Origin of the sequence: Streptomyces sp. NPDC001796 (assembly GCF_042892355.1) — a bacterium.
GTDB lineage: Bacteria > Actinomycetota > Actinomycetes > Streptomycetales > Streptomycetaceae > Streptomyces.
The window spans coordinates 56824-102368 of sequence record NZ_JBIAUC010000026.1 but is presented as its reverse complement, the minus strand read 5'-3'; the positions used below and the strand labels follow the sequence as shown (position 1 = coordinate 102368).

Genomic DNA, 45545 nt, shown 5'->3' with positions numbered 1-45545 from the left:
GTCCTGGACGACTCCCTGCGCGAGAAGATCCACGACGCGATCCGCACCGGCGCCTCACCCCGCCACGTCCCCGACGAGATCCTCGCCGTGCCGGCCATCCCGCACACGAAGACCGGCAAGAAGCTCGAGGTCCCGGTCAAGCGCCTCCTCCAGGGCGCCCCCGCCGACCAGGTCCTCAACCCCTCCGCGGTCGACAACCCCGACCTGATCGCCTACTTCGCCGGCCTGGGCGCCGAACGCCGCCGGGCCCGCCGCCCGCACACCCCCGAAGGCGCCTCGTGAACCTCTCCGCCTCGCTGACCTGTCTCATCGCGTTGATCTTCGCCCTGCTGGGCGCGGCCAAGATTCTGGCCCTGGGTCCGATGCCCGAGCTGGCCGCCCACGCCGGCTTCACCACTGCGGCCTACCGGGTCATCGGCGGGCTGGAGCTGGCGGGCGCCATCGGCGTGGCCCTCGGCCCGGTCGTACCGCTGTGCGGCGGCCTGGCCGGTATCGGGCTGCTGATGCTGCTCGCCGGTGCCGTGACCACGCACGTACGCAAGGGCGACGGGCTGACCAAACTCCTCCCCGCGGTGACATGCTCTGCTTTGGTCGCCTGGTATCTCGTACTCCTCGCCGGCCTCTGACCCGTTCCGGGGGACTGTCGGCCTCCACTCGTCCTGTTAGCGAGCCCACGGCGGGGCTGGCAGACTGAACCTGTGGTTCCGCTGATGGTCGCGGCGGATCAGATCGCGTCCTCATCGCTTACCGGCGCCAGTGTGGTATCAGTCTGCGCACTGCTCTTCACCGTCGCGTCGTTCTGGTGGCTCAACGCCCGACAGGGACGTCTGCAGGCGTGGGAACCTCATTCCTTCGCGGCGATCGTCCACGGTTCCACGGCACGCCTAAGACTGCCGCTCGTCCTGCACAACACCGGTCCCAAACCGATCGTCGTGCAGGACCTCATCCTGACCTTCCCTCATGAGCCCGCCTCTCATCTGCCGCTCCTGTGGGTGTCCTCCACGTCCCGGCTCCAACCGGGGCCGGACGAGGAGACGAAGCTGCCCGCCGGATTCGTCGTGCCCGGCAGAGAAGCGCAACAACTCTTCCTCGAGTTCGAGGCACCGTTTTCCGGATTCCTCCCGGAGGCCCGTGACTACAAGGCCCAGCTCCAGGTTCGGGTCGGCCACCGCAAGGGTTGGCGCCCCCTGCTGACGTTCAGCTTGAGGGCCGCCAACATCATCGATCCAGATCGCTACACCGTCTACAACAACGCACCGGTCGAGCTGACGAAGGAAGATCAGAGGAGAGCGGACGCCGCGCTTCTCGAGCTGCTGGAAGAGCACGGGAACGGCTCCCCTCCGGGCGGCAGGAGACAGGGAGAGCCTCCGAATGACGAAGGTGACGCCGACACGAGCCGCTGACATCGCCGTCCGCCCTCTGACGTGAGCAGCGGTGGCACCGGCCCCGCCGGGCCACCACAGCCACCGCACCGATCACTCGCGCCAGTCGACGCAACCGGCCGCCGCGAGGTCCAGCACAATGTCCGTGATCATGTCCGTCTGGCCGCCGACCATCCTGCGCCGGCCGGCTTCGATAAGGATCGCTCGGGTGTCCAGGCCGTGACGGCGCGCCGCGGCAACGGCGTGCCGGAGGAAACCGGAGTACACGCCCGGCAGGGCAGACGGTCCCGTTCCTGGACCAGTACTGGCCCGACGCCAGGGTCCAGCAGGACCATCTGACCGGGGTCCAGGACCTGTTCTCCGGCAGCTCCACCCCCGGGAAGGTCCTCGCCAAGATGGACCAGGACTACGCCCATGGCTCCAACTGGTGCCTGGACGCCTCCAGGTCAGCCCTCCCCCGGCGCCCCGAGTCCGGTCAGGGCGCCGACCGGGTCCGGGTCGGGGGTGCCCCGGGGCCACCAGTCGTCGCGGCCCGGTTCCGACTCGTACGCGTACCACAGGCCGTCCTGGCCGAGACGGAGCTGGACATGGCCGTCGGGGTGGGTGAGGCGGTTGCGCCACGGGCGGAAGGCGGGCAGGTCCGCGGCCAGGAGAAGGGGGCGGGCGCGGTCGAAGCGGCCGGCCGGCGGGTCCCAGGGCTCCTCCAGTACGGCGAGGGCTTCCCTCCCGCCCTGCCGCCAGGCGGCGACCGCCCGCGCCAGGTCGGCCGGTGTCCGCTCGGTGGCGGCGGCCAGCGACGCGTACAGCGCCCGGCTTCCGGCGGTGAGGCCCGAGCCGGGGCGGGCGGCGGCGAGCCGTACCGCGTCCTGCCACAGCGTCAGTTCTCCCACCGGGTCCTGCCCGGTGGCCAGCAGGGCGTGCGCGCGGGCGGCGGCGTCCGTGGCGAGCTGGTCCAGCGCGAACGAGTCGGGGCCGCCGGGGGCGTCCGGGTAGACCGGTGGCTGCTCGGGGTGGGCGGGCGGGGGCAGGGGTGCCGGCAGCGGCGGCCGGGTGCGGCGAGCCAGGGCGTCCCGGGCGCGTATGCCTGGGGTGGGGGCGGGCCTGCGGTCCCGGTCGGCACGGGCCGCGCGGGCCGCGTTGCGCCGTGACAGGGCGTCGAGCAGGTCGCGCTCGCCACGGCCGCGCAGCAGGAGCAGGACGAAGGGGTCGCGGTCGAGCAGGTGGGCGGTCTGGTAACAGACGGCGGCCGCGTGCTTGCACGGGTGGCCGAAGTCGGGGCAGCTGCAGTGGGGTTCGAGGTCGCCGGCGCCGGGGAGCAGGCGGACCCCGCACTCGGCGAGGGACTGCGGCATCTGCTTGTCCAGCAGCGCGGCGATGTGCGCGGGCCGGTCCGCGGCGGCGTCCAGGAAGAGATCCCACTCCTCGTCGGAGAACGTCCTGAGCCGCACCTGCACGCGGTACGGCCGGGGCCGGCTGCCTTGCACGTACGCCAGCACGAGTCCCGGGGTGACGGTGATGGCGTCCACGTTTCCCCGCCCCGCATACGCCCTCCCCCGCGCCAGCCGCGCCGCGTCGAGGGCTCCTTCCTCCAGCGCGGACACCCAGGCGTTGCCCCACCACGTCTCGGCGAACCGGTCGCGGTCACGTACCGGACGGGCGGGCAGCGCCGCGAAGGTACGCCGCAGCTCGCCGTCACGGCCGGGGGCGGCCATGGACCGTGGGTAGCGGGGCGTTGCCGGGGGCGCGTCGGACGGCGTGCCGCGGGGCCCCGCGGACGGTTCGGGTGTGCCCTGCCGCGGCCGGGTGGACGGGCTCGCTGTCTCGTACGGGGAGGGCGGCGAGGGTGTGCCGCGCCGCTCGCCGGGCTCGCGCGCGGCGGACGCGCTCCCGCTCCGCGGTGCCGCTGACGCCGGCAGTTCGAAGGCCCCGGCGAGGAGCGCCCGTACGTCCCGGGCCTGGCGGCCGCCCGCCGGAGGACGAGTGCTGCGGCGGCCCCGAGCGCCCGTCGGCCTCGGTGCGGCGACAGCTCCCCGGAGGGCGGGGGTCTCCTCGGTGCCGGACGGCTCGGCGGCGCCCTCCTGGGAGCGGGCCGGCCCCGGGCTGCCGGACCGGCGCCGTACCTCGGCCGCCGTGGTGGCGCGGCTCTCCGTGCGTTCCCGTTCCGCTTGCTTCCGTGCCGTCCGCAACGCCTCGCGTGCGATGTCGCCGGGCCGCGTGGCGGGCGCGGTCCTTCGCGCGGCGGCCGGGGGTGCTGTGGCCGGTGGCGCGGTGGCCTCCGGCGATTCCGCCGGTTCCCCCTCCTTCGGCCACTCCTCCGGCTCGTCCGCCCGCCGGGTGCTCCGGCGCTCCGCGTTCGCCCGCCGCAGCGCCGCGCGCGCCGCATCGCCCGGCCGGGGGGTCGTCGGCTTCGCCTCCGACTCGGGGAGGGCGACATCCGCTCCCCCGGCAGGAGGCTGGGCCTCGGCGCGAGGCTCGGCCGCGGCAGAAGGCTCCGCACCGACGGGAGGCTCGGCCCCTGCGGGAGGTTCCACGCCTTCCGCCTCGCCGTGGATCCGCTCGCGCTGCTGTGCCGCGCGCAGCGCACGGCGGGCCGCGTCGGCGGGGCGCGTCGCGTGGTCGTCCCTCGGTTCCCCGCCCACCCGAGGGCGTTCCTGCCCCGCCCCGTTCATGCCGTCCTCCTCAGCGACACCAGGTCCGCCAGCTCGCGGTCCGTCAGTTCCGTGAGGGCCGACTCGCCCGAGCCCAGGACGGCGTCCGCCAGCGCGCGCTTGGCCTCGAGCATCTCCGCGATGCGGTCCTCCACCGTGCCCTCCGTGATCAGACGGTGGACCTGGACCGGCTGGGTCTGACCGATGCGGTAGGCGCGGTCCGTGGCCTGTTCCTCGACCGCCGGGTTCCACCAGCGGTCGAAGTGGACGACATGGCCCGCGCGGGTGAGGTTCAGGCCGGTGCCCGCCGCCTTGAGGGAGAGCACCAGGACCGGGGTCGCGCCGCTCTGGAAGCGGTCCACCATCCGCTCCCGGTCGGGCACCGGCGTGCCTCCGTGGAGCAGGTCGACGGGCACCGCGCGGGAGGCCAGGTGCGTGGTGATCAGGCGGGCCATGCCCACGTACTGCGTGAAGACCAGCGCCGAGCCGTCCTCGGACAGCAGGGTGTCCACCAGCTCGTCCAGCAGGGCGAGTTTGCCGGACCGCGCGGTGAGACCTCCGGTGGTCCTGGCGCCCTCCTTCAGATAGAGGGCCGGGTGGTCGCAGATCTGTTTGAGGGCGCTGAGGAGCTTGAGGACCAGGCCCCGCCGTGCGATGCCCTCGGCGGTCTCGATCGCCAGCATCGACTCCCGTACGACCGCCTCATAGAGCGCGGCCTGCTCGCGGGTGAGCGGGACGGGGTGGTCCGTCTCGGTCTTCGGCGGGAGCTCGGGCACGATGCCGGGGTCGGACTTCTTGCGCCGCAGCAGGAAGGGGCGGACCAGGCGGGCCAGCCGCTCCACCGCCTGGGGGTCCTCACCGGTCTCCACCGCCCGCGCGTGCCGGGCGCGGAAGGACTTCAGGGGGCCGAGCAGCCCGGGGGTCGTCCAGTCCAGCAGGGCCCACAGTTCGGAGAGGTTGTTCTCCACCGGTGTGCCGGTGAGCGCGACGCGGGCCGGGGACGGGATGGTGCGCAGTGCCTTGGCGGTCGCGGAGTAGGGGTTCTTGACGTGCTGTGCCTCGTCGGCGACGACCAGGCCCCAGGTCTGTTCGGCCAGCCGGGGTGCCGCCGTGCGCATCGTGCCGTAGGTGGTCAGGACGAATCCGCCGTCCACGTCGTCCAAGGTGCGCTCCGGGCCGTGGAAGCGGCGGACCGGGACTCCGGGCGCGAACCTGGTGATCTCCCGCTGCCAGTTGCCGAGCAGGGACGCGGGGCAGACCACCAGCGTGGGCTCGCGGCGCGCCCGGCGCAGATGCAGGGCGATGACGGTGACCGTCTTGCCGAGCCCCATGTCGTCGGCGAGGCAGCCGCCGAGGCCGAGGGAGGTCATGAGGTCCAGCCAGGCCAGGCCGCGCAGCTGGTAGTCCCGCAGCCGGGCGGCGAGGCCCGGGGGCGGATCCACCGGGCCGATGCCGGCCGTCAGCCGGTCCCGCAGGTCGGCCAGCGCACCGACCGGCACCGCTTCCACCGTCTCGCCGTCGACGTCCGCGGTCCCGGTGAGGGCGACGGCGAGCGCGTCCACCGGATCGAGCAGGCCCAACTCCCGCTTGCGGGCCTTGCGGACGAGCGCCGGGTCGACCAGCACCCACCGGTCGCGCAGCCGGACGACCGGGCGGTGGGCCTCCGCGAGGGCGTCCATCTCGGCCTCGCTGAGCGGATCGCCGCCGAGCGCCAACTGCCAGCGGAACCTCAGCAGTTCCTCGCTGTCCATGAAGCCCGTGCCGTCGGTCGCCGAGCCGGGCGCCGGCCGTACGACCGCCGTCGCGGTCAGGTCGTGTGCCAGGTCCCGGGGCCAGTGGACAGCGACGCCGGCCGCGCCGAGACGGGTGGCGGCGATGCCCAGCAGGTCGCTCAACTCGTCCTCGGACAGCGCCAGGACGCTGGGCACCTCCTGTTCGGCGAGCCGTTCCAGCGGGGGCCAGACCCGGGCCGCGCGGCGGACCGCGAGGGCCGCGTCCACGCGTGCGCGGGGGCCGAAGGCCGCGTCCGCCTCACCGGCCCACAGCGCGGCGGCGTCCACGACCAGCGTCGGGTCGGCGAGGCTGTGCACCTGCACGACCGCCGCACCGGCGCGGCCCGCTCCCTCGCCGCCGTCGAACAGGTCGTACGCCGACAGGTCCAGGCGCAGCGAGATCCGCACGCCGGCGTCCATGCCCGCGGCGACCTCGGCGGCCCACTCGTGCGCCTCGGGGAGCCGCTGCGGCTCCTCGGCCGCGAACGGCCTGCCCGCCGTGTGGGCGGCGGCCGGGGTGCGCGGCAGGGTGTCCGCGACCGCGTCCAGGAAGGACCTGACCAGGGCCTCGGGCTCGGGCAGCAGCAGGGGGCCCTTGCCGGGGAGCGGTACGGCATGGCCTTCGTACGGCAGGGCGGCGGCGATGGCCCTGAGGTGGGTGATGTCGTCCGGCTCCAGGGGTCCCGCCCGCCACGCGTCGTATCCGTCCGCGGTGAGCCCGGGCAGCAGCCGGCCGCGCGCGACGAGCCGCAGGGCGTGCAGGGCGGCCGCGCCCCAGCAGGCGGTCGCGGGATGGGCGGCGGGGGCGCGGCGGGCTCGCGCGAGCAACGGCAGGGCCTCGGTGAGGGGCAGGGTCACGGCGGGCACGGTGCTTCTGCGCGCTCCGGATCCGTGCGGCCGGACGACCGTCAGGTCCTCGGTGCCGTCCGACGGCAGCGGGCCGCCGTCCGGGTCCCAGAAGGCCACCCGGCTCCGGCGGGGCAGCGGCGCGGGCAGGAAGACCGCGGCCAGGCTCTCCCATGCGGGCGCCCGTCCGGGCGCGGCCGCCTCGGCCACCTGCTCCGCCATACGTCCGGTCACCTCCCGCCGCTCGTTCGTGTCAGTCGTCTCCGACTCTACGGGCGGGGTCTGACAATCGGCTCCGGCCGCCGGCCGGGCCCTGCCGGGGCGGGCCCGTCGGGGACCATCGGTCCTGGTTCACCGGCCGGGCGATCATCCGTCAGGGGATCACCCGTCAGGGGATGGTCCGCGACACCACGTACACCGTCGGGTGCTGCGGCAGGGACGTGTTCACGACGACGTCCAATGTGGGGGCCGGGTTCTTCTGCGCATGGGTCAGGCCGTGCCAGGGGCCCTGCCCGTTGAAGGACCAGTTGACGACGTGCTGGTCGCGCGTGCTGATGGCGATGTCGTTCGCCTTCAGCGAGGACCGGGTGGCCTTGAGGGTCGACAGGAACCGGTTCAGTCCGTCGTCGCTGGTGGTGAACTGCACGTACAGCCGGCTGGTCTTCCAGTTGTTCGTCTCGTACGACGCGATCTTCGTCGCGTCCGGCGGGATCCACACCTGGTACAGGTGGCGCTGCAGCCACGAGGGACGGCCGGGGACGAGGCCGGTAGCCGCGTACTTCGCCTCCTTGTCCTTGCCGCTGTTGCGGGACTGGTTGGCGGAGATGATCAGGTACCCGGCGGGCACGCCGATGAGCAGCACGATGATCAGGAGGGTCAGCGCCCGGCGGCGGATCGTGCGCCGACGGTCCTCCGGCGGGCGCGGCGGCTCACCCGGGCGTGACGACTGGCGCGGCAGTGAGGCGGCGGCCGTCACAGCAGTCCCTTGGTGGTGCGGCGTGACTCCGCGTACCGCTCGTAGCGCTCGTACCGCTCCACCCGGCGCCGGTTGGCGCGCCGGAAGCGGCGGGCCACCAGCCGGGCGAGGTCGGCGGCGCCGACCATGCCGGCCTCGGGGCCGAGCTGGGCGCGGGCGATACGCGCCTCGGGGCGGTAGCCGCGGCCGGTGAGGTGGCGCTTGAAGGCGTCCCGGGCCGGGCCGATCAGCAGGTCGTCGGCCGCGCTGACGCCGCCGCCGATCACGAAGCAGGACGGGTCCAGGGCGGCCGCCAGGTTCGCGATGCCGACGCCGAGCCACTGGCCGATGTCCTGGAGCAGCTCGACGCACATGGCGTCGCCCTCACGCGCCAGCTCGGTGATCATCGGGCCGGTGATGTCGGAGATGTTGCCCTTGACGTGCTCGATGATCCCGTACGCCACCGGGGAGTCGGCGGCGGCCAGCTCCCTGGCCTCGCGGACCAGGGCGTTGCCGGAGCTGTACTGCTCCCAGCAGCCGCGGTTGCCGCACGGGCAGCGGTGACCGCCGGGCACGACCTGCATATGGCCGAACTCGCCCGCGACCCCGTACTTGCCGCGCTTGACCTGGCCGTCCTCCAGGATGGCGCCGCCGATGCCGGTGCCGAGAGTGATCATGACGAGGTGGTCCTCGCCGCGGCCGGCGCCGAAGCGCCACTCGGCCCAGGCGGCGGCGTTGGCGTCGTTGTCGACCAGGACCGGAACGGCGAGCCGCTCGGCGAGACGGTCGCGCAGGGGCTCGTTTCGCCAGGACAGGTGCGGGGCGAACAGCACTCGGTTGCGGTCCGCGTCCACCCAGCCGGCCGCGCCGATGCCGACGGCGTGCACGTCGTGCCGGTCGGAGAGGTCCAGGACGAGCTCGACGATGGTGTCCTCGACGACCTTGGGGCTCTTGGACTTGTCGGGCGTCTCGGTGCGGAGCTTCTCCAGGATGTTGCCGTCGGCGTCGACGACGCCGGCCATCACCTTCGTGCCGCCGATGTCGATGCCGACCGTGGGGACGCGCGGCGCCGACAGGTGGGAACGGCGCTCGCGCGTGCCGACGGTCCGCAGGACGGTGGCCCGGGCGGAGCCGCGGTGGGTGAAGTCGCGGTAGGTGCTCACCGGCCCGATTCTGCCGCACGCGCGCGTCGGCCCGCACTGTGGGCTCCTTCGCCGCACTGGGCTCTTGGACCGAGCCCTGCGGGGGCGCCCGCTACGGGGCGCGTTCCAGCTCGTGGCGCAGATCGTCCAGCTCCTCACCGCCCGCCATCTGGCGTGTCAGCTCCTCCAGGGTGATCTCCTCACGGACGTGATGGGCGATCATCGTGCCGCGCTTGAGGAGGACGAACCGGTCGCCCACCAGGTACGCGTGGTGGGGGTTGTGGGTGATGAAAACAACACCCAGGCCCGCGTCTCGTGCGGCAGCCACGTATTTGAGGACCACACCTGACTGTTTGACGCCGAGTGCCGCCGTCGGCTCGTCCAGGACCAGGACCTTCGCGCCGAAGTACACCGCGCGGGCGATCGCCACGCACTGGCGTTCGCCGCCCGAGAGGGTCCCGATGGGCTGGTCGACGTCGCGCAGGTCGATCCCCATGCGCAGCAGTTCCTCGCGTGTCGTGCGGCGCATGAAGTCGACGTCCAGGCGCTTGAAGGGTCCCCTGCCCCTGCGGGGCTCGGAGCCGAGGAAGAAGTTCCGCCACACCGGCATCAGTCCCACGACGGCCAGGTCCTGGTGGACCGTGGCGATACCGCGGTCGAGGGCCTCGCGCGGGGAGGACAGGCGGGTCTCCTCGCCGTCGATGCGCAGCAGGCCGTCGTCGTGCCGGTGCAGCCCCGCGATGATCTTGATCAGGGTGGACTTGCCCGCGCCGTTGTCTCCGAGGACGCAGGTGATCTCGCCCTGGTGGACCTCGAGACCGACGCCTTCGAGGGCGCGGACGTTGCCGTAGTGCTTGCCGACGCCGGACAGCTCCACGAGTGCCGTGCGCGCCTGGGTCCGCGTCACTTGGTGGCCTCCGCACGCTTGCGGACCCAGGCGTTGAGCAGGGTCGCGAGGAGCAGCATCGCTCCGAGGAAGAACTTGAACCAGTCGGGGTTCCACTCGGCGAAGACAATGCCCTTGCTGGTCATGCCGAAGATGAACGCGCCGACCGCCGAACCGGCCGCGGACCCGTGGCCGCCGGTGATCAGGCAGCCGCCGATGACGGCGGCGATGATGTAGATCAGCTCGTTGCCGACGCCCTCCCCGGACTGCACGACGTCGTACGAGAACAGCAGGTGCTGCCCGGAGATCCAGGCGCCGAGCGCCACGCCCATGTACAGGCCGGTCTTGGTCCTGGCGACCGGGACGCCGACCGCGCGGGCCGCTTCCTTGTTGCCTCCGACCGCGAAGACCCAGTTGCCGGCGCGGGTGCGCAGCAGGATCCAGGAGGCGAGGGCGACCAGGGCGAGCCACCACAGGATGGTGATCTTGAAGCCGACGCCGCCGAGGGTGAGCGTGGCGGCGAACACGGCCCGCGCCGAGCTGAAGCCGTCCATGTCGGAGATCGACTTGGTGGAGACCGTGCCGCTGATCAGCTTGGTGAAGCCGAGGTTCATGCCGGTGAGCATCAGGAACGTACCGAGCGTGACGATGAAGCTCGGCAGCCTCGTACGGCTGAGCATGATGCCGTTGAAGGCGCCGACCGCCAGGGTGACCAGCAGCGACACCCCGACGCCGACCCAGACGTTCGCGGTCATCTGGTAGCTGAACATCGACGAGACGAGCGCGGAGAACGTCACCAGGACGCCCGCGGACAGGTCGAACTCGCCGCCGATCATGAGCAGCGCGACCGGGACGGCCATGATGCCGATCGTGGAGGCCGCGTACAGGACCGTGCTGAGGCTGGAGGCGCGCAGGAAGCTGTCGGCGGCGATCGAGAAGAAGAGGAAGACGGCGAGTGCGCCGACCACCGAGCCCAGCTCGGGCCGGCCGAGGAGCCTCTTCAGCGGTGAGGTCTTCAGGAGCCGTTCGTCGCGGGGCCGGCCGGGGCGCGGTTCCGCGTCGCGTTCCGGCGCGGAGGCCGGTGCGGAGGCGGTCATCGGGTCCCCCGCTTCGTGTACCGCTCGAGGGCGGCGGCCTGGTCCCGGGTGACGATCTGCGGTCCGGTCAGGACCGGCTTGCCGCCGCCGAGGACGTTCGCGTTGTACTTGTGGAGCCAGAGCTGGTCGACCGCCTCGTAGCCCTGGAGGTAGGGCTGCTGGTCGACGGCGAAGCCGAGGGTTCCGTCCTTCAGTTCTCCGGCCACCTTGGCGTTGAGGTCGAAGGTGTCGATCTCCGCCCGGCTGCCGGCGTCGGCCTTGGCCTTCACCGCGGTGTCGGCGTAGGGGGCGCCGAGGGTGACGACGGCGTCGACGGACGGGTCCGCCTGGAGCCGGGCGCCGACGGCGGACTGCACGTCGGGCATGTCGGTGCCGTTGACGTAGAGGTTCTCGACCGTGCCGTGGAAGGTCTTCCTGACGCCCGCGCAGCGCTGTTCGTGGCCGACGTTGCCCTGCTCGTGCAGCACACACAGGACCTTCTTCCTGCCGCGCCTGTCGAGCTCGTCGCCGACGGCCTCGCCCGCGACGGTCTCGTCCTGGCCGATGTGGGCGAGCGCGCCGAAGGCCTCGGACTGAGCGGACCCGGAGTTCACGGTGACCACCGGGATGCCGGCCTTCTCCGCCCGGGCGACGGCGGCCTTCAGCGCGTCGGGCTTGGCCAGCGTGACGATGATGCCGTCCACCTTCTGGTCGACGGCCGCGTCCACGAGCTGCGCCTGTTGCTGCGCCTCGGCGCTGTGCGAGTACAGGAAGTGGATGTTGTCCTTGACGGCGGCCTGCTTGGCGCCGCTCTGCACGATGTCCCAGAAGGTGTCGCCATCACCCGAGTGAGTGATCATCGCGAAGGTCCAGCGGGGAGTGTCCACCGCTGCCCTGCCCTGGACCGCGGCCTCGCGGGCGTCCTCGGCGCGCTTGCCGCCGTGGCTGCTGCACCCCGCTAGCGAGAGGCCGAGCGCTCCTGCGAGCGCGATGGTTGCCCAGGTTCTGGTCCGTGCCACGTGGCCGTGCCCTTCTTGCAAGATTCCTGCAGTTGCTTGGAATGACCAAGTATCGCCGACCGCTGATCGACGCCGCAGGTCAGGGCCTGGTAGGGGTGGGGACAAGGCCCGGGAGAAGGGTGGAGCACGGATATGGGGCGGGCACACGCGCGGGGGTGGGGCACCGCGTGCCCCGGCGGTTCAGGAGCGTACGAGCAGCTGGAATTCGAACGAGTAGCGCGAGGCGCGGTAGGTGTGGGTGCCGAACTCCACGGCGCGACCAGTGTCGTCGAACGTGGTGCGCTGCATGGTGAGCAGCGGGGCGCCCTCGGGCTCGCCGAGTCGTTCGCCCTCGAGGCGGCCTGCTGCGCGGGCCCCGATGGACTGCCGGGCGCTGTGCAGGGTGATGCCGGCGGCGCGCATCAGCCGGTAGAGGCCGGTGGCCTCCAGCTGGTCGCTGTCGAGGTCGAGCAGGCCGGTCGGCAGGTAGTTGCACAGATACGCCATCGGCTCGCCGTGCGCGAGGCGCAGCCGTTCGACCTGGCGCACCTCCATGCCCTCGGGGACGCCGAGCGCGGCGGCGACCTCGGCGGAGGCGGGCGCGAAGGTGTTGACGAGGACCCGGGTCGCGGGGCGCTGCCCGGCCGCCTCCAGGTCGTCGTAGAGGCTGCTCAGCTCCAGGCCGCGCTTGACCTGGCTGTGCACGACCTGGGTGCCGACGCCGCGGCGGCGCACTAGCAGGCCCTTGTCGACCAGGGACTGGATGGCCTGCCGGACGGTGGGCCGGGACAGGCCGAGCCGCCCGGCCAGTTCGATCTCGTTCCCCAGCAGGCTGCCCGGCGTCAGCTCGCCGTGCTCGATCGCAGCCTCCAGCTGCTGGGCCAGCTGGAAGTAGAGCGGCACCGGACTGCTCCGGTCGACGCTGAGCTGGAGCGGGACGGTGGGGTCCACATCTGGTTTCGGCACGGGGCGAGCGTAGCTCCGGCGCTTGTTGACGGGAAGTTGTGTAGTCCGGTTGTCCGGACAAAGCATTGACATAGTGGGGGGTACGCCCCCACTTTGGTCCCATGCGCATCGGACTGATCGGAGCGGGGCGTATAGGGACATATCACGCGGCTTCCCTCAGTCGTCACCATGAGGTGGGCTCGCTCATCATCACGGACGTCGACACCGCACGGGCCCGTCAGCTCGCGGACCGGCTGGGCGCGACGGCGGCGCCCGGCGTGGACGAGATCTTCACCTGGGGGGTGGACGCGGTGGTCATCACCGCGGCGACCGCGGCGCACGCCGAACTGATCGGCCGGGCGGCGCGCTCCGGGCTCCCCGTGTTCTGCGAGAAGCCGATCGCGGTGGACCTGCCGGGCACGCTGGCCGCGCTCGCCGAGGTCGACGCCGCCGGGACGGTGCTGCAGATGGGTTTCCAGCGGCGGTTCGACGCGGGCTACGCGGCGGCGCGGGAGGCCGTGAGCTCGGGCCGGCTCGGGCGGCTGCACACGGTCCGCGCGCTGACGGCCGACCAGGCGCCGCCGCCGGCCGCGTATCTGCCGGTCTCCGGCGGCATCTTCCGGGACTGCCTCATCCACGACTTCGACATCCTGCGCTGGGTGACCGGCCGGGAGGTGGCCGAGGTGTACGCGACCGGGTCCGACGCGGGCGGGGCGATGTACCGGGAGGCGAACGACGTCGACACGGCGGCGGTCGTGCTCACACTGCAGGACGGCATACTCGCCACGGCCACGGCGACACGTACGAACGGTGCCGGCTACGACGTGCGCATGGAGCTGGCGGGCGAGCTGGACACGATCGCCGTGGGGCTGGACGACCGTACGCCGATCGCGTCCACGGAGCTCGCCGGTCCGCCGGCCGCGGACAAGCCGTGGACGGGGTTCCTGGAGCGGTTCGCGTCCGCGTACGAGGCCGAGGTCGCGGCGTTCGTCGAGGTGGTGCGCGGCGAGCGCGCCAACCCCTGCGACGGCGGAGAGGCACTGCAGGCCCTGCGCGTCGCGGAGGCGTGCGCGCTGTCCCGCAGGGAGCGCCGACCGGTGCGTCTCGGGGAGATCCCGGGTGGCCGGGACTGACCGACGGCCGGGTCGGGTCCCGTCCGCGTGCGGTGGCGCGCCGGGTGCCGGGCCTGGCGCCGGCGGCGTGCGCCTTCGGCTGACGGCTGACGACTGACGGCTGCGGCTGACGACGGGCGACGGGCGACGGGCGAGGGCCGGTCGCCGACCGCGACGCGCGCACCGTGTCGACCGCAGGTCGGGTGCCAGGGCCCGCTCCCGGCCCCTCTGCCCTGTACTGATCCCCATCGGGCATCACAGCCGACCGAACAGGTCTTGGACGCCTGCCTCGGGTCCGGCGCACGCTGAACGCGACGCACTGGACCGGACGAAAGGCAACGCGATCGCGATGAAGGTTTTCCTCACCGGTGGTTCCGGTTATCTGGGCAAGGCGACGATCACCGCGCTGATCCGGCAGGGACACGCCGTCGAGGCACTGGCCCGCAGCGAACGCTCCGCGGAGGCGGTCCGCGCACTGGGCGCCGTCCCGGTGATCGGCGGGCTGGACGACCTCTACGTGCTCAACGCCGCCGCGGCTCGGGCACAGGCCGTCGTCCACCTGGCCCAGGCGGACAGCGGCGAGGCCGATCTGGCCGCCGCCGACGCCATGCAGGACGGCATCGGTACGGGGACGTACGTGCACACGGGTGGCACCTGGGTCTACGGCGACACCCACGGGGTGGCAGACGAAACCGCTCCCTGGAACCCGCCCGCCCTGGTCGCCTGGCGGCGACCCGTCGAGGAGGCCGTCCTCCAGCGGGCGGCGCGCGGCGGACGGCCCGTGGTCGTCCGGCCCGGGCTGCTCTACGGCGGAGAGAACCGGCTGATCGACATGTTCTTCACCGCGCCCGGCAAGCAGGCGGGCGCCATTCCCTACATCGGCGACGGCACCAACCACTGGGCGCTGATCCACGTCGACGACATCGCGGAGCTCTACGTCGCCGCCCTGAAGGCGAAGGCCGGTTCCGTCTACGTCGGCGTGGGCGGAGTGAATCCCACGGCCAAGGATGTGGCGCTGGCCATCAGCCGGTCGGCCGGAATCGACGGGAAGACGGAGTCGATCTCCCTGGCGCAGGCGCGGAAGCAGATGGGCCCCATCGCGGACGCCTTCGCCCTCGACCAGCAGCTGACCCCGTCCCGCGCTCGCACGGAGCTGGGGTGGACGCCCCACCACACCGACCCGCTGGCGGTCCTCGCCCGCGGCTGACATCCCGCGGTCGATGCTCGGCGCCGGATGGGCATGCACCCTCTCTCGGCGGCGCGGCCGGCACGGTCGGAGGTAGATTCATCTGAAACGGACACGGGCGGTGCGGAGCGGTGGACGTCGACCTGCGGAAGCTCAGGTACTTCGTGGCGGTGGCCGAGGAACTCCACTTCGGCCGCGCCGCCGAACGCCTGCACATCGCCCAGCCGGTTCTGTCCCGGCAGATCCGCGCCCTCGAGGAGGAGCTGCGCGCTGAGCTGTTCGTCCGTGACCGCCGCGGCACGATGCTCACCCCGGCGGGCGAGCAGTTGCGGGAGGAGGTACCTCCGCTCCTCGCCGCGTCCGAGGCACTGATCCGGCGGGTCACCTCCGCGGCCAGGGGCACGCCCACCTTCACGATCGGCTTCATGCCCGGCATCACTGTGACGTCCGCGGTGCGCGCCCTGACCTCGCGCCGCCCGGGGCTCAACGTGCGGCTGCTGCGCACGAGCTGGGTCGACCAGGTGGAGGTGCTGCACGACGGCCGGGCGGACGTGAGCATCGTCCGGCTGCCGATCGACCGACAAGGTCTCCAGGTGGTGCCGTTGTTCCAGGAGCCCCGGGTCGTCGTCCTGCCTCTGGACCACCCCCTGGCCGGCAAGCAGTCGGTGGCCATCGCGGACCTGGCCGCCGATCACCTGCTGCAGGACCCGGACGCGGTGCCGGAGTGGCGCGACGTCGCCCTCGAGATGCGCGAGCGGGACCGGCCCGCAGTGCCCGAGATCCATCAGGTCGAGGAGAAGCTGGAGCTCGTGGCCTCCGGAGCCGGAGTCTGTGTGATCCCGCTGTCCACGGCCGGCTTTTACACGCGCCCGGACGTCGTTCCCGTACCGGTCGAGGACATCGGCCCCAATCACGTGTGCCTGGCGTGGATGGCCACCCGGCGTTCCCCGCTCATCCGCGAGTTCGCCGAGGCGGCTTCGGACATCGCGCCTCCCCGGTCCGACGCGATGCCGCGGTGACCGGGACGCGGTCACGCCGTCACCCGGCGATCTCCTCCCGGAGCCTGCACGCCGGGCACCGTGCGCCCTGGGGCCCCGCTTGCCCCTGCGGCCCCTTGTCCCTTCGGCCCCGCTTGTCCCTGCGGACGTCTTCTGGTCGAGCTCCCCGGAGAGCCGGGGCCCGGCTGAGTGCGGACCGGACCCCGGCTCCTGGTGACCGCTCGGTCAGCAGCCGAAGTCGATCAGGTCGAACGTCGCGTAGTGGTCCGAGGTGTAGTAGTCCTCCTGGTACTCCTCGCCCGTGACGATGCGGCGGGCGCCACGCGTGGAGGAGCCGGGGGTGATGACGGTGTACTCGTGGTAGTAGCCGTAGGACTGGCCGGGGAGTACGCCTTCGCGGTTGGAGAAGACGGTGCCGTCCTGCGAGTACGGGAAGGGGCCGCCCTGGTCGATCAGGTCGAGGGTGTCGTGGGCCTGGGACGGCAGGTCGCTGTAGCAGATGCTGCCGACCGAGGTGGCGGCGGCGTCCGCCGTGGTGGCGGAGACGGTGCCGCCCATGAGGAGGGCGGACAGGAGCGCGGCTGCGGCGCCGATGCGGGTGGCGCGTGTGGGGGTTCTCATGGCGGCATGATGACGCGCGTAGATAGTGGCATGTCAATGACAATCAACGAGATTTCCACGTCAAGTGCCATCTGTTTTCGGCGAGTTAACCTGCCGCCCGCCGTCCGGGCCGACCCGCCGCCCCGGACTCCCGGGGCGGCGGGCGGTTGCGGACCCGACGGTCGGCCGCCCGCCGGAAGGTCGGTTGCCGGGCTCACCCCGCGTGGGTCGAGAACAGTCCGCCGGTCGGCCCCTGCTTGTCGCCTCCCTGCGCCTTCTTCAGGGCGTTGGCGAGGCTCTCGATGGTCAGGGACTGCAGGATGACGCGGCCGTTGCCCTCCAGGGTCGCCAGGGACAGGCCCTCGCCACCGAAGACCATGTTCATGATCCCCTGGCGGTTGAGGCCGCCAACGCGCTGGACGCCGTACTGGATGCCCTCCTCGAAGGCGACGACGCACCCGGTGTCGACCTCGATGCGGCCGCCGAAGTCGGTGGGGTTGAGGTCGATGAAGTTGCCCGCGCCCGCGATGATCACGGTGCCGTGCCCGGTGAACTTCTCCAGGACGAAGCCCTCGCCGCCGCTCATGCCGGTGCGGCCGCCGGCGAAGGCGATGCCGAAGTCGACGGTCGACTCGGCGGCCACGAAGGCGTCCTTCTCCGCGAACCACGCGCGCGAGCCGTCCAGTTCGAGCGCCCGCATCTCGCCGGGCAGCACGCCCGCGAAGCCGACGGTGCCCTCGCCGCCCTGCGCGGTGAAGTACTGGAACGCCAGCGACTCGCCCGCGAGCGCGCGCTGGCCGACCTGCATGGCGGTGCCCATGGCCTGGCGCAGGAGGCCGCCCATGCCGCCGCCGGCTCCGCCCTGGGGCCGGTCGCCGCCGTTCGACGGGCCGGACAGGCGGGTCTCCATGGTGACGTTCGTGGTCTTGAAGAGGAACTTGCCCGCCTCGCAGTACACGGTCTGGCCCGGGTGCAGGTTGACGACCGCCATCTGCATGGCGTTGCCGACGATTTCTTGCTGAAGAGTCACGCGAGGAGAACGCGACGGGCGGGGCGAAGAGTTCCGGCCGCTCGAGGACGTTCCCGTTCGCCGCCGGCCTGCCGACGCTCCGGCCGGGGTCGTACAGGTGCACGCGGCGTGAGGCGCGGGCGCGCACCGGTGCCGTCCGCCCGGCTGCGTCCCGGGCGCCGTGACAGCCCCAGCCGTGGCCGGTGCCCCACGCGCGCGTGGCGTGTGTCAGCCGCCCAGCTCCTGGTGGCGCGCCGCCAGCCGGTTCGCCCCGTCCTGTGTCAGGGAGCCGTGCAGGCGCAGGCGGGCGATGCCGCCGTCCGGGTGGATGTCCACGCGCGCGTGGGTGCCGATCGCCGGGGCCGGGAGGGCGAAGCGGTGGTTGGTGTCCGGCTGGAGGCGGGTGCGTGGGAGGATCTCGCGCCACTCGCCGTCCTCACCGTCCTTGACCGAGACCGACGCCCAGCCCGCCGCGTTGCCCTTCAGGTAGGCAGTGTCGATCTCGATCGCCCGGATCTGCGCCTGCGCCGCCAGCCGGTAGCGGATCCAGTCGTGACCCCGGTCGCGACGGCGCCGCGTCTCCCAGCCGTCGTCCATCTTGCGGGAGCGGCCCGGCCGGATGGTGTTGGTGGCGGGTGAGTAGAAGAGGTCGGAGGCGTCCTCCACCTGCCCCCCGTTCTCCAGGGCCACCACGTCGAAGGTGCCGAGCACCTCCAGCCACGCCGGGTCCGGCACCACCTCGCCGTGCACGCGCAGGCGTGCGATGCCCCCGTCGGGGTGCTGGTTGAGCCTGAGGTGGGTGAAGCGCTGCTCCACGTCCACCACGAAGCCGTTGGCCGCGTGACCGCCCACGGGGGTGCGTGGCACCAGCGTCGTCCACTTCACGTCGTCCCCGAGCAGTTCCTCCGGCGACGGGGAGCCGGCGACCGACGTGCCCTCGACGGACACCGCCTGCGGGTAGTTGCCCCGGAAGTGGGCCGTGTCGACGACGACGCCCCGTACGACGCCGGGTGCGCCGAGGCGTACCAGCGCCCAGTCGTGGTCGTCCTGTGCGGGCCACGGGTGCCCGGCCGAGGCGCCCCGGCGGCGGCGCGTCTCCCAGCCGTCCATGACCTTGCCCTTGTGCCCGAAGTGCTCGGGGTCGAACTCGGCGCGTCCGGGGACCAGGAGGTTCTCGCGCTCGGCGAAGAACTCGTCGTTGGCGGCGATGACCCCGGCCCCGAGCCGGCGGTCGGCGAGGTCGGCGTACCGGCTGAAGGGGAAGTCGGCGGTGCGGTAGTCCGCGTAGGGGTCCCCGCCCCGGTAGGGGTTCGCGTCGCCCGTGAAACTCGGAATCGCCGTCACGGTGATCAGTTCTTCCTTTCGGGGTCGGCCGCTGCGGGCCGCGGGAGTGGATGCGGGCGGTTCAGTCGGTCCTGCCGAGCAGTCGCCCCTTCGGCCCGGTGAACTCGCCGTTCGCCATGATGCGTTCGCCGCGCAGCCAGGTGGACCTGACGACGCCGTGCAGGGTCCTGCCCGCGTACGCGGTGACCCGGTTGCGGTGCTGGAGGGCCGCCGGGTCCACGGTGAACGTCTCCTCGGGGGCCAGCACGGCGAAGTCCGCGTCGTGGCCCGCCGCGATGGCGCCCTTGCGGCCCTGGAGCCCCACCAGCCGGGCCGTGCGCTCGGACATCCAGCGGACCACGTCCTGCAGGCCGCGCCCCCGCCTGCGCGCCTCGGTCCACACCGCGGCCAGACTCAGTTGCAGGCCCGAGATGCCGCCCCAGGCGGTGGCGAAGTCGTCGGTCTTCAGGTCGGCGGTCGACGGGGAGTGGTCGGTGACGACGCAGTCGATCACGCCGTCCGCCAGCGCCTGCCACAGCAGGTCCTGGTTGGCGGCCTCGCGGATGGGCGGGCAGCACTTGAACTCGCTGGCCCCGTCGGGGACTTCCTCGGCCGTCAGGGTGAGGTAGTGCGGGCAGGTCTCCACCGTGATCCGTACGCCCTCCGCCTTGGCGGCGGCGAGCAGGGGCAGCGCGTCGCTGGAGGAGAGGTGCAGTACGTGCACGCGCGCGTTGAACCGTTTCGCCTGGTCGATGAGGTGCGCGATGGCCGTGTCCTCCGCGTGCCGGGGCCGGGAGGCGAGGAAGTCAGCGTACCGGGGACCGCCCTGCTGCGGGGCGGCGGCGAGGTGGCGCGGGTCCTCCGCGTGCACGATCAGCAGTCCGTCGAAACCGGCGATCTCGGCCAGGGAGCGGGCCAGTTGCTCCTGGTCGAGATGCGGGAACTCGTCCACGCCCGACGGTGACAGGAACGCCTTGAAGCCGAAGACGCCCGCGTCGTGCAGCGGCCTGAGGTCCTTGAGGTTGTCGGGCAGCGCGCCACCCCAGAAGCCGACGTCGATGTGGGCCTTGCCGGCCGCGACCTCCTGCTTGGTGCGGAGGTGGGCGACCGTCGTGGTCGGCGGCACCGAGTTGAGCGGCATGTCGATCAACGTGGTGATGCCGCCGGCCGCCGCCGCGCGGGTGGCGGTCCAGAAGCCCTCCCACTCGGTCCGGCCCGGGTCGTTGACGTGCACGTGTGTGTCGACGAGGCCGGGCAGCAGGACGTCGTCGCCCAGGTCCTCCAGCCGGGCCCCGGCCGGTGCGGCGGCGTCGTACGGCAGGACGGCCGTGATCGTGCCCCCGGCGACCGCGACCGACGCGGCGCGCGTGCCCTCGGGGGTGATCACGCGCGTGGAGCGCAGCACCAGTTCAGCGTCGGACACCCGGGCCCCTCTCTGCCGCCGTCCCGCTTCCGGTCGGCTTCCGGATGACGGGATTTACATCCGCGTAACGGAATTCAACGTTCTGTTGAAGGAGTCTTCCCTCCCGCACCCTCGCCGTCAAGGGCACAATTCCTCCTGACACCCTCGCTGTACCGGCTACGGCGAACCCTGGACGTTTCCGTGTAGCGGAATTAGACTTCCAGATCGCAGAACGCAGCCGAAAGGAACGCGCCGTGCCGCCGTCGACGTCCAGCGCCAGCGACGCCCCCGCCAAGTCCGCCGCGAGCGGTGGTGTCCAGTCCCTCGAGCGCGCCTTCGACCTGCTGGAGCGGATGGCGGACGCGGGCGGCGAGGTCGGGCTGAGCGAGCTGTCCGGCAGCAGCGGCCTGCCGCTGCCCACGATCCACCGCCTGATGCGCACCCTGGTGGCCTGCGGGTACGTGCGCCAGCAGCCCAACCGCCGTTATGCGCTCGGCCCCCGGCTGATCCGGCTCGGCGAGTCGGCGTCCCGGCTGCTGGGCACCTGGGCCCGGCCGCATCTGGCGCGTCTGGTGGAGGAGACCGGCGAGACGGCGAACATGGCGCTGCTCGACGGGGACGAGATCGTGTACGTGGCGCAGGTGCCCTCCAAGCACTCGATGCGGATGTTCACCGAGGTGGGCCGGAGGGTGCTGCCGCACTCCACCGGCGTGGGCAAGGCCCTGCTGGCGAGCACGCCGGACGACGAGGTGCGCGCCCTGCTCGCCCGTACGGGCATGCCGGCCGCGACCGAGAAGACGATCACCACCCCGGACGCGTTCCTGGCCGCGCTGGAGGAGGTGCGCCGACTCGGGTACGCGGTCGACGACAACGAGCAGGAGATAGGGGTCCGCTGCCTCGCGGTGTCGGTGCCCGACTCCCCCACGGCCGCCGCGATCTCCATCTCGGGCCCGGCCGGCCGCGTCACCGAGGCGGCGACGGAACGGATCGTGCCGGTGCTCCAGCAGGTGGCGGCGGAACTGTCCCGGACTCTGGCGGCCTCGGGCGGCCCGGCCGCCTGAGGCGACCTGGCATCACCCACATCTCGGCCGGCCCGTCCCTCAGACACTCCCTCTCCACTAGGCCCTGTCAGGCCCTGTCGCCGAACTCCCGCGTGCCGCGCGGCGGCTCCCCGAACAGTTCGACCGCCTTGCGGACCTCCGTCAAGCCCCTGGTCAGCGCGCTGACCGAGCCGATCGCTCCCGCGATCAGCAGCAGGGAGCGGCGCAGGCGGGGGATCTCGGGAACGCCGCCCGTGGCCATCGCGGCGAGTGCGGCCAGTTCGTCCTCGGCTATCAGCCGGTCGGGAAACTCGGCCGGATGTGCGGCGAGTTCACGGCGCAGTCTCGACACGGCGGTACGCAGTTCCGCCACTCTCGGATCCTCTTCGCTGCCGGTCACTGGCCTCTGTCCCAAGCTCCGCACCACAGCCATCCCCCTCGAAACGCCGTTGTGCTCGTGCGTCCCCCGGTGTCCCGGGCGTGGTCGGGCGCCGGGGACGCGGGCCAGTAAACGCCACCGGGCGCGCCGGACGCCACCGTGCGGACGGAAATTCAGCCCCGGGAAACCGTGCGGTGGGCACCGGGTCAGGTAAGCAGGACGTATGACAGGAAACGAAGGGCGGATCGCCGGGCTGCTACTAGCGGCAGGCGGGGGGCGGCGCCTCGGCGGGCAGCCCAAGGCGCTGCTCGAACACCGCGGGCGCCCGCTGGTGGAGCACGCGGCGGGGGTGCTGCGCGCGGCCGGATGCGGCCGCGTCCACGTGGTGCTGGGAGCGGCGGCCACCGCCGTACGGGAGCGCGCCGATCTCACCGGCTGCGTATCGGTGGACAACCCGGACTGGGAAGAGGGTATGGGCTCCTCGCTGCGGGCCGGGCTCGCATCGCTCGCCGGGACGGGGGCGCGGGCGGCCCTGGTCCTGCTCGTCGACCAGCCCGGCATCGGGCCGGAGGCGGTGGCTCGGGTGCTCCGCGCGTTCCGGGACGAGGAGTCGCTGGCCTCGGCCGCGTACGAGGGGGTACGCGGGCATCCGGTCCTGCTCGGCTCGGCCCATTGGGCCGGTGTCGCCCGGACCGCGGCCGGCGACCGTGGGGCACGCGCCTATCTGAAGACGCACGACGACGCCATGACGCGCGTCGAGTGCGGGGACGTGGCACAGGCGTACGACATCGACACGGCGGCGGACCTGGCCCACCTTGAGTGAGCGGAGTGGCACCGAGCGCCACCTTGCCTCGACGCGGAGAATCTCGACATCAACAAACCATTGAACTTCCACTATGAGGAAACTAGTATCCACTGATCAGAAGCGCTCGACCGCTCCCCAGGCGCCGCCGGCCGCGTACGGGGCCCCTGGCACGCGGTGCCGCGACGCCCTCATGCCAGCTCGCCGAAGGAAGTGACAGCCTCATGTCCGCACCAGCGCCGTCCCCGGCGGTCATCGTCGACGCCGCACCCCTGCCCCGGCAGGAGGAGGTCCTCACCGACGCGGCGCTCGCCTTCGTGGCCGAGCTGCACCGGCGGTTCACGCCGCGCCGCGACGAGTTGCTGGCCCGTCGCGCCGAGCGCCGGGCCGAGATCGCCCGCACCTCCACGCTGGACTTCCTGCCGGAGACCGCAGCGATCCGCGCGGACGACACCTGGAGGGTGGCGCCCGCCCCCGAGGCGCTCGACGACCGCCGGGTCGAGATCACCGGCCCCACCGACCGCAAGATGACCGTCAACGCCCTCAACTCGGGCGCGAGGGTGTGGCTCGCGGACTTCGAGGACGCCTCCGCGCCCACCTGGGAGAACGTGGTCCTCGGCCAGCTCAACCTGATCGACGCCTACACCCGCGAAATCGACTTCACCGACCCGGCGACCGGCAAGTCGTACGCCCTGCGCCCGAACGAGGAGCTGGCGACGGTCGTCATGCGCCCACGCGGCTGGCACCTGAACGAGCGTCACCTCCAGGTCGACGGACAGCCGGTACCGGGCGCCTTCGTCGACTTCGGCCTGTACTTCTTCCACAACGCCCAGCGGCTGCTCGACCTCGGCAAGGGCCCGTACTTCTACCTCCCGAAGACCGAGTCGCACCTGGAGGCCCGCCTCTGGAACGACGTCTTCGTCTTCGCCCAGGACCACGTCGGCATCCCGCAGGGCACCATCCGCGCCACGGTCCTGATCGAGACGATCACGGCGGCGTACGAGATGGAGGAGATCCTCTACGAACTCCGCGACCACGCCTCCGGGTTGAACGCGGGCCGCTGGGACTACCTGTTCTCCATCGTGAAGAACTTCCGTGACGGCGGAGCGAAGTTCGTCCTGCCGGACCGCAACGCGGTCACGATGACGGCCCCGTTCATGCGCGCCTACACCGAACTCCTCGTCCGCACCTGCCACAAGCGCGGCGCGCACGCCATCGGCGGCATGGCCGCGTTCATTCCCTCCCGCAGGGACCCCGAGGTCAACAAGGTCGCCTTCGAGAAGGTCCGCGCCGACAAGGACCGCGAGGCGAACGACGGCTTCGACGGCTCCTGGGTCGCCCACCCCGACCTGGTCCCGATCGCGATGGAGTCCTTCGACAAGGTCCTCGGCGACAAGCCGAACCAGAAGGACCGGCTGCGCGAGGACGTCGACGTCAAGGCGGCCGATCTCATCGCCGTCGACTCCCTCGACGCCAAGCCGACGTACGCGGGCCTGGTCAACGCCGTCCAGGTCGGCATCCGTTACATCGAGGCGTGGCTGCGCGGCCTCGGCGCGGTCGCCATCTTCAACCTGATGGAGGACGCGGCCACCGCGGAGATCTCCCGCTCCCAGATCTGGCAGTGGATCAACGCGGGTGTCGTCCTCGACAACGGCGAGCGGGTCACCGCCGAGCTCGCCCGGGAGGTCGCCGCGGAGGAACTCCGGAACATCGAGGCGGAGCTCGGCGAGGAGGCCTTCACGGCCGGCAAGTGGCAGCAGGCCCACGACCTGCTGCTGAAGGTCGCGCTGGACGAGGACTACGCGGACTTCCTGACGCTTCCGGCCTACGAGCAGCTCGAGGGCTGAGGTCTCACTTCTCCGAGTGGCCCAGGGGCTTTCCCGGGGCCACTCGGTTGCGTACGAGCTGCTTCACGGCCGTCGGCTCCGGGAACCCCTGCTCCCGCCGGTCCCACACCACCTCGTCGTTCACGCGGACGACGAACACACCGCCGGTACCGGGCTTGAGCGACAGCTCGGTCAGCTCCGCCTCGAAGGTGGTCAGCAGTTCCTGCGCCAGCCAGGCCGCCCGGGGCAGCCAGCGGCACCGGGTGCAGTACTCGATCTGGACACGGTGGGTCATTTCAGGTGCACCGACCAATCCTGTTCCGCGGCTGGTTTGCCGTGCAGGTCCGGGACCCGCTTGAGCCAGCCCGGCCGGCCTTGCTGTGTCCGCGCCGCGCGCTGGGCCTCCTCGGCGGCGCGCTGCTCCTGGGTGGGGAAGTCGGTGGGCAGCCATGCCTCGGACGCCTTGACGCGGGCAGTGAGGTAGTCCACGTAGGCGTCACGGACGTCGCCGGGCGTCGCGAAGCCCGGCTCGTCCGCCAGCCAGGCGTCCGGTACCTCCTCGGTGACCTCCCGCAGCAGCTCCTCGGTCACGAGCGGCGCCAGGACGTCCTCCGCGCCCCGCATGTCCGGGCCGAAGTGGCCGAGGGCGTGATGGCGGAAGTCGTAGGCCTTCTCGGGTGCCGAGGCGTCCCAGCGGTGGTGGAAGACGAGAGCGGCACCGTGGTCGATCAGCCACAGCCGCGGGGGCGCGACGCCGAGGGTGGGCCAGACCATGAGGTTGGAGCTGTGCACCGTGCGGTCCACGTTCACGGTCAGCGCGTCGAGCCAGATGATCCTGCCGGCCTCCACCGGGTCGACGGGGAAGACCTGGGCGACCTCGGGCGTGAAGTCCCGGGCGCCCGGCAGGTAGTCCATGCCGAGGTTGAGGCCGGGGCTGGCGTTCAGCAGGTCGCGCACCTCCTGGTGCGGCTCGTGCGCGCCGATCGCGGGGTCGAAGTGGGCGAGGACCAGCTCGGGGACGCGCAGCCCGAGCCGGCGCGCCAGCTCCCCCACGATGACCTCGGCCACCAGGGCCTTCGTGCCCTGTGCGGAGCCGGTGAACTTCACGACGTACGTCCCCAGGTCGTCGGCCTCGACGACTCCGGGGACGGAGCCGCCGGAGTGCAGGGGCTCGATGTAGCAGGTAGCGGCGACCTCTCTCAGCATTTTCGAAGGCTCCACCGCTGATTATCTTTGCATTTCACGGCCACCTCCAAGGCGCTGTAATCCGAGGAAACGTCCACGATCAGCCCTGGGGAGAATCTGGGGAGTGTCGGCTGGCATGCTCGTCTCCCTGTCTCCCCAGCAGTGCATCGATGGCGGTCCGACCCTTGCTTCCGGCCTCCGGCATGAAGTGAGCATAGTAACCGAGCGTGACAGCTGGGGTGGAATGCCCGAGCCATCGCGCCAGCGTCACCACGGACTCCCCCGCCTCCACCATGATCGAGGCGTAGGTGTGCCGCAGCACGTGGAAGCCGTCCTTCGGCGCTGCCTCCCACTGCCACTTCTTCGCCCCCTTGCAGTGTGGCGGAATGATGCCAGCCTTGGCCGGCGCCGGTTTCCAGGTGTAGGTGTTCCACGTGTTCACCGCTATGGCATTGCCGAACCGCGTGGTGAGCAGGAGTGGGAACTTCCTCCGCCGCCCGTCCGCCTCCGGCTTCCCCCACGGAAGCACCACCTCCACCGGCGGGAACGCCTCGACATGACGCTTCAGCTCTTCGGCCACCGAGGCGGGCATGTCGACGGTGCGTGTCTTCGCTCCCTTCGGCAGACGCACATAGCCCGCCCGAGGGACAAAAGGTCATACCGGACAGGGAGATCACGTGTCCGCCTGGTAGGAGATCAGATGTCCGCCCGGAGGGAGGTCGGCGTGTCCGTTGACATCACGGACGGTTGGCGGTCGTACTCCGGTTCTCAGGGGCAGTCCTGGCCTTGCTCGACCGTGTCTTGGCGGTCGGCGCCGTCCCTGACAAGGATCGGCAGCAGGGAGGGCCTCGGCGGGGTGGCGCAGGTTCTTGCCCGGATCCACCGTGGGATCACGGTTCGTGACCAAGGTCGCCGATGAACTCTGTCAGCAGGGTGGCGAACTGCTGCGGTGCCTCTTGGTGCGGAGCGTGGCCGACGCCTTGGATCACTTGAACCTCGCCGCGCCACAGCGCAGGAATGTCCAGCTTGCGCAAGTAGTCGAGGCTGACCAGCTGCTCGTCGGCGCCCTGCAAGATCGCCAGCGGCCGGCGGAGTTCTGTGACGATCGTGATCTCGTCCGCGAACCGGGCCGCCGAAGCGCTGGACTGCAGCCCTGCGCGTGCCGCGCCGTCGGTGGCCAGGATGTCGGACACGAACTCGCCGGTGTCGAGCGGCGAGCCAGGCGCGATGAAGCTCTCAGCGGCCAGCATGGCTTCGGATTCGCTGACGTGCGCGGCGAAGAGGGCGCCTATCGCCGGGTTCGGCAGAAATGCCTCCGCCATCTGCGCAGGTGACGCGACCGGCGGCGCGCCGAAGACGACGAAGCCGCGTGCGTCCGACAGCATGGGCGCGGCCTCCATCGCGATCTGCCCGCCCATGCTCCAGCCGACGACGACCGCGTCGGGGACACCGAGCTCCTGCGCGAAGGCGGTGAGCACGGCCGCGTATCCCGGCAGCGAGTAGTCGGCATCGTCCCTGGCCGGCGCGGACTGCCCGTGACCGGGCAGATCCAGCGCAAGGCAGCGAAACCGCCGGCCGAAATCACCGTCCATCACCGGAAGCCAGGTCCTGGCGGATGACGAGTTGCCGTGAACGAAGATGACTGTGTGACTGTGGTCTTGGCTGCCCTGGTCGGCAGGGCTCTCCAGGTAAGAGATCTGCTGCCCGTCGATCTTCGTGCTCAGCTGTTTCACTCGACACCTCTCGGTTCCGCCAGCCGGTCCCCCCGGCCGCCGCCCAAAGCCTGGCTCGCTGATTCCAACCGAGTTGCCCCTCCCACAGAGCCGCGCTCGGTTCTTTTGCACCATCGGCGCACTGTCAAAGACTGAACGACACGCCTGTGAGCGTCTCCGAAACATCCCAGAGTCGCCGGGCGAGCTCCGTGTCCTGCGCGGTCTCGGACCGGCCGATCAGTTCGGCTCCGCCGCGCATGTGCATCCAGTGTTCCGGTCCGGTGAAGCTGTCGCCAGGGAGGTCGCCGGTGGCGGCGTACAGTACCGGCAAGGCGCCATGTTCCGGGTCCTGCGCGAGCAGGCGGAGCATCAGCCTGGTGACAAACCCGGTCGACCGGTCGTAGATGTTCGTCGCGACGAAGCCTGGGTGCGCCGCGACCGCCAGCACGCTCGACCCGGCGGCCTTCAGCCGACGTTGCAGTTCGGACGAGAACAGCACGTTCGCCAGCTTCGATGTGGCGTAGGCGCGGGACTGTTTGTAAGGGGTGTGCTCCCAATGGAGGTCGTCGAAGTTGATCCGCCCCATTCGCTCCGCTTGTGACGCCAATGACACCACTCGTCCGGTGACGTGGGGCAGGAGCAGGTTCGTCAAGGCGAAGGGACCGAGATGATTGGTACCGAACACCCGCTCGAATCCATCGGCAGTCCTTTCCAGCTCGGGGATTGAGACGCCTGCGTTATTGATCAGTAGATGGATCGGGTCCCGCCAGTCGGCGGCGAAACGGCGTATCGATGCCAGGTCGGCCAGGTCCAGTTGCCGCACCTCTGTGTCACCGGGCGTCGCTTCGGCGGCGCGCCTGCCCTTCGCCGTGTCGCGCACTGCGAACACGACGCGTGCGCCGTACCCGGCGAGCGTCTTGGCGGTGGCGAGACCGATCCCGCTGTTCGCGCCCGTCACGATGACCGTCTTGCCGATCAGGTTGGGGTTCATGACGACGAGACTAGGCACTGTCTAGTAAATAGTCAACGTCTAGTTTCCTGTAGGGTGAAGGGGTGAACCCTAGGCCCTTCCACCACGGGAACCTGCGAGCCGCCCTGCTGGACCAGGCGGAGCGAACCTTGCGTGAGGACGGTATCGACGCGCTGTCGTTGCGCGAGCTGGCACGGCAGGTCGGCGTCAGCCACGGCGCACCCCGGAGCCACTTCATCGACCGGCAGGCACTGCTGGACGCCCTCGCCGAGCGAGGCTTCAACCGCCTCGCCGACGAAATAGGAGCAGCGATCAGTTCCGACGCCGTGGACTACAAGCAACGATTCCGCGCTGCCGCAGCCGCATACGTGCACTTCGCGGTCACCGACACCGCGCTCCTGGACCTCATGTTCACCGCGAAGAACGGCAACGCCCCTGAAGGGCTGCGCGTCGCCTCAGAACGACTTTTCGCGACCTTCCGCAACCTGATCGACCGCAGTATCAAGGCCGGAGAACTCAAACCTCAGGACCCGCACCGACTACAACTGCTCCTCGCCGCCGTCATGCAGGGGATCGCGGTCCTCGTCAGCACCCGCCGAATCTCCACGGAGGACGGTACCTCCCTCATCGACGACGCGATCTCTCTCCTGGTCCGCGAACAGGACGGGTGAAGAGACAACGAGGCTGCGCCGCCCGTGGTCGAGAGCTTCCACTTGCTGAGGACCGAAGAGGGCGGCCCCGCCCCGCACGGCGAAGCCGCGGGGTCCACTCCCGTCCGACAGACCGGCCGGGCAAGCCACGACCTGAGCCGCGAGATCCACGGCGGGCTCCAGGTCGTGAAGAACTGGAACTCGGCGAACACTGTCCTGCACTACGGCAAGGACGGCACGCTGACCGGCCCGGACAAGGAGCACGCCGAGCCCTTGATGCTCGCCCTGCACCTGCTCCGGTCCAGCCTCGTTCACATCGACACCCTGCTGCTGCAGCAGGTCCTCGCCGAACCGGAGTGGGCCAAAAAAGCTGTCCGATGAGGACCGGCGTGGGCTGACCGCGTTGTTCTGGTCCAACATCAATCCGTACGGCACCTTCCGGCTCGACATGGACAAGCGCCTCGAACTCCCCATGCCCGCCACGGTTCCCGGCCCACGGCGGGCAGCCGATGACGTTGCCCGCCGGCACCGGTAGGTCACCCAAAGCGACCCCGGTCCGGACCGGACTGAGCGACGATGATGCGATGACGATCAGGCGTGTGGTGGCGGGACGGCTGGGCAGCCGGCCCTGATGGCCATCGGCATATATGAGCGCCCAGCGGCGCTCAGCGGCGGGCCAGCGGATTCGGCAGCGGCAGATAGCGCGCGTCCGCGCCGTCCGCGCCCGTCCAGCGCAGCAGGAGGTTGGTCTTGCCGGGCAGGGTGGGCGAGGCGAGCAGGGCGGGGATCTCGGGGACGGGGTGGCGGGACAGCTCGGCGCGGGCGGCGGGCCAGGGGTTCCAGCCGGGGTGGCGTTCGGACAGCAGGGCGGCCACCTCGACGAGGTTGTTGACGACCAGGCAGTACACCAGCCGCTCCCAGCCCTTCTCGCGTGACACGTCCGCCAGGAGCTTCACGCCCTCCGCGTCCCGGAACAGGGCCTGCACGGGAAGTCCCGTGCCGTCCACCGCGACCAGCGTGTTCTGCAGGTGCGCCTCGAGGACGACACCGTGCCGTTCGAACGCCTCGAGGGCCGGGGGCACGACCTGGCGCAGATACGCCGTCCACCAGGCGGCGGGGTCGGTGAGCGCGTCGAGCGGGCTGCCGTCGAACCCCTCGACCAGGGCGGCGGCGAGCAGCGGGGTGGCGCCGGGCAGCAGGTGCGGGCGCAGCCCGTCGCGGACCAGGACCGCCAGTTCCTCGAAGGCGAAGGCGGCCGTGCGCCAGCCCCGGTCGCTCAGCCAGACCGCCGGACCCCGGTGCGCCGCGAACGCGGAGGCCGCCGCCGCGTCGGTGCGGCGCAGCCTGAGCAGGTCGTGGCGCCACAGCCGGCGGATGTCGTTGGTGATCCGCACGTCCAGGCTGAACTTGACGAAGAGGTCGTCCTCGGGGGCGTACACCGTGCGGATGGCGGCCGTGGGCCACACGGGCCGAGCGGTCTCGCCGAGCCGGATCAGGCGCCCGTCCTCGAACGCCTCCGCGATGTCCGGGCGGGCGCCGACCAGGGCGAGCTGCCAGGGATGGGCCGGCAGCAGCCGGTAGCCGCGCGGGGCGGGGCCGAGCGCGTCCAGTGCCGAGGTGTCGCCCTCCTCGACGATCGTGTCCTCACGTACACCCAAAAGGGTGAGCGGGAAGCGGCCGTACGCCTCGGGCGCGTACGGCAGCCAGCTCACGACGGGTCCGCCGCCGCGGGCCTTCGGGGCCGGGTGGTGGGGGTGCCCGGTGATCAGGGACTGTTCGGAGCGCACGTACGGGTCGTCCGGGGCCGTCAGACGGGCGCGTGCGGCCAGGATCGCGGCCACCGCGTCCCGGCTGTCGAGCATCTCGCCGGGCAGTTCCGGGTTGGACAGGCCGGTGGCGCGGCGCAGCTCGTCCGCGGTGAGTTTGACCAGCTCGGCGTGGGTGAGCGGGTGCCAGGAGCCGCCCGTGTACAGCTCGGGGTCGCGGGGGCGGCGTGTGCCGCGCACGCGCAGCAGCCGGCCGCCGGCCCGCAGGCGGTGGACGCCCAGCTCGCCGGCGGGCTCGGCCGCCTCCCTGAGCAGGCAGTTCAGCAGCGGCGCCGCCGCGTGGGCGTCGGCGCGCGCGGGGACGTCGTCCCTGGGGTGCATGGGGTCCACGCGATCCATTCGTTCCGTACGGTGCACTGGCGATCAGTATGTCTGTCGTGGACCCGTGCCACGACGCATCGCCCCGTCCCCGAGGAGCTCCGACCGTGCCCCCTTCCTCTCCCGCCGAGGTTTCCGCCGAGGCCGCGCTCGCCGCCGAGCTGGACGCCGTGCGGCCCGATCTGTCGGCCTCCTACGCGGCGGCGCTCCCCGGCGCCCGGGCCGCCGTCCTCACACGTCTGTGGCGGGCGCTGGCCCATGAGCCGCTGCCGTGGATCGCGCGCCGGGAGCGGTCGGCCGACGGGCTCACCCTTCGCCTGGGCGACGGGCGGCGGCTGCACGGCCCACCCGCGGACCCGTACGCAACTGCCGCGTACGTCACCGAGGTGCTGCTCGACGGGCGGGCCCACGACCACGCGGCGGCGCTGATCACGGCACTCGGTGTGCCGCACGGGGACGCCTTCGCCGCCGAACTCGGCCACAGCACCGCCTCGCTGGCGCTGTCGAGGGCCGGCCAGCCGCGTCAGGCGCCCGTACCGGTGACGAGCTGGGAGTGGGAGCAGCGGGTGGTCGACGGGCACCCCTACCACCCCAACTGCCGTTCGCGCCCCGGCTTCTCGGTGGCCGAGCAGCTGGCGTACGGGCCCGAGCACCGGCCGCTGGTGCGACTGGGGCTCGTCCCCGTGGGCGACGCCCTCGTACGGGGTGAGTGGCCCGCGTGGCTGCGGGACGGCGAGCGGGCGGTGATCCCGGTCCACCCCTGGCAGACGGCGCATGTGCTCGGTGTGGCGGCCGAGGAAGGTCCGGCCGCTCGTCCGCTGATGTCCCTGCGGACCCTCGCGCTGCCCGACGGCGGTCCGCATGTGAAGACCGCGGTCAGCGCGCGGCTGACGTCCTCCGTGCGGGACATCTCGGTCTCCTCGATCGAGACGGCCCTCGCGGTGTCCGGCTTCCTGGAGTCGATGGCCGCGCGCACGGACGGTCTGCTGCACGTCACCCGCACCCTGGGCGCGGCCGGCGCCCACTCCCCCGATCTCGCCGCCGTGCTGCGGGAGCCGCCGGAGGCGTACGCGGACACGGCGGTCGGCGAGCGGGTCGTCCCGGTGGCCGCCCTGCCGCTCACCGGGCTGCCCTCCTCCCCCGCCTGGCTCGCCGGGTTCACACGGCTCGCCCTCACCGTCGGCCTGCGGATGCTCGACCTGGGGGTGGCCCTGGAGGCGCACGGACAGAACCTCCTGGTGGTGCTGTCGCCCACGGGTGAGCCGGTGCGGCTGGTCTACCGGGACCTGGCCGACATCCGGGTGAGCCCGGCCCGGCTGGCCCGGCACGGCGTCAAGGCCCCCGAGGTGGCCGACCGGATCGTCACGGACGACGAGACGACGCTGCGCCGCAAGCTGTTCGGCTCGCTCGTGGCGGGCGCGCTGGCCTCCACGGCGGGTTCGGCGTCCGCGCTGCGGGGGGCGCTGGAGGCCGTCGTACGGGATCTGCCGGACACCCCCGATCTGCCGGACACCCCCGATCTGGCGGTTCTGCGCGAAGAGCCGCTGCCCACCAAGGCCTTGACGCTGATGCGGCTGTCCCCCGAGCGGTCCGGGGATCTGTGGACACGGCTCCCGAACCCGCTGTCCACGCAGTCCGATCCGCTCGGTCCTTGATCGTTTTGAAGCGCGACCCCATTGATCAATAAGATCCGCCGATGATCACAAGACAACGGCTGGCGGCGGGAGTCTGCGCCCTGCTCGCCGCCCTGGCGGCCGGGATCGCGGTTCCGGCCGATGCCGTCGCCGACGAGACGACAGCCCAGGACGCGCCCAAGGTCGATCTCGTCCTCGACGTCAGCGGTTCGATGCGGGCGCGGGACATCGACGGCGGTTCGCGGATGGCCGCGGCGAAGCAGGCCTTCAACGAGGTTCTGGACGCGACGCCGGAGGAGGTGCAGCTCGGCATCCGGACGCTGGGCGCCAACTACCCGGGCAACGACCGCAAGACGGGCTGCAAGGACACCGCGCAGCTCTACCCGGTCGGCCCGCTGAACCGGACCGAGGCCAAGACCGCCGTGGCGACGCTGCAGCCCACCGGCTGGACCCCGATCGGCCCCGCCCTGCTGAAGGCGGCGGACGACCTGGACGGCGGCAACGGCTCCAAGCGCATCGTCCTCATCAGCGACGGCGAGGACACCTGCGCCCCGCTGGACCCGTGCGAGGTGGCCCGGGAGATCGCCGCCAAGGGCATCGGGCTGACCATCGACACCCTGGGGCTCGTGCCGGACGCCAAGCTGAACAAGCAGCTCAGCTGTATCGCGGAGGCGACCGGCGGGACGTACACGTCGGTGCAGCACAAGGAGCAGCTGTCCGACAAGGTGAACCAGCTGGTGGACCGCACGGCGGACCGTACGGTCACCCCGGTCGCCGTGGACGGCACCGACCAGTGTGCGACGGCGCCCTCGCTGAAGTCCGGCCTCTACACCGACCGTGAGGAGTTCGGGCAGCACCGCTTCTACCGTGTGGACGTCAAGCCGGGCCAGGAACTGCGCGCCTCCGTCAGCGTGTCCGACGACCGGCAGGTCGACCCCGACTACGGCGTGACGCTGCGGGCCGTCACGGTGCACGGGCGGGAGATCGTGCGCGGCGAGGCCACCGGCTCGGGCCGCACGGACGCGCTGTCGACGGGTCTGCGTTATCCGAAGGCCGAGAGCGACGACGAGGACGCGCCCGCCGAGACGGTGTGCCTCCAGGTGGCCAACTCCTTCTCCCCGGCGGCCGGTGTGAAGACCACGCCCGGGCTGCCGCTGGAGCTGACGGTCGACGTGGTCGACGGACCCGGCACGGCGAGCGACGTGGCCGCCTTCGGTCTGGGGCGCGGCTGGTGGCTGCTCGGCGCCCTCGTCCTGACCGGCTTCCTGGCGGGTCTGCTGTGGGGCTGGCTGTCGCGCTGGCGGATCGCCGTCTGGAGGACCAACTGATGCGTATCGCACGAGTGCTGACCGTGGCGGCCCTGCTGCTGGGCGCCGCCGCCTCCCCGGCCCTGGCCGACTCCTCGCCCTCGGCGAGCCCGTCCGGCGGCAGCGCCGCGCCCACCTCGGCCGGCACGTCGTTCCGTACGGCCACGGAGATCCAGCAGGGGCAGCAGGCCACGGCGAGCGCCTCCACGGGCGACTACCTGTACTGGCAGTTCCCGGCGGAGGAGCGGCAGCGGCCCACCGTGCGGGCGACCGTCAAGCTGCCGTCTTCGCCGCGGAGTTCGGCGCAGACCTGGCAGCTGGACGTGTACGACGGGCTGCGGCGCCGCCAGGCGTGCCAGTACGGGGCGCAGACCCGGACCGCCGCCCGGGACGCGTCGTCTGTGAGCCTGTCCTGCACGCTGCGCACGGTGCGTGCCTGGGCGGAGCCGTGGGCCAACGACCCGCTGCCGGGCACCTACTACATACGGCTCACCGTCGTGGGGGTCGGCACCGCCGACCTCGGGCAGCCGGCGAACGCCGAGGTCCGGGTGGATTCCAAGGACGTCGGCGGCTCGGCGGCGGTGGACGGTTCGCTGGCGGAGCCGCTGGTGCCGGGGATAGCGACGAGGTCCGAGAAGTCGGACACGGACACGGCCGCACTTTCGAAGCTGAGGCCCGACACCTCCGGCTGGTGGTCCGACCGCTGGGTGTGGACCGGGGTCGGCGGCATCCTCGCAGCGCTCGCCGGCATCGGCGGCTACGCGCTGACCCGCGGCTCGGGCCGCCCGTCCCGAGTCCCGCCGGGCGCCTGAGAACCGGCCCCGTCACCGGCCGCCGTCAAGGCGAAGGCCCGCCGCGCAATCCCTCAGCGCGGCGGGCCCCAGTCCTGTCAGCCCCGCCGCGCCACCGTCAGTCCCCGCGCAGCGCCTTGGCGAGGGTGCCGTCCCCCGACACCTCCGCGCGCCCCTCACCGACCGCCTGGTGGAGCGTCAAGCAGCCCTGGCTCAGGAGGGTGCACGTCTCCGCGTCGAGGACCAGCCGGGCATCGGGCTCCTCCGGGGCGGCCCCTTCGCCGTAGACCGGGCCGTCCTCGGCCCCGAGCCGCAGGTGGAACTCACCCTCCTCCAGCCGGACTTCGATCAGCCCCTCCCCCACGCTCTCGTTCTCCAGCGTGCGCAGCAGCGGCAGCGCGTACCAGTGGGCGCGCACCGCGTCCGTCGGCCGGCGCTCCCCCAGCGCGGGGCCGCCCCAGGTACCCAGCGCCTGGAGCACGGGCAGCAACCCCCGTCCGCGAGGCGTCAGTTCGTACACGTAGGCGGCTCCGGGCGGTGGCAGCCGGCGCCGCGTGGTCAGCCCGTCGCGCTCCATGTCCCTCAGTCGGGAGGCCAGCACGTCCGTGCTCACGCCCGGCAGGTCCGCGTGCAGATCGGTGTAGCGGCGGGGACCGGCGAGCAGCTCGCGGACGATCAGGAGGGTCCAGCGGTCGCCGACGACGTCGAGCGCGCGGGCCGTGGAGCAGTACTGGTCGTAGCTTCGGCGAGGTGACATGCGACGCAGTCTAGACGTGTTGTTGGACTTTCCAAGCTGCCACTTGGTAAAACCAAGCAACACAAGTCACCGGAGGGGAAGCGGCCATGGAGTTCCGGCAGTCGAGCAAGCTCAGCGAGGTCTGTTACGAGATCCGCGGCCCCGTGATCGAGCACGCCAACGCGCTGGAGGAGGCGGGCCACAGCGTCCTGCGGCTGAACACCGGCAACCCCGCGCTGTTCGGTTTCGAGGCGCCGGAGGAGATCCTCCAGGACATGATCCGGATGCTGCCGCAGGCGCACGGCTACACGGACTCGCGCGGCATCCTCTCCGCGCGCCGCGCGGTGGCGCAGCGCTACCAGGAGCGGGGCCTGGAGGTCGGTGTCGACGACGTCTTCCTCGGCAACGGCGTCTCCGAGCTGGTCTCGATGGCCGTACAGGCGCTGGTGGAGGACGGCGACGAAATCCTCATCCCCGCCCCCGACTTCCCGCTCTGGACGGCCGTGACCACGCTGGCGGGCGGCAAGGCGGTCCACTACCTGTGCGACGAGCAGTCCGACTGGTACCCGGACCTGGACGACATGGCGTCGAAGATCACGGACCGCACCAAGGCCGTGGTCATCATCAACCCCAACAACCCGACCGGCGCTGTCTACCCCAAGGAGATCCTGCAGGGCATCCTCGACCTGGCCCGCCGCCACGGCCTGATGGTCTTCGCGGACGAGATCTACGACCAGATCCTCTACGACGACGCGGTCCACCACTCGACCGCCGCGCTCGCCCCCGACCTGGTGGTCCTCACCTTCTGCGGCCTGTCGAAGACGTACCGCGTGGCGGGCTTCCGCTCCGGCTGGCTGGTCGTGACGGGGCCCAAGCAGCACGCGAAGGACTACCTGGAGGGCCTGACGATGCTGGCCTCCATGCGCCTGTGCGCCAACGCGCCCGCCCAGTACGCCATCCAGGCCGCGCTCGGCGGCCGCCAGTCCATCGACGAGCTGACCACCCCGGGCGGCCGCCTGCACGAACAGCGGAACCGCGCCTGGGAGAAGCTCAACGAGATCCCCGGCGTCACGTGCGTGAAGCCCAAGGGCGCGCTGTACGCGTTCCCGCGCCTCGACCCCAAGGTGCACCGGATCCACGACGACGAGAAGTTCGTCCTGGACCTGCTGCTGCGCGAGAAGATCCAGGTGGTCCAGGGCACGGGCTTCAACTGGCCGGCCCCGGACCACTTCCGCATCCTGACCCTGCCGCACGCCGACGTCCTGGACACGGCGATCAGCAGGATCGGACGGTTCCTCAGCGGCTACCGGCAGTAGCGCGACCGGCCGTCCGGGCAGGGGGCTCCGGCTCTCGGGCCGGACGATCGTCAGCCACGGAGGGTGACCTGCCTTGGGCCGTTGAACGGGGCGAGGGAGGTCACCGTCTGCGGCGTCCGCAGCCCGTCCTCCTCCGCGAACAGCGCCCGCACCGCGGTGAAGGACCCGTCCTCGGCCGTCACCCGTGCGGCTCCGTCGTACAGCTCGCGGATGGCGGCCGTCATCCCTGCCGAAATTCCCCGGTGAATGTCCATGGACGGGAACAGCCCACGCCCCGCGTCCAGTTCCTCACCGGACGCGGGGCATCGGTCCCTGTCCCTCGGCGTCTCAGCTGCCTCAGCTGCCCAGGGCCTGACGCAGGGCCGTGGTGGCCTGCGCGACCGCCGACTTGGCGGCCTGCGTGTTCGCGAGGCCGTTGAGCATCACGAAGTCGTGGATCATCCGCGGGTAGTGGGTGGCGGTGACGGGGACGCCGGCGGCGCTGAGCTTGGCGGCGTACTGGCGGCCCTCGTCGGCCAGTACGTCGCTGTCGGTGATGACCAGCGCCTTGGGCAGGCCGCGCAGCTCGGTGGTGGTGGCGCGCAGCGGGGAGGCGGTGGACCGGCTGCGGACCGAGGTGTCCGGTGCGTACTGGTCCCAGAACCACTTCATGCCCGCGGCGGTCAGCCAGCACCCGGTGGCGAAGCGCCGGTAGGACTCGGTGGTGAAGTCGGCGTTGGTGACCGGGTAGAACAGCACCTGCTGGGCCAGCTTGGGACCGCCGCGCTGCTTGGCCATCAGGGTGACGGCGGCGGTCATGTTTCCGCCGACGCTGTCGCCGGCCACGGCTAGCCGGGAGCCGTCGACGTTGATGTCGTTGCCGTGCTGGGCGACCCACTGGGTGGCGGCGTAGGCCTGCTCGTCGGCTACGGAGTACCTGGCCTCCGGTGACCGGGTGTAGTCGACGAAGATCACCGCGGCCTTGGCACCGTTGGCGATCTGCCGTACCAGCCGGTCGTGGGTGGAGAAGTCACCGAGGACCCAGCCACCGCCGTGGAAGTACATGACGGCCGGCAGCCTGCCGGTCATGCCGTGCGGCCGCACGATGTGCAGGGAGACGGAACCGGTGGGGCCGCCGGTGATGGTCCGGGTGGTGATGTCGGCGGGCAGCTTGGACACCGGGTAGGCGGCCTGGAGCTTCAGGAGCGACTGGCGGGCGGCGGTGGGCGTCTGGTTCTGGATCGGCGGGCCGTCCGCCGCGGCCAGCTTGTCGAGAAACGCCTGGGCGCCGGGTTCGAGGGTCACTCGCGGGTCGCCGCAGGGCGCCTTGGGGGTGGCGGCGGCGGCCGGGGCGGCCAGGGCCGGGACGACCGCGAGAGCTGCGGTGGTGAGCAGCGCCGTGAGACCGGACAGGGGCTTCAACGGGGACCGGGAGCGTCGGATGGCGCTCATGGGCGTCCTCCTTCCGAGGGTCACTTCGTCAGCGAGCCTTCCTGCGCTCCTGGCCGTTCGGCCCGCCGGGATGGGCCGATGGTGTGGCGCCGTACGGCCGCCCGGGTGACCGGCGGGCTGGTGCGGTTTGCGGGCCCCGGCCGTTGTCGGGTGAGGGCGGCCGACGCGGTCGGTCGTGCGGGCGCCGCCCGCAGGTGTCACCGTACGAGGGACGGAAAGGGGACGGCGATGGGTGACCTCCTGCTCGTGCGGCACGGCGAGACCGAGTGGTCCCTGTCCGGCCGGCACACCGGGCGGACCGATGTCCCGCTGACCGAGCGCGGCCGGGAGCAGGCGCGCCGACTGGCTCCGCTGATCGCGCGGCATCACGTGGCCGCCGCGTTCGTCAGCCCGATGCGGCGCGCCCGGGAGACGGCACGGCTGGCCGGGATCGGCGGGGCGCGGGTCGACGCGGACCTCTCGGAGTGGGACTACGGCGGGTACGAGGGCGTCACGACCGTCGAGATCCACCGGACGCGGCCGGAGTGGTTCCTGTTCACGGACGGTGTCGCGCCCGGGCCGCCCGAGCATCCCGGGGAGAGCCCGGAGGAGGTCGGGACGCGGGCGGAGCGAGTGCTCGCCAGGATCGACGCGGCGCTCGCGGAGTCGGAGGGCAGTGTGGTCGTCGTCTCGCACGGGCACTTCCTGCGGGTGCTGGCCGCGCGGCGGCTCGGGCTGTCGGCCTCGGCGGGGGCGTTGTTCCAGCTCTCGACGGGGACGGTGAGCCGGCTGAGCACGGAGCACGGCCGTCATGTCGTGGCCGGCTGGAATGTCCGACCCGACGCGTACTGTTCCCATGGGTCCCTCTCGGCGGGGGAGGCGGGGCCGTCCGAGGGGCACTGAGACTCTGAGGGGAGGGGATGTGATCCGACCGCCGACCGCCGCGCAGCGGCGCCTGATCGAGGCCGCCGATCCCGTGACCGGGCGGCTGCGGGGGACGGATGCTCAGCTGGCGGCGCTGGTGAAGCGGGGGCTGGCCTTCCGGCACCCGCGTCCGCCGCACGACCACTTCCTGACCCCGGCGGGGCATCGCATACGGGAGACGCCCGCCGAGGAACCGGCGCCGGGCGCCCCGGCCGTGGCGGACTCGGGCGTGTTCGCGGCGCGGGTCGGCGGCGAGGAGACCGCGGATGCGGGGCCCGCCCGGATGCGCGAGGTGCACAGCGCCTGGCAGGGGCTGCTGGAGCTGCGCCGGATGACCAATCCGGGTGGCGCCACCGACCGCCCGTGCGGCTGGGAGCGGCAGCATCTGGTGCGGGCCGCCGCGCTCGCCCTGGAGGCGGCCGGGCACCGGCCCGCGACCGGCGGCCGGGGCAGCGGCTACCGGGTGCGCGCGACCCCGCAGCCGGAGGCGGTCGCGGTGCACGAGCCGGACCTCGCGGCACTGCGCGCCTGCGCGGCCACGCTGGAGCGGGCGGGCTGGCAGGTGAGCGAGCACACCGAGCCGCGGACGCGGGAACGGTACGTGCTGGCGTCGCCGAGACGCGTGTGACGGACGCCGGACCGCGCCGTCGCCGTAGGACTGCGCGCTGCGGCAGCCGAGACCGATGAGCGCTGTGCGAGTGCTCTCCGGGTGGAAGTCGCCGCGCCTGCGCAGCGGTTCGAGCGAGTGCTTGACGCGCGCGACGGCCGTGAGCCCTTGGCAGCGGCTGCGGCCGTGCACGGCAGGCGTCATGAGTTGTTCCACTCACCGTCCCGCGCCCGGGCGGGAGTTGACGATCGCGCGCCGACCGCTGCCGTACATTCGTACATCTGTATGTCGTCCGATGCCGTCACCTGCGTCGCTGTGGAGGAACACCGTGGCCGAGCACGTCACCGAACCGTTCTCCGTCCGCGTCACCGTCCGGGGCTATGAGACCGACGCCCTGGGGCACCTCAACCAGAGCGTCTACCTGCAGTACGCGGAACACGCCCGGTGGTGCGTGCTCCAGGAGGCCGGGGTGGGCCAGTCCGAGTTGCTGTCCAAGGGGGTCGGTCCCGTCGTCCTGGAGACGACCATCCGCTATCAGCGGGAACTGCGCGCGGGCGAGGAGGTGGACGTGACGTGCGCCTTCGAGTGGGGCGAGGGCAAGACGTTCCGGGTGGTGCAGACGATCCGGAAGGCGGACGGCACGGTCTCCGCCGACATCGCCTCGGTCGGCGGTCTGCTGGACCTCAGGGAGCGCAGGCTGGTGGCCGACCCGCAGAGCTGCTTCCGGGCGCTGGCGGGCAGGCCGGAGTTGTTCGGGCTGTGAGCACCGGGTCCTGGCCGAACAGGGATGCGAGGCGTCCGGCGACCTGGGATGCTGCGGGCCCATGGCCGCACGACGCATCAAGCCCAGTCTCTGCATCTCCGTCGACATCGAGGCGGACGGCCCCATCCCGGGCCCGTACTCGATGCTGAGCCTCGGCGCGGCGGTCGCCGGCGTGCAGGACGCGGACGGGTTCACGGCCTCCGACCCGGAGCGGGACACGTTCTACCGGGAGCTGCGGCCGATCAGTGAGGAGTTCGTGCCCGAGGCGCTGGCGGTGAGCGGCCTCGACCGGGACAGGCTGACGACGGAGGGGGCCGAACCGGCCGTCGCGCTCGCCGAGTTCTGCGACTGGGTGCGACGGGTGAGCGCGGGCGCGCAGCCGGTGATGTGCGGGTATCCGGCGTCGTACGACTGGACGTTCCTGTACTGGTACCTGATCCGCTTCACCGGCGGGAGTCCCTTCGGGCACTCGGGCTGCCTCGACATGAAGACGCTGTACGCGGCGAAGGCCGGGCTGCCGCTGCGGGCGGTGGCGAAGGGCACGATGCCTCGGCACCTGCTGTCGAAGCGCCGCCACACGCACCATGCCCTGGACGACGCCATCGAGCAGGCCGAACTGCTCGCCAACCTCATGAGGTGGCCCGGCCCCGCATAGGCGCCCGACATGCCGTCCCCGGGGCGCGCACGTCCCTGCGCGCCCCGGGGACGGTCGCCGTGGACCCCGTTCGGGTCCGCGGCCACCGGCCGGGAGCCGTCCCTCCCGGCCGGAGTCCTCGACGGCCGGTCAGCCCTGTTCGGCGATCCGCGCCAGGCGCCGGGCCTCGTCCCGCGTGGAGCGGGCGACGGCGTCCTCGTCGACGGTCAGCAGCCTGCCGTCCTCCACGATCTGACGGCCGTTCACGAACGAGGCGGTGACCGGTGCCGCCGCCCCGAAGACCAGCGCCGTCACCGGATCGGCGATCGAGGAGTGGGCGAGCGTGTCCATCCGCCACACCACCAGGTCGGCCAGCTTGCCCGGCTCCAGGGAGCCGATCTCCCGTGCGCGGCCCAGCACCTGGGCGCCGCCGTGGGTGCCGAGGCGCAGCGCCTGGCGGGCGTTCAGGGCGGCTTCCCGGTGGGCGCCCAGGCGGTTGATGAGGAGCGCGTTGCGCAGTTCGGTGTGGAGTTCGCCGGACTCGTTGGAGGCGGTGCCGTCCACACCGAGGCCGACCGGGACACCCGCGGCGAGCATGTCGGGTACGCGGGCGATGCCGGCCGCCAGGCGGGCGTTGGAGGACGGGCAGTGGGCGACCCCCGTCCTCGTACGGGCGAAGGCGGCGATGTCGGAGTCGTTCATGTGGATGCAGTGCGCCATCCACACGTCCTCCCCGAGCCAGCCGGTGGACTCGAAGTAGTCGGTCGGGCCCATGCCGAACAGCTCGTGGCAGAACTTCTCCTCCTCCACCGTCTCCGAGCCGTGGGTGTGCAGCCGTACGCCCTTTCTGCGCGCCAGCTCCGCTCCCTGCCGCAGGAGTTCGGTCGACACCGAGAAGGGGGAGCAGGGGGCCACGGCCACCTGCGTCATGGCGTCGAAGGAGGCGTCGTGGTGCTCGTCGACGGTCGCCTCCGTGGCGGCCAGCGCGCCTTCCAGGGTTTCGACGGCGAAGTCCGGCGGCAGGCCGCCGTCCGACTCGCCCCGGTCCATCGAGCCTCGGGCGAGGGTGAAGCGGACTCCCATCTCGCGGGCCGCGCGGATGATCGCACCGGACAGGTCGCCGGAGCCCCTCGGGAAGACGTAGTGGTGGTCCATGGCGGTGGTGACGCCGCCGCGGGCCATCATCGCGAGCGATCCCTGGGCCGCCGCGTACACCATCGGCTCGTCGATGCGGGCCCACGTCGGGTACAGGGCGACGAGCCAGTCGAACAGGTTGTGGTCGGTGGCCAGGCCCCGGGTGATCCACTGGTAGAAGTGGTGATGGGTGTTGACCAGGCCCGGGGTGACGAGGTGGCCCGTCGCGTCGATGCGGCGCACGACGTTCTCGAGGCCCTCGGGGGCCGCGCCCGGGCCGACCGACTCGATGCGGTTGCCCGCGATGACGACGTGACCGCTCGCGTGCTCGGTGTCGTGCGCGTCGACGGTCGCGAGGGCGCAGTTCTCGATGACGATGCGCTGGGCTGTCATGGTTCGTGGTTCTCGCTTCCGTCACAGGTTGGTGAGGTCCACCGCAATCCGAGCCTCGCACCCGTCCCGCAGGACGGTGGCCTCGATCAGGCCGTAGGGGCGGTCGGCGGCGAAGTACACCTCGTTGTCGTTCTTCAGCCCGAACGGCTCCAGGTCCACCAGGAAGTGGTGCTTGTTGGGGAGCGAGAAGCGGACCTCGTCGATCTCGGCGCGATGCTCGATGATGCGGGCGCCCATCTCGTACAGCGTCTGCTGCAGGGAGAGGGAGTAGGTCTCGGCGAAGGCCTGGAGCAGGTGCTTCTTCGTCTCCTGGTAGGACGTCTCCCAGTCCGGCGTCTCCTGGGCGTCATCCGTCCAGTTGAAGCGCCAGCGGCCGGTGACGGAGGTGGCCAGGATGCGGTCGTGGGCCTCGGGCAGCGTCGTGTACTTGTCCTTGACGTAGCCCCAGAACTCGGAGTCGGTGGAGTTCATCACCGTCAGGTCCTTCAGGCCGGAGACCACCTCCCAGGACGACCCGTCGTAGGTGATCTGCGTCAGGCGGGTCTCCTGGCCTGTGCGGACGAACGAGTGCGCGCCCTTTCCCGAGTGCTCGATCCGGTCCCAGGCGTACTCCTCGATGCGGATGCGGGCCCGGTGGATCGGCTCCTGCGAGGTCACGAAGTGGCGGGCGAGGTGGATGCCGAACTGCTCGGCGGAGTCGACGCCGTGCTCCTTGGCGAACGCGTACACCGTGTTCTTGGTGGTGTCGGTCGGCAGCACGTTGGCGTTGGAGCCCGAGTAGTGGACCTCGTCCATGTCCCCGCTCAGCGACACCGAGACGTTGAGGTCCTTGATGTGGTGGGTGGCGCCGTCCCGCGTGATCCTGACGACACGGTTCTCGGCCTTGCCGTACTGGTTCGGCCCCAGCACGGGGCGGGCCGGGCGGGAATTGACTGCTGCCATGTGTGCTAGCTCCCTCGGTAAACGGAGTAGCCGAACGGGGTGAGCAGCAGCGGTACGTGGTAGTGCTCGCCCGGTGCGACGGCGAACGTGACCGTCACTTCCGGGAAGAACGCTCCTCGCGCACCGCTGTCCCGATTCGCGGGGGCGTCCTGCTGCGCATCGGCTTGCTTCTTGTCGGACCTCTCGAAGTACGCCTCGACCGCGAAGTCGAGCCGTACGTGGGTCGTCCCCTCCGGCAGGGCCGGAAGGTCCTTGCACCGGCCGTCCGCATCGGTCGCGGAGCCGCCGAGCGCCTGCCAGTCCGCGTCACGGCGGGCACGGGCGGCGAGACGGACGGCGACGCCCGTCGCGGGGCGGCCGATGCTGGTGTCCAGGATGTGCGTGGACACGGAGGCGGTGGTGCGGTTGCTCATGTGTTGTCGCCCTCTTCGACGATGCGTGCCAGCCGGATGCGGTTGATCCTGCCCAGCTCGGTGCGGACGATCTCCCGTTCCTGTTCCGGCGCGTTGCCGATCCGCTCCTTGACCGCGTCCCTCATCTGCTCGCCGGTCTTCCCGGTCGCGCAGATGAGGAAGACGTGGCCGAACTTCTCCTGGTACGCCAGGTTCAGCTCGAGCATCTCCGCCTTGAGTTCGTCGGAGGCGCCGGCCATGCCCCGCTGCTCCCGTGCCGAGGCGGGATCACCCGGCTCGGGCCGGCCGATCGGCGGGTGCCCGGCCATGGCCTCCTCGAGATCCGCGGTGGTCAGCTCCGCCATGGCGGCGTCGTTCGCGGCGTAGAGGTCCTCGGCGGTGGCGTAGGGGCGCCCGGCGAGCAGCCGTGCGGCCCAGGCCGTGGACGTGCACACCTCGTGGAGAGCGGCGCGGGCCGCGGGTTCTTCCAGGGCGTTGAAGCGGGCGAGACCTGGCGGCGTGGGAGTGGACGTCACGGGTGCCTCCGTGGCCTTGGTCCTTGAGCGGGCTGCGAACAGCTAACGCCCTTCGCCCACATGCGGTCAACAGTTTGTTGAAAATTCTGGGTGACAAGCCGGGGTGGGCCGCTCACCGGCGCGAGGGCCGAGCCGCTCAGGGCACGGGGGCCCGTCAGGACTCCTTCTCGCGGTTGAGGTAGTTGTAGACGGTGAACCGGCTGACGCCGAGCGCGCCGGCGACGGTCTCCACTCCGTGGCGCACGGAGAAGGCGCCGCGCGCCTCCAGGGTCCGTACGACCTCCTGCTTGGCCTTGCGGTCCAGTTCGGACAGGGGCTTGCCGCGCTTGCGCTCCATGGCGGCCAGGATGTGATCCAGCGAGTCGGCGAGCTGCGGCAGGCGTACGGCGACGGCGTCGGCGCCCTCCCAGACGAGCACCACGTCGTCGGGGCCGGCCTGGTCCGGGGGGAGCATCTCACCCCCCATGGCGTCGACCAGCGGTTTCACGGCCGTGATGAACGGCTCGTCCCCGGTGCCGGTCACTTGTCCTCCCCGACCACGTTGACCTGGAGCGAGATCCTGGTGGCACCGGCCTGGAGGGTCTTGCGCAGCAGCGCGTCGACGGCGGTGAGCACGGCGTCGGCGCGGCCCTCCGCGGTGTTGCCGAACGGACCGACGTCCACGGCGTCCAGATCGGCGGCCCCTATGACATCGCGGGCCACCAGCGCGTGCGCGGGCGCCTCATCGAGGTCGAAGGGCTCGGTCGTGAACTCGATCCTCAAACGCATACTGCCCCCAAACGCCGACTGACCTGCGCCTTCACCAGGACCGCCCGTTGCGGGGGCACGCCCGGCAGCGACTCTAACGGAAGCGGGGCCGCCGTGGACGGCGGTCGCGAAGGGCGGTCAGGACAGGGGCCGTTCCAGGGACTGTTCGGTCCAGATGATCTTGCCGTCGGCGGTGTAGCGGGTTCCCCAGCGCTCGGTCAGCTGCGCGACGAGGAACAGTCCGCGCCCGCCCTCGTCCTCGTTGCGGGCACGCCGCAGCCGGGGCGAGGT

General features: G+C 71.8%; 48 protein-coding genes and 1 pseudogene (1 of these 49 running past the window's edge). 19 read left to right on the top strand and 30 right to left on the bottom strand.

Features of this window, described 5'->3' with window-relative positions; translation table 11 throughout:
• From ACFYZE_RS33205 to ACFYZE_RS33195, 3 genes and pseudogenes are all read left to right on the top strand, one after another.
• Positions 1-282 (top strand): annotated as a pseudogene (locus tag ACFYZE_RS33205) (acetoacetate--CoA ligase); the annotation flags it as partial.
• Entirely contained in the window at positions 279-626 is a 348-nt protein-coding gene (locus ACFYZE_RS33200; protein ID WP_389002452.1) for a DoxX family protein, read from the top strand. The pseudogene ACFYZE_RS33205 and the gene ACFYZE_RS33200, both read left to right, overlap by 4 nt.
• Before the next feature lie 72 nt (positions 627-698).
• Positions 699-1403 carry a hypothetical protein gene (locus ACFYZE_RS33195; protein WP_389002449.1) on the top strand — a complete coding sequence of 235 codons (705 nt, stop codon included), beginning with the start codon at positions 699-701 and terminating at the stop codon, positions 1401-1403.
• 72 nt (positions 1404-1475) lie between these two features.
• On the opposite strand, the gene ACFYZE_RS33190 is transcribed toward ACFYZE_RS33195, so the two are convergent.
• The 9 genes from ACFYZE_RS33190 to ACFYZE_RS33150 all read right to left on the bottom strand — a co-directional run bounded on the left by ACFYZE_RS33190 (position 1476) and on the right by ACFYZE_RS33150 (position 12656).
• Complete coding sequence (locus ACFYZE_RS33190; RefSeq protein WP_389002446.1) at positions 1476-1649, bottom strand: hypothetical protein; 174 nt, start codon at positions 1647-1649, stop codon at positions 1476-1478.
• Between the two features lie 179 nt (positions 1650-1828).
• Positions 1829-4051, bottom strand: a complete 2223-nt coding sequence (locus ACFYZE_RS33185) for an SWIM zinc finger family protein (RefSeq protein ID WP_389002443.1) — start codon at positions 4049-4051, stop codon at positions 1829-1831.
• A complete protein-coding gene (locus tag ACFYZE_RS33180; protein ID WP_389002440.1) occupies positions 4048-6870 on the bottom strand; it encodes a DEAD/DEAH box helicase in 2823 nt (940 codons plus the stop codon). Before ACFYZE_RS33180 ends, ACFYZE_RS33185 begins: the two co-directional genes overlap by 4 nt.
• 166 nt (positions 6871-7036) lie before the next feature.
• Positions 7037-7624 (bottom strand): sugar kinase, encoded by a 588-nt coding sequence (locus tag ACFYZE_RS33175; RefSeq protein WP_389002437.1) that lies wholly within the window; start codon positions 7622-7624, stop codon positions 7037-7039.
• Positions 7621-8766 carry an ROK family glucokinase gene (locus ACFYZE_RS33170; RefSeq protein WP_263232823.1) on the bottom strand — a complete coding sequence of 382 codons (1146 nt, stop codon included), beginning with the start codon at positions 8764-8766 and terminating at the stop codon, positions 7621-7623. The genes ACFYZE_RS33175 and ACFYZE_RS33170 overlap by 4 nt, the downstream gene beginning before the upstream one ends.
• Positions 8767-8857: 91 nt before the next feature.
• Positions 8858-9652: an ATP-binding cassette domain-containing protein gene (locus ACFYZE_RS33165; protein ID WP_389002433.1), complete on the bottom strand. Its 795-nt coding sequence runs from the start codon at positions 9650-9652 to the stop codon at positions 8858-8860.
• Positions 9649-10728: an ABC transporter permease gene (locus ACFYZE_RS33160; RefSeq protein ID WP_389002430.1), complete on the bottom strand. Its 1080-nt coding sequence runs from the start codon at positions 10726-10728 to the stop codon at positions 9649-9651. The genes ACFYZE_RS33165 and ACFYZE_RS33160 overlap by 4 nt, the downstream gene beginning before the upstream one ends.
• On the bottom strand, positions 10725-11726 hold the full coding sequence (locus ACFYZE_RS33155; protein ID WP_389002427.1) for a sugar ABC transporter substrate-binding protein: 1002 nt from the start codon (positions 11724-11726) through the stop codon (positions 10725-10727). The genes ACFYZE_RS33160 and ACFYZE_RS33155 overlap by 4 nt, the downstream gene beginning before the upstream one ends.
• Before the next feature lie 180 nt (positions 11727-11906).
• A complete protein-coding gene (locus ACFYZE_RS33150; protein WP_389002467.1) occupies positions 11907-12656 on the bottom strand; it encodes a GntR family transcriptional regulator in 750 nt (249 codons plus the stop codon).
• 116 nt (positions 12657-12772) lie between these two features.
• Here ACFYZE_RS33150 and ACFYZE_RS33145 point away from each other — a divergent pair, with 116 nt between their 5' ends.
• The 3 genes from ACFYZE_RS33145 (at position 12773) to ACFYZE_RS33135 (ending at position 15967) form a co-directional block, all read left to right on the top strand.
• Positions 12773-13783 (top strand): Gfo/Idh/MocA family oxidoreductase, encoded by a 1011-nt coding sequence (locus ACFYZE_RS33145; RefSeq protein ID WP_389002424.1) that lies wholly within the window; start codon positions 12773-12775, stop codon positions 13781-13783.
• 328 nt (positions 13784-14111) lie between these two features.
• Positions 14112-14969: an NAD-dependent epimerase/dehydratase family protein gene (locus tag ACFYZE_RS33140; RefSeq protein ID WP_389002421.1), complete on the top strand. Its 858-nt coding sequence runs from the start codon at positions 14112-14114 to the stop codon at positions 14967-14969.
• A gap of 110 nt (positions 14970-15079) precedes the next feature.
• Complete coding sequence (locus ACFYZE_RS33135) at positions 15080-15967, top strand: LysR family transcriptional regulator (protein ID WP_389002418.1); 888 nt, start codon at positions 15080-15082, stop codon at positions 15965-15967.
• A 204-nt stretch (positions 15968-16171) separates the two neighbouring features.
• Here ACFYZE_RS33135 and ACFYZE_RS33130 read toward each other — a convergent pair whose 3' ends face one another.
• The 4 genes from ACFYZE_RS33130 to allB form a co-directional block, all read right to left on the bottom strand.
• Positions 16172-16567 carry a ribonuclease domain-containing protein gene (locus ACFYZE_RS33130; RefSeq protein ID WP_263232819.1) on the bottom strand — a complete coding sequence of 132 codons (396 nt, stop codon included), beginning with the start codon at positions 16565-16567 and terminating at the stop codon, positions 16172-16174.
• A gap of 193 nt (positions 16568-16760) precedes the next feature.
• Positions 16761-17576: an AIM24 family protein gene (locus ACFYZE_RS33125; RefSeq protein ID WP_389002414.1), complete on the bottom strand. Its 816-nt coding sequence runs from the start codon at positions 17574-17576 to the stop codon at positions 16761-16763.
• A 207-nt stretch (positions 17577-17783) separates the two neighbouring features.
• The gene (gene alc, locus ACFYZE_RS33120; protein WP_389002411.1) at positions 17784-18899 is read right to left on the bottom strand and encodes an allantoicase; all 1116 of its coding nucleotides are present in this window, start codon (positions 18897-18899) and stop codon (positions 17784-17786) included.
• Between the two features lie 61 nt (positions 18900-18960).
• Positions 18961-20301: an allantoinase AllB gene (gene allB / locus ACFYZE_RS33115; protein WP_389002408.1), complete on the bottom strand. Its 1341-nt coding sequence runs from the start codon at positions 20299-20301 to the stop codon at positions 18961-18963.
• Positions 20302-20534: 233 nt separating this feature from the next.
• Here allB and ACFYZE_RS33110 point away from each other — a divergent pair, with 233 nt between their 5' ends.
• Positions 20535-21341, top strand: coding sequence for an IclR family transcriptional regulator (locus tag ACFYZE_RS33110; protein WP_389002406.1), 807 nt, complete (start codon positions 20535-20537; stop codon positions 21339-21341).
• 67 nt (positions 21342-21408) lie between these two features.
• On the opposite strand, the gene ACFYZE_RS33105 is transcribed toward ACFYZE_RS33110, so the two are convergent.
• The gene (locus tag ACFYZE_RS33105) at positions 21409-21753 is read right to left on the bottom strand and encodes a DUF5955 family protein (RefSeq protein ID WP_389002403.1); all 345 of its coding nucleotides are present in this window, start codon (positions 21751-21753) and stop codon (positions 21409-21411) included.
• Between the two features lie 169 nt (positions 21754-21922).
• Between ACFYZE_RS33105 and ACFYZE_RS33100 the strand changes: the two genes are divergently transcribed.
• Both ACFYZE_RS33100 and aceB read left to right on the top strand, forming a co-directional pair.
• The gene (locus ACFYZE_RS33100; protein WP_389002400.1) at positions 21923-22522 is read left to right on the top strand and encodes an NTP transferase domain-containing protein; all 600 of its coding nucleotides are present in this window, start codon (positions 21923-21925) and stop codon (positions 22520-22522) included.
• Between the two features lie 203 nt (positions 22523-22725).
• On the top strand, positions 22726-24348 hold the full coding sequence (aceB, locus tag ACFYZE_RS33095; RefSeq protein ID WP_389002397.1) for a malate synthase A: 1623 nt from the start codon (positions 22726-22728) through the stop codon (positions 24346-24348).
• A gap of 4 nt (positions 24349-24352) precedes the next feature.
• Here the strand turns inward: aceB and ACFYZE_RS33090 are convergent, their stop codons facing one another.
• The 5 genes from ACFYZE_RS33090 to ACFYZE_RS33070 all read right to left on the bottom strand — a co-directional run bounded on the left by ACFYZE_RS33090 (position 24353) and on the right by ACFYZE_RS33070 (position 28215).
• A complete protein-coding gene (locus ACFYZE_RS33090; RefSeq protein WP_389002394.1) occupies positions 24353-24622 on the bottom strand; it encodes a SelT/SelW/SelH family protein in 270 nt (89 codons plus the stop codon).
• A complete protein-coding gene (locus ACFYZE_RS33085; RefSeq protein WP_389002391.1) occupies positions 24619-25533 on the bottom strand; it encodes a HipA family kinase in 915 nt (304 codons plus the stop codon). The genes ACFYZE_RS33090 and ACFYZE_RS33085 overlap by 4 nt, the downstream gene beginning before the upstream one ends.
• A 79-nt stretch (positions 25534-25612) precedes the next feature.
• On the bottom strand, positions 25613-26143 hold the full coding sequence (locus ACFYZE_RS33080; protein WP_389002388.1) for a tyrosine-type recombinase/integrase: 531 nt from the start codon (positions 26141-26143) through the stop codon (positions 25613-25615).
• Between the two features lie 259 nt (positions 26144-26402).
• The gene (locus tag ACFYZE_RS33075; RefSeq protein WP_389002385.1) at positions 26403-27245 is read right to left on the bottom strand and encodes an alpha/beta fold hydrolase; all 843 of its coding nucleotides are present in this window, start codon (positions 27243-27245) and stop codon (positions 26403-26405) included.
• Positions 27246-27369: 124 nt separating this feature from the next.
• Entirely contained in the window at positions 27370-28215 is an 846-nt protein-coding gene (locus ACFYZE_RS33070) for an oxidoreductase (RefSeq protein ID WP_389002383.1), read from the bottom strand.
• Positions 28216-28277: 62 nt separating this feature from the next.
• Between ACFYZE_RS33070 and ACFYZE_RS33065 the strand changes: the two genes are divergently transcribed.
• The gene (locus ACFYZE_RS33065; RefSeq protein ID WP_366028798.1) at positions 28278-28865 is read left to right on the top strand and encodes a TetR/AcrR family transcriptional regulator; all 588 of its coding nucleotides are present in this window, start codon (positions 28278-28280) and stop codon (positions 28863-28865) included.
• Positions 28866-28889: 24 nt separating this feature from the next.
• On the top strand, positions 28890-29225 hold the full coding sequence (locus ACFYZE_RS33060) for a Tn3 family transposase (protein ID WP_389002379.1): 336 nt from the start codon (positions 28890-28892) through the stop codon (positions 29223-29225).
• Positions 29226-29509: 284 nt separating this feature from the next.
• Here the strand turns inward: ACFYZE_RS33060 and ACFYZE_RS33055 are convergent, their stop codons facing one another.
• Positions 29510-31009 carry an IucA/IucC family protein gene (locus tag ACFYZE_RS33055; RefSeq protein ID WP_389002376.1) on the bottom strand — a complete coding sequence of 500 codons (1500 nt, stop codon included), beginning with the start codon at positions 31007-31009 and terminating at the stop codon, positions 29510-29512.
• 29 nt (positions 31010-31038) lie between these two features.
• Between ACFYZE_RS33055 and ACFYZE_RS33050 the strand changes: the two genes are divergently transcribed.
• From ACFYZE_RS33050 to ACFYZE_RS33040, 3 genes are read left to right on the top strand one after another with little or no spacing between them, the layout of a single operon-like run.
• A complete protein-coding gene (locus ACFYZE_RS33050; protein ID WP_389002373.1) occupies positions 31039-32643 on the top strand; it encodes an IucA/IucC family protein in 1605 nt (534 codons plus the stop codon).
• A gap of 41 nt (positions 32644-32684) precedes the next feature.
• Positions 32685-33950 (top strand): VWA domain-containing protein, encoded by a 1266-nt coding sequence (locus ACFYZE_RS33045; protein WP_389002370.1) that lies wholly within the window; start codon positions 32685-32687, stop codon positions 33948-33950.
• Positions 33950-34741: a hypothetical protein gene (locus tag ACFYZE_RS33040; RefSeq protein WP_389002367.1), complete on the top strand. Its 792-nt coding sequence runs from the start codon at positions 33950-33952 to the stop codon at positions 34739-34741. Before ACFYZE_RS33045 ends, ACFYZE_RS33040 begins: the two co-directional genes overlap by 1 nt.
• Before the next feature lie 97 nt (positions 34742-34838).
• Here ACFYZE_RS33040 and ACFYZE_RS33035 read toward each other — a convergent pair whose 3' ends face one another.
• Entirely contained in the window at positions 34839-35477 is a 639-nt protein-coding gene (locus ACFYZE_RS33035) for a winged helix-turn-helix transcriptional regulator (RefSeq protein WP_389002364.1), read from the bottom strand.
• Between the two features lie 86 nt (positions 35478-35563).
• On the opposite strand from ACFYZE_RS33035, the gene ACFYZE_RS33030 reads away from it, so the two are divergent.
• A complete protein-coding gene (locus tag ACFYZE_RS33030; protein ID WP_389002361.1) occupies positions 35564-36772 on the top strand; it encodes a pyridoxal phosphate-dependent aminotransferase in 1209 nt (402 codons plus the stop codon).
• Between the two features lie 50 nt (positions 36773-36822).
• On the opposite strand, the gene ACFYZE_RS33025 is transcribed toward ACFYZE_RS33030, so the two are convergent.
• On the bottom strand, positions 36823-36996 hold the full coding sequence (locus ACFYZE_RS33025) for a hypothetical protein (RefSeq protein WP_389002358.1): 174 nt from the start codon (positions 36994-36996) through the stop codon (positions 36823-36825).
• Between the two features lie 112 nt (positions 36997-37108).
• Positions 37109-38203 (bottom strand): alpha/beta hydrolase, encoded by a 1095-nt coding sequence (locus ACFYZE_RS33020; RefSeq protein WP_389002355.1) that lies wholly within the window; start codon positions 38201-38203, stop codon positions 37109-37111.
• A 228-nt stretch (positions 38204-38431) separates the two neighbouring features.
• On the opposite strand from ACFYZE_RS33020, the gene ACFYZE_RS33015 reads away from it, so the two are divergent.
• From ACFYZE_RS33015 to ACFYZE_RS33000, 4 genes are all read left to right on the top strand, one after another.
• Positions 38432-39085, top strand: a complete 654-nt coding sequence (locus ACFYZE_RS33015; RefSeq protein WP_389002352.1) for a histidine phosphatase family protein — start codon at positions 38432-38434, stop codon at positions 39083-39085.
• A 19-nt stretch (positions 39086-39104) separates the two neighbouring features.
• Positions 39105-39734 (top strand): hypothetical protein, encoded by a 630-nt coding sequence (locus tag ACFYZE_RS33010; protein ID WP_389002349.1) that lies wholly within the window; start codon positions 39105-39107, stop codon positions 39732-39734.
• 307 nt (positions 39735-40041) lie between these two features.
• Complete coding sequence (locus tag ACFYZE_RS33005) at positions 40042-40476, top strand: acyl-CoA thioesterase (RefSeq protein ID WP_389002346.1); 435 nt, start codon at positions 40042-40044, stop codon at positions 40474-40476.
• A 61-nt stretch (positions 40477-40537) separates the two neighbouring features.
• Entirely contained in the window at positions 40538-41131 is a 594-nt protein-coding gene (locus ACFYZE_RS33000; RefSeq protein WP_389002343.1) for an exonuclease, read from the top strand.
• A 129-nt stretch (positions 41132-41260) separates the two neighbouring features.
• Here ACFYZE_RS33000 and ACFYZE_RS32995 read toward each other — a convergent pair whose 3' ends face one another.
• The 7 genes from ACFYZE_RS32995 to ACFYZE_RS32965 form a co-directional block, all read right to left on the bottom strand.
• Positions 41261-42637, bottom strand: a complete 1377-nt coding sequence (locus tag ACFYZE_RS32995; protein WP_389002340.1) for an 8-oxoguanine deaminase — start codon at positions 42635-42637, stop codon at positions 41261-41263.
• Positions 42638-42658: 21 nt separating this feature from the next.
• Entirely contained in the window at positions 42659-43579 is a 921-nt protein-coding gene (pucL, locus tag ACFYZE_RS32990) for a factor-independent urate hydroxylase (protein ID WP_389002337.1), read from the bottom strand.
• 5 nt (positions 43580-43584) lie between these two features.
• Positions 43585-43992 carry a hydroxyisourate hydrolase gene (gene uraH, locus ACFYZE_RS32985; RefSeq protein WP_389002334.1) on the bottom strand — a complete coding sequence of 136 codons (408 nt, stop codon included), beginning with the start codon at positions 43990-43992 and terminating at the stop codon, positions 43585-43587.
• Positions 43989-44507, bottom strand: coding sequence for a 2-oxo-4-hydroxy-4-carboxy-5-ureidoimidazoline decarboxylase (gene uraD, locus ACFYZE_RS32980; protein WP_389002331.1), 519 nt, complete (start codon positions 44505-44507; stop codon positions 43989-43991). The genes uraH and uraD overlap by 4 nt, the downstream gene beginning before the upstream one ends.
• Before the next feature lie 154 nt (positions 44508-44661).
• The gene (locus ACFYZE_RS32975) at positions 44662-45030 is read right to left on the bottom strand and encodes a helix-turn-helix domain-containing protein (protein WP_389002328.1); all 369 of its coding nucleotides are present in this window, start codon (positions 45028-45030) and stop codon (positions 44662-44664) included.
• Positions 45027-45275, bottom strand: a complete 249-nt coding sequence (locus tag ACFYZE_RS32970; protein WP_389002325.1) for a hypothetical protein — start codon at positions 45273-45275, stop codon at positions 45027-45029. Before ACFYZE_RS32970 ends, ACFYZE_RS32975 begins: the two co-directional genes overlap by 4 nt.
• 117 nt (positions 45276-45392) lie before the next feature.
• A protein-coding gene (locus ACFYZE_RS32965) for a SpoIIE family protein phosphatase (protein ID WP_389002322.1) crosses the window boundary here: on the bottom strand, positions 45393-45545 show its 3' portion. It continues 2811 nt past the right edge of the window; only the last 153 of its 2964 coding nucleotides appear in the window; its start codon lies beyond the right edge, outside the window; its stop codon occupies positions 45393-45395.

Coding starts and splice junctions, on each gene's coding strand:
- ACFYZE_RS33000 (WP_389002343.1), top strand. CDS start 40,538: ATGGCCGCACGACGCATCAAGCCCAGTCTCTGCATCTCCGTCGACATC.
- ACFYZE_RS33145 (WP_389002424.1), top strand. CDS start 12,773: ATGCGCATCGGACTGATCGGAGCGGGGCGTATAGGGACATATCACGCG.
- ACFYZE_RS33180 (WP_389002440.1), bottom strand. CDS start 6,870: ATGGCGGAGCAGGTGGCCGAGGCGGCCGCGCCCGGACGGGCGCCCGCA.
- ACFYZE_RS33160 (WP_389002430.1), bottom strand. CDS start 10,728: ATGACCGCCTCCGCACCGGCCTCCGCGCCGGAACGCGACGCGGAACCG.
- ACFYZE_RS33035 (WP_389002364.1), bottom strand. CDS start 35,477: ATGTCACCTCGCCGAAGCTACGACCAGTACTGCTCCACGGCCCGCGCG.
- ACFYZE_RS33185 (WP_389002443.1), bottom strand. CDS start 4,051: ATGAACGGGGCGGGGCAGGAACGCCCTCGGGTGGGCGGGGAACCGAGG.
- ACFYZE_RS32970 (WP_389002325.1), bottom strand. CDS start 45,275: ATGCGTTTGAGGATCGAGTTCACGACCGAGCCCTTCGACCTCGATGAG.
- ACFYZE_RS33045 (WP_389002370.1), top strand. CDS start 32,685: ATGATCACAAGACAACGGCTGGCGGCGGGAGTCTGCGCCCTGCTCGCC.
- ACFYZE_RS33085 (WP_389002391.1), bottom strand. CDS start 25,533: ATGCTGAGAGAGGTCGCCGCTACCTGCTACATCGAGCCCCTGCACTCC.
- ACFYZE_RS33100 (WP_389002400.1), top strand. CDS start 21,923: ATGACAGGAAACGAAGGGCGGATCGCCGGGCTGCTACTAGCGGCAGGC.
- uraH (WP_389002334.1), bottom strand. CDS start 43,992: ATGAGCAACCGCACCACCGCCTCCGTGTCCACGCACATCCTGGACACC.
- ACFYZE_RS33015 (WP_389002352.1), top strand. CDS start 38,432: ATGGGTGACCTCCTGCTCGTGCGGCACGGCGAGACCGAGTGGTCCCTG.
- aceB (WP_389002397.1), top strand. CDS start 22,726: ATGTCCGCACCAGCGCCGTCCCCGGCGGTCATCGTCGACGCCGCACCC.
- ACFYZE_RS33040 (WP_389002367.1), top strand. CDS start 33,950: ATGCGTATCGCACGAGTGCTGACCGTGGCGGCCCTGCTGCTGGGCGCC.
- pucL (WP_389002337.1), bottom strand. CDS start 43,579: ATGGCAGCAGTCAATTCCCGCCCGGCCCGCCCCGTGCTGGGGCCGAAC.
- ACFYZE_RS33105 (WP_389002403.1), bottom strand. CDS start 21,753: ATGGCTGTGGTGCGGAGCTTGGGACAGAGGCCAGTGACCGGCAGCGAA.
- ACFYZE_RS33140 (WP_389002421.1), top strand. CDS start 14,112: ATGAAGGTTTTCCTCACCGGTGGTTCCGGTTATCTGGGCAAGGCGACG.
- ACFYZE_RS33090 (WP_389002394.1), bottom strand. CDS start 24,622: ATGACCCACCGTGTCCAGATCGAGTACTGCACCCGGTGCCGCTGGCTG.
- ACFYZE_RS33025 (WP_389002358.1), bottom strand. CDS start 36,996: ATGACGGCCGCCATCCGCGAGCTGTACGACGGAGCCGCACGGGTGACG.
- ACFYZE_RS33050 (WP_389002373.1), top strand. CDS start 31,039: ATGTCTGTCGTGGACCCGTGCCACGACGCATCGCCCCGTCCCCGAGGA.
- ACFYZE_RS33070 (WP_389002383.1), bottom strand. CDS start 28,215: ATGAACCCCAACCTGATCGGCAAGACGGTCATCGTGACGGGCGCGAAC.
- ACFYZE_RS33020 (WP_389002355.1), bottom strand. CDS start 38,203: ATGAGCGCCATCCGACGCTCCCGGTCCCCGTTGAAGCCCCTGTCCGGT.
- ACFYZE_RS33055 (WP_389002376.1), bottom strand. CDS start 31,009: ATGGATCGCGTGGACCCCATGCACCCCAGGGACGACGTCCCCGCGCGC.
- ACFYZE_RS33030 (WP_389002361.1), top strand. CDS start 35,564: ATGGAGTTCCGGCAGTCGAGCAAGCTCAGCGAGGTCTGTTACGAGATC.
- ACFYZE_RS33130 (WP_263232819.1), bottom strand. CDS start 16,567: ATGAGAACCCCCACACGCGCCACCCGCATCGGCGCCGCAGCCGCGCTC.
- ACFYZE_RS32995 (WP_389002340.1), bottom strand. CDS start 42,637: ATGACAGCCCAGCGCATCGTCATCGAGAACTGCGCCCTCGCGACCGTC.